Source organism: Nitrospirillum amazonense, from assembly GCF_029594735.1.
Lineage (GTDB): Bacteria > Pseudomonadota > Alphaproteobacteria > Azospirillales > Azospirillaceae > Nitrospirillum > Nitrospirillum amazonense.
In genome coordinates, this window is the sequence record NZ_JARPAF010000001.1 from 1,193,319 (window position 1) to 1,250,108 (window position 56,790).

At 66.4% G+C, this 56,790-nt stretch carries 51 protein-coding genes (2 of these 51 running past the window's edge); 25 read left to right on the top strand and 26 right to left on the bottom strand.

Annotated features, from left to right (window positions below):
• From P5F91_RS04785 to P5F91_RS04815, 7 genes are all read right to left on the bottom strand, one after another.
• Positions 1 to 1,558 carry the 5' portion of a P-loop ATPase, Sll1717 family gene (locus tag P5F91_RS04785; RefSeq protein ID WP_277906676.1) on the bottom strand. 50 nt of this gene lie to the left of the window's left edge, so 1,558 of the gene's 1,608 nt are visible here — the first part of the coding sequence; its start codon is at positions 1,556 to 1,558; its stop codon lies off the left edge, out of view.
• A gap of 301 nt (positions 1,559 to 1,859) precedes the next feature.
• Positions 1,860 to 2,027 (bottom strand): DNA-3-methyladenine glycosylase I, encoded by a 168-nt coding sequence (locus P5F91_RS04790; protein ID WP_277906677.1) that lies wholly within the window; start codon positions 2,025 to 2,027, stop codon positions 1,860 to 1,862.
• Between the two features lie 41 nt (positions 2,028 to 2,068).
• Positions 2,069 to 3,004 carry a hypothetical protein gene (locus P5F91_RS04795; RefSeq protein WP_277906678.1) on the bottom strand — a complete coding sequence of 312 codons (936 nt, stop codon included), beginning with the start codon at positions 3,002 to 3,004 and terminating at the stop codon, positions 2,069 to 2,071.
• Between the two features lie 72 nt (positions 3,005 to 3,076).
• On the bottom strand, positions 3,077 to 4,459 hold the full coding sequence (locus P5F91_RS04800) for a carbohydrate porin (protein WP_277906679.1): 1,383 nt from the start codon (positions 4,457 to 4,459) through the stop codon (positions 3,077 to 3,079).
• A 10-nt stretch (positions 4,460 to 4,469) separates the two neighbouring features.
• Positions 4,470 to 5,003, bottom strand: coding sequence for a hypothetical protein (locus P5F91_RS04805; RefSeq protein ID WP_145612363.1), 534 nt, complete (start codon positions 5,001 to 5,003; stop codon positions 4,470 to 4,472).
• 201 nt (positions 5,004 to 5,204) lie between these two features.
• Positions 5,205 to 5,681, bottom strand: coding sequence for a bacterioferritin (gene bfr / locus P5F91_RS04810; RefSeq protein ID WP_004271553.1), 477 nt, complete (start codon positions 5,679 to 5,681; stop codon positions 5,205 to 5,207).
• A 114-nt stretch (positions 5,682 to 5,795) separates the two neighbouring features.
• Positions 5,796 to 7,691: a potassium transporter Kup gene (locus P5F91_RS04815; RefSeq protein ID WP_277906680.1), complete on the bottom strand. Its 1,896-nt coding sequence runs from the start codon at positions 7,689 to 7,691 to the stop codon at positions 5,796 to 5,798.
• Between the two features lie 300 nt (positions 7,692 to 7,991).
• Between P5F91_RS04815 and P5F91_RS04820 the strand changes: the two genes are divergently transcribed.
• Together P5F91_RS04820 and P5F91_RS04825 are read left to right on the top strand one after the other, a co-directional pair.
• Positions 7,992 to 8,933, top strand: a complete 942-nt coding sequence (locus P5F91_RS04820) for an ion channel (protein WP_277906681.1) — start codon at positions 7,992 to 7,994, stop codon at positions 8,931 to 8,933.
• Between the two features lie 106 nt (positions 8,934 to 9,039).
• Positions 9,040 to 10,233 (top strand): GGDEF domain-containing protein, encoded by a 1,194-nt coding sequence (locus P5F91_RS04825; protein ID WP_277906682.1) that lies wholly within the window; start codon positions 9,040 to 9,042, stop codon positions 10,231 to 10,233.
• 50 nt (positions 10,234 to 10,283) lie between these two features.
• Here the strand turns inward: P5F91_RS04825 and P5F91_RS04830 are convergent, their stop codons facing one another.
• Entirely contained in the window at positions 10,284 to 11,960 is a 1,677-nt protein-coding gene (locus P5F91_RS04830) for an alkaline phosphatase family protein (protein ID WP_211107021.1), read from the bottom strand.
• Positions 11,961 to 12,173: 213 nt separating this feature from the next.
• On the opposite strand from P5F91_RS04830, the gene P5F91_RS04835 reads away from it, so the two are divergent.
• Together P5F91_RS04835 and P5F91_RS04840 are read left to right on the top strand one after the other, a co-directional pair.
• Positions 12,174 to 12,926, top strand: coding sequence for an ABC transporter ATP-binding protein (locus tag P5F91_RS04835; protein ID WP_145612367.1), 753 nt, complete (start codon positions 12,174 to 12,176; stop codon positions 12,924 to 12,926).
• Positions 12,923 to 14,410, top strand: coding sequence for a hypothetical protein (locus P5F91_RS04840; RefSeq protein WP_145612368.1), 1,488 nt, complete (start codon positions 12,923 to 12,925; stop codon positions 14,408 to 14,410). Before P5F91_RS04835 ends, P5F91_RS04840 begins: the two co-directional genes overlap by 4 nt.
• Positions 14,411 to 14,535: 125 nt before the next feature.
• Here P5F91_RS04840 and P5F91_RS04845 read toward each other — a convergent pair whose 3' ends face one another.
• On the bottom strand, positions 14,536 to 15,864 hold the full coding sequence (locus P5F91_RS04845; RefSeq protein WP_145612369.1) for an MFS transporter: 1,329 nt from the start codon (positions 15,862 to 15,864) through the stop codon (positions 14,536 to 14,538).
• A 410-nt stretch (positions 15,865 to 16,274) separates the two neighbouring features.
• Between P5F91_RS04845 and P5F91_RS04850 the strand changes: the two genes are divergently transcribed.
• A complete protein-coding gene (locus P5F91_RS04850) occupies positions 16,275 to 16,442 on the top strand; it encodes a YdcH family protein (RefSeq protein WP_081486311.1) in 168 nt (55 codons plus the stop codon).
• A 133-nt stretch (positions 16,443 to 16,575) separates the two neighbouring features.
• Here P5F91_RS04850 and P5F91_RS04855 read toward each other — a convergent pair whose 3' ends face one another.
• The 3 genes from P5F91_RS04855 to P5F91_RS04865 all read right to left on the bottom strand — a co-directional run bounded on the left by P5F91_RS04855 (position 16,576) and on the right by P5F91_RS04865 (position 20,457).
• Complete coding sequence (locus tag P5F91_RS04855) at positions 16,576 to 18,117, bottom strand: malonate--CoA ligase (RefSeq protein WP_145612370.1); 1,542 nt, start codon at positions 18,115 to 18,117, stop codon at positions 16,576 to 16,578.
• Between the two features lie 47 nt (positions 18,118 to 18,164).
• A complete protein-coding gene (locus P5F91_RS04860) occupies positions 18,165 to 19,658 on the bottom strand; it encodes a malonyl-CoA decarboxylase (protein WP_145612371.1) in 1,494 nt (497 codons plus the stop codon).
• 79 nt (positions 19,659 to 19,737) lie between these two features.
• Positions 19,738 to 20,457, bottom strand: a complete 720-nt coding sequence (locus tag P5F91_RS04865; RefSeq protein WP_277906683.1) for a GntR family transcriptional regulator — start codon at positions 20,455 to 20,457, stop codon at positions 19,738 to 19,740.
• A 389-nt stretch (positions 20,458 to 20,846) separates the two neighbouring features.
• On the opposite strand from P5F91_RS04865, the gene dctP reads away from it, so the two are divergent.
• The 3 genes from dctP to P5F91_RS04880 are packed head-to-tail and all read left to right on the top strand — an operon-like array spanning position 20,847 to position 23,834.
• On the top strand, positions 20,847 to 21,923 hold the full coding sequence (gene dctP, locus P5F91_RS04870; protein WP_145612373.1) for a TRAP transporter substrate-binding protein DctP: 1,077 nt from the start codon (positions 20,847 to 20,849) through the stop codon (positions 21,921 to 21,923).
• Positions 21,920 to 22,501 carry a TRAP transporter small permease gene (locus P5F91_RS04875; protein ID WP_145612374.1) on the top strand — a complete coding sequence of 194 codons (582 nt, stop codon included), beginning with the start codon at positions 21,920 to 21,922 and terminating at the stop codon, positions 22,499 to 22,501. Before dctP ends, P5F91_RS04875 begins: the two co-directional genes overlap by 4 nt.
• A complete protein-coding gene (locus P5F91_RS04880; RefSeq protein ID WP_145612375.1) occupies positions 22,488 to 23,834 on the top strand; it encodes a TRAP transporter large permease in 1,347 nt (448 codons plus the stop codon). The genes P5F91_RS04875 and P5F91_RS04880 overlap by 14 nt, the downstream gene beginning before the upstream one ends.
• Positions 23,835 to 23,909: 75 nt before the next feature.
• Here the strand turns inward: P5F91_RS04880 and P5F91_RS04885 are convergent, their stop codons facing one another.
• Both P5F91_RS04885 and P5F91_RS04890 read right to left on the bottom strand, forming a co-directional pair.
• Positions 23,910 to 25,364: a methyl-accepting chemotaxis protein gene (locus P5F91_RS04885; RefSeq protein ID WP_277906684.1), complete on the bottom strand. Its 1,455-nt coding sequence runs from the start codon at positions 25,362 to 25,364 to the stop codon at positions 23,910 to 23,912.
• A gap of 186 nt (positions 25,365 to 25,550) precedes the next feature.
• Positions 25,551 to 25,898 carry a ribbon-helix-helix domain-containing protein gene (locus P5F91_RS04890; RefSeq protein ID WP_186454861.1) on the bottom strand — a complete coding sequence of 116 codons (348 nt, stop codon included), beginning with the start codon at positions 25,896 to 25,898 and terminating at the stop codon, positions 25,551 to 25,553.
• 196 nt (positions 25,899 to 26,094) lie between these two features.
• Here P5F91_RS04890 and P5F91_RS04895 point away from each other — a divergent pair, with 196 nt between their 5' ends.
• On the top strand, positions 26,095 to 26,883 hold the full coding sequence (locus tag P5F91_RS04895; RefSeq protein WP_145612377.1) for a helix-turn-helix transcriptional regulator: 789 nt from the start codon (positions 26,095 to 26,097) through the stop codon (positions 26,881 to 26,883).
• Positions 26,884 to 27,037: 154 nt separating this feature from the next.
• Here the strand turns inward: P5F91_RS04895 and rfbA are convergent, their stop codons facing one another.
• The 3 genes from rfbA to rfbB are packed head-to-tail and all read right to left on the bottom strand — an operon-like array spanning position 27,038 to position 29,955.
• Positions 27,038 to 27,922 carry a glucose-1-phosphate thymidylyltransferase RfbA gene (rfbA, locus tag P5F91_RS04900; protein WP_145612378.1) on the bottom strand — a complete coding sequence of 295 codons (885 nt, stop codon included), beginning with the start codon at positions 27,920 to 27,922 and terminating at the stop codon, positions 27,038 to 27,040.
• A 57-nt stretch (positions 27,923 to 27,979) separates the two neighbouring features.
• Positions 27,980 to 28,873 carry a dTDP-4-dehydrorhamnose reductase gene (rfbD, locus tag P5F91_RS04905; RefSeq protein WP_145612379.1) on the bottom strand — a complete coding sequence of 298 codons (894 nt, stop codon included), beginning with the start codon at positions 28,871 to 28,873 and terminating at the stop codon, positions 27,980 to 27,982.
• A gap of 11 nt (positions 28,874 to 28,884) precedes the next feature.
• A complete protein-coding gene (rfbB, locus tag P5F91_RS04910) occupies positions 28,885 to 29,955 on the bottom strand; it encodes a dTDP-glucose 4,6-dehydratase (RefSeq protein ID WP_145612380.1) in 1,071 nt (356 codons plus the stop codon).
• A gap of 414 nt (positions 29,956 to 30,369) precedes the next feature.
• Here rfbB and P5F91_RS04915 point away from each other — a divergent pair, with 414 nt between their 5' ends.
• A complete protein-coding gene (locus tag P5F91_RS04915; protein WP_145612381.1) occupies positions 30,370 to 30,600 on the top strand; it encodes a hypothetical protein in 231 nt (76 codons plus the stop codon).
• Positions 30,601 to 30,612: 12 nt separating this feature from the next.
• On the opposite strand, the gene P5F91_RS04920 is transcribed toward P5F91_RS04915, so the two are convergent.
• Complete coding sequence (locus P5F91_RS04920) at positions 30,613 to 32,205, bottom strand: methyl-accepting chemotaxis protein (protein WP_422394454.1); 1,593 nt, start codon at positions 32,203 to 32,205, stop codon at positions 30,613 to 30,615.
• A gap of 202 nt (positions 32,206 to 32,407) precedes the next feature.
• Entirely contained in the window at positions 32,408 to 33,502 is a 1,095-nt protein-coding gene (locus P5F91_RS04925) for a YyaL domain-containing protein (protein WP_277906686.1), read from the bottom strand.
• Between the two features lie 428 nt (positions 33,503 to 33,930).
• On the opposite strand from P5F91_RS04925, the gene P5F91_RS04930 reads away from it, so the two are divergent.
• Positions 33,931 to 34,236 (top strand): hypothetical protein, encoded by a 306-nt coding sequence (locus P5F91_RS04930; RefSeq protein ID WP_145612383.1) that lies wholly within the window; start codon positions 33,931 to 33,933, stop codon positions 34,234 to 34,236.
• Positions 34,237 to 34,329: 93 nt separating this feature from the next.
• On the opposite strand, the gene P5F91_RS04935 is transcribed toward P5F91_RS04930, so the two are convergent.
• Together P5F91_RS04935 and P5F91_RS04940 are read right to left on the bottom strand one after the other, a co-directional pair.
• A complete protein-coding gene (locus P5F91_RS04935; RefSeq protein ID WP_277906687.1) occupies positions 34,330 to 35,637 on the bottom strand; it encodes an MFS transporter in 1,308 nt (435 codons plus the stop codon).
• Positions 35,638 to 35,651: 14 nt separating this feature from the next.
• The gene (locus P5F91_RS04940) at positions 35,652 to 37,088 is read right to left on the bottom strand and encodes a M20/M25/M40 family metallo-hydrolase (RefSeq protein WP_277906688.1); all 1,437 of its coding nucleotides are present in this window, start codon (positions 37,086 to 37,088) and stop codon (positions 35,652 to 35,654) included.
• Between the two features lie 181 nt (positions 37,089 to 37,269).
• Here P5F91_RS04940 and P5F91_RS04945 point away from each other — a divergent pair, with 181 nt between their 5' ends.
• Complete coding sequence (locus tag P5F91_RS04945) at positions 37,270 to 37,482, top strand: hypothetical protein (RefSeq protein ID WP_145612385.1); 213 nt, start codon at positions 37,270 to 37,272, stop codon at positions 37,480 to 37,482.
• Here the strand turns inward: P5F91_RS04945 and P5F91_RS04950 are convergent.
• Complete coding sequence (locus P5F91_RS04950; RefSeq protein WP_186454863.1) at positions 37,479 to 38,825, bottom strand: amidase; 1,347 nt, start codon at positions 38,823 to 38,825, stop codon at positions 37,479 to 37,481. The two genes, P5F91_RS04945 and P5F91_RS04950, sit on opposite strands and share 4 nt — an antisense overlap.
• 210 nt (positions 38,826 to 39,035) lie before the next feature.
• Between P5F91_RS04950 and P5F91_RS04955 the strand changes: the two genes are divergently transcribed.
• From P5F91_RS04955 to P5F91_RS04995, 9 genes are all read left to right on the top strand, one after another.
• Positions 39,036 to 39,305, top strand: coding sequence for a BufA1 family periplasmic bufferin-type metallophore (locus P5F91_RS04955; protein WP_145612387.1), 270 nt, complete (start codon positions 39,036 to 39,038; stop codon positions 39,303 to 39,305).
• Positions 39,306 to 39,470: 165 nt separating this feature from the next.
• A complete protein-coding gene (bufB, locus tag P5F91_RS04960) occupies positions 39,471 to 40,319 on the top strand; it encodes an MNIO family bufferin maturase (protein ID WP_277906689.1) in 849 nt (282 codons plus the stop codon).
• On the top strand, positions 40,303 to 41,040 hold the full coding sequence (locus P5F91_RS04965; RefSeq protein ID WP_277906690.1) for an HvfC/BufC N-terminal domain-containing protein: 738 nt from the start codon (positions 40,303 to 40,305) through the stop codon (positions 41,038 to 41,040). Before bufB ends, P5F91_RS04965 begins: the two co-directional genes overlap by 17 nt.
• The gene (locus tag P5F91_RS04970; protein ID WP_145612390.1) at positions 41,037 to 41,531 is read left to right on the top strand and encodes a DoxX family protein; all 495 of its coding nucleotides are present in this window, start codon (positions 41,037 to 41,039) and stop codon (positions 41,529 to 41,531) included. The genes P5F91_RS04965 and P5F91_RS04970 overlap by 4 nt, the downstream gene beginning before the upstream one ends.
• Before the next feature lie 74 nt (positions 41,532 to 41,605).
• Positions 41,606 to 42,640: a hypothetical protein gene (locus tag P5F91_RS04975; protein ID WP_145612391.1), complete on the top strand. Its 1,035-nt coding sequence runs from the start codon at positions 41,606 to 41,608 to the stop codon at positions 42,638 to 42,640.
• Positions 42,641 to 42,746: 106 nt separating this feature from the next.
• A complete protein-coding gene (locus tag P5F91_RS04980) occupies positions 42,747 to 43,643 on the top strand; it encodes a LysR family transcriptional regulator (RefSeq protein WP_145612392.1) in 897 nt (298 codons plus the stop codon).
• A gap of 95 nt (positions 43,644 to 43,738) precedes the next feature.
• Positions 43,739 to 46,528 carry a DUF5695 domain-containing protein gene (locus P5F91_RS04985; RefSeq protein WP_277906691.1) on the top strand — a complete coding sequence of 930 codons (2,790 nt, stop codon included), beginning with the start codon at positions 43,739 to 43,741 and terminating at the stop codon, positions 46,526 to 46,528.
• Positions 46,529 to 46,613: 85 nt separating this feature from the next.
• Positions 46,614 to 46,919, top strand: coding sequence for a hypothetical protein (locus tag P5F91_RS04990; RefSeq protein ID WP_145612393.1), 306 nt, complete (start codon positions 46,614 to 46,616; stop codon positions 46,917 to 46,919).
• A gap of 135 nt (positions 46,920 to 47,054) precedes the next feature.
• A complete protein-coding gene (locus tag P5F91_RS04995; protein WP_145612394.1) occupies positions 47,055 to 47,363 on the top strand; it encodes a hypothetical protein in 309 nt (102 codons plus the stop codon).
• A gap of 16 nt (positions 47,364 to 47,379) precedes the next feature.
• Here the strand turns inward: P5F91_RS04995 and P5F91_RS05000 are convergent, their stop codons facing one another.
• On the bottom strand, positions 47,380 to 47,724 hold the full coding sequence (locus tag P5F91_RS05000) for an ArsR/SmtB family transcription factor (protein ID WP_277906692.1): 345 nt from the start codon (positions 47,722 to 47,724) through the stop codon (positions 47,380 to 47,382).
• Between the two features lie 60 nt (positions 47,725 to 47,784).
• Positions 47,785 to 48,984 (bottom strand): NADH:flavin oxidoreductase, encoded by a 1,200-nt coding sequence (locus tag P5F91_RS05005; RefSeq protein ID WP_277906693.1) that lies wholly within the window; start codon positions 48,982 to 48,984, stop codon positions 47,785 to 47,787.
• A 277-nt stretch (positions 48,985 to 49,261) separates the two neighbouring features.
• Here P5F91_RS05005 and P5F91_RS05010 point away from each other — a divergent pair, with 277 nt between their 5' ends.
• Positions 49,262 to 49,936: a class I SAM-dependent methyltransferase gene (locus P5F91_RS05010; protein ID WP_211107023.1), complete on the top strand. Its 675-nt coding sequence runs from the start codon at positions 49,262 to 49,264 to the stop codon at positions 49,934 to 49,936.
• Between the two features lie 114 nt (positions 49,937 to 50,050).
• On the top strand, positions 50,051 to 51,232 hold the full coding sequence (nhaA, locus tag P5F91_RS05015) for a Na+/H+ antiporter NhaA (protein ID WP_145612398.1): 1,182 nt from the start codon (positions 50,051 to 50,053) through the stop codon (positions 51,230 to 51,232).
• A 145-nt stretch (positions 51,233 to 51,377) separates the two neighbouring features.
• Here nhaA and P5F91_RS05020 read toward each other — a convergent pair whose 3' ends face one another.
• Positions 51,378 to 52,106: a sulfotransferase domain-containing protein gene (locus tag P5F91_RS05020; protein WP_186454865.1), complete on the bottom strand. Its 729-nt coding sequence runs from the start codon at positions 52,104 to 52,106 to the stop codon at positions 51,378 to 51,380.
• Between the two features lie 524 nt (positions 52,107 to 52,630).
• On the opposite strand from P5F91_RS05020, the gene P5F91_RS05025 reads away from it, so the two are divergent.
• Together P5F91_RS05025 and P5F91_RS05030 are read left to right on the top strand one after the other, a co-directional pair.
• The gene (locus P5F91_RS05025; RefSeq protein ID WP_186454866.1) at positions 52,631 to 54,502 is read left to right on the top strand and encodes a glycosyltransferase family protein; all 1,872 of its coding nucleotides are present in this window, start codon (positions 52,631 to 52,633) and stop codon (positions 54,500 to 54,502) included.
• A 3-nt stretch (positions 54,503 to 54,505) separates the two neighbouring features.
• Positions 54,506 to 56,563, top strand: coding sequence for a hypothetical protein (locus tag P5F91_RS05030; RefSeq protein ID WP_186454867.1), 2,058 nt, complete (start codon positions 54,506 to 54,508; stop codon positions 56,561 to 56,563).
• 37 nt (positions 56,564 to 56,600) lie between these two features.
• Here the strand turns inward: P5F91_RS05030 and P5F91_RS05035 are convergent, their stop codons facing one another.
• Positions 56,601 to 56,790, bottom strand: the final stretch of a protein-coding gene (locus P5F91_RS05035; RefSeq protein WP_145612400.1) for an HvfC/BufC N-terminal domain-containing protein. The gene runs 560 nt beyond the window's last position; the window shows 190 of its 750 coding nt (coding positions 561-750); the start codon falls outside the window, past its right edge; the stop codon is at positions 56,601 to 56,603.

A 56,790-nucleotide genomic window follows, 5' to 3' on the forward strand; every position in this document is an offset into this window, starting at 1 on the left:
TAGACACCGCCGAGAGGCGCTTAAGAAGCGCTGGATGAATAACCATTCTTTTATCAACAAGAAGAGTGGGATCTCCGCGAAATGACCACCTATTGCGCATATCGGTTCCCGTCGAGCCAGCTCGAAAAGAATTCCCGATCGCACCTATACGATAAAAATCAGATAAAATTTCTCTTACTGACCTTTTTCCGATTAGGGCCGCAAGCGCACTGGACAAACGTGCTTTTTCAAAAAATCTATTTTCAATTTGAGAAAATTCGAAAGATGCGGAGCCGCCAGAAAAAACGTCTTCCAGTAAATCGACCTCAACATCCGAATATATTGCGCTCAATTCATATCTAACCTCATCCCATAATTTGCTTGAGTACTCAATCTCGGTATCTCTGAGTACCTTATCTGAGAAAAGTATCTCATTTGGAAATAGTCTCTGAGCTATGGTTAGCCTCCATACTATATCTCTTGGCTTATAAAATGATCTGTCCAACAAGAACGCGTCAATTGATTCTCCGTTTACCTGTGGCACGAAATAGGACTGTAAAGCATCCGCACTCACCTCTACACCCGCCGCCTTTTCAGAAGCAGTAATCTTCTTAGCGATCATCTGCATCAAAGGGTGATATAATGACCTATTAGAATGATGCCAAGAAATCAAAAAGCCACGATCGTGAACAAGCCTATCGACCTCTTGACCGAGGGAACCCATCGTATCTATAACTTCTGATCGAACTGCCGCCAATATATGAAGAGGCAATTTCGATGATCGAAAAACATTATTCAAATTAGATATAGAAAATATAAGATCCCTGACCATGCGCTGATCACGCTTATGCTGCTCTTTCGTATGGTAAAAGGCCTCGAGTTCATCAAAATATATGTATATAGGTTTAACAAAATTAATCTTTGAAAGATTTTTTTCTATTTTCTTATTAAGAGAATCAAGCGAAACTTCCCCGCCGTCTCCGCTCCTCTTGAAATCAGCCCCTAATTCTGCTTCAAAAAAACCAGCATTGCCGCGCACCTTGACATGAGCGCCGTCCAATTTTGGCATAAAGCCAATTGCCTTCTTTAATATGGAATCATCATCCAAACCCAAGAGCTGAACCACTTTTGATATTGAGCCGGCGCTACCATATTCATAAATATCCGGGAAATTCTTTATGTTTTCACCTATTTTATGCAAGACGAACCAGGTCCAAGACGCCTTAAAGTCTTGAGATATTTCCATACTCTTTGCATCAATATCTGACCAAGATACGCCGACCTCTTTGGATATGTGCATTCGTTGGGATTCGGTCAGGTCTGTTTTAAACAGAACAAAATCTGTTACACACCCCTTTCTTCTCACACTTTCGGCGTGCCACCGTAGCAGTGATGTTTTTCCAGTTCCTCTAAATCCCTCAACAAAAAACACATCCCCATTATGCATACGATCTGGTTCGACGATTTCTGGAATAAGGAATGCATCAAATATTGTGCTATCCCTTTCGTTTATAGGCGTGAGGTATTCATGCTTCCCGTCCACCTTGCCGACTTGCAACTTGCGCAGAGCTAAAACCATTGCATTACCTCCTGGAATCGAAATAGCAGCGACAGGCCAACCGAGGATAACGATTCATAGTGCCACAATTTATGGAGCACATCAACATAGATTCAACCTTGGCGAGATCTTGCGATAGTGTTTTGTGCATTCTTTGATTTAAACCAAACAGAAAGAACTAGATTCTTTAAATTCGCCTGTCGGCAACTTCTTGATTATATATTTTTGAGAATTAGCCGATAAAAGCTTGTGCTAGCCCCCTTTGAACTCGAAGCCATGGAAGGTGGTCCGGAAGTCCTTAGCACTTTTTCTGAAAGGTGCATTAGGCCAAGCACGACTGGAAGCCTTCCAGGCACAGCTTCTCAAACAGCCGGCGGTCATCCCCCACGGGGAAGCCCCATTCGTGGTCGTGGTAGTGCAGGAACTCCGGCGCCGCCGCGCACCAGCCACAGCGCGGGCGGCCGTCAGGCGCGGATGTCGTGAGGCTCATCGACGTGGGGCTCCTTTCGGCAAAGACAGGGTCGGGCCGCCTCACGGCGCGGCGCAGAGGGGGATGGGCCGGGGCGGCGGCGGGGGGTGGTCGCGCCGATACTGGGCGATCAGCGGCGCCAGCGCCCCTTGGGGCCAATAGGCGGGGGAACCGATGGCGCGCAGGCAAGCGGCGTTCCAGTAGGCGCCCGCCTCGCCATGGGCGACGGCGGCGATATCGGCGGCCTCGGGATAGAGATACAGCGTGGTGGGTGCGTCCTTCACCGAAGCCACGAGGGCGGCGGCGTCGGTGGGCGACCAGCTGGTGCAGCCGTTGCTGCGGCCGCCGGTATAGTCCACCAGCGTGCCCTGGAGGACATAGCCGTCAGCGTCGGCATGGGGGCTGCGCGGGTCGCGGCGGCGGCAAAGGCCCTTCAGGGTCAGGGCGGCATGGCCGCCGATGGCGCGCAGGCGGGCGTTGGCGGCGTCGCCCTCCCCCTCGAACTGCACGAAGGACCGCACCAGAGGCAGGTCGCCACCGCCGGCCGCACGGTAATAGCCCTTGAAGCTGTCCTTGATCTCGGCCGTGACATAGGCGCCGCCGGCCGTCAGTTCCGAATCCTGAGCGTTGCCGAAGTTCCGGGCGCAGTCCCGGCCATTGGCGAAATCGGCCAAACCTTCCAGGCGCCGGCCGGCGCCGTGGCCGGCGGGGATGGCCCGGAAGGTCCGCGCGGCCTCGCAGATCACATAGAAGCGGCGGCCGGGTCCGCCATCCTCGGCGGTGTTGGGCCGCGTCGCGTCCATGGCGAAGTAGCAGGGGTTGCGCACCGCGCCCTCCGCCACCTTGCGCCGATAGAGCGCCTGCGCCCGGGCCAGGACCAGGGGCGCGATCTGGCCCTCCCCCTCCCCGACATGGGCGGCCAGCCAGGCCGGAACCTCCGGCGCCTGCTCGGCACGCGCCGGCGCCGCCAGGGCCAGGACGCCGATCAAAAGCGTCAATCCCATCCGCATCAGGCCCACCACGCCATGCCTCCACCCATCGTCCGGGTGGTGAGTATAGCGGCATCGCCCCTATAGTCGCACGCTGGTGCGCAGGCCCAGCACCAGGCCGTCGCCCACCGGGGTGGTGCGGCCGGGCACCAGGACGTTGCCGCCGGGGTGCGCGACATACTGCACATTGGGCTGCAGCGTGGCCCAGCCGGCCACCACGGCCTGGTAGCTGAGCTCCACCAGCAGCTCATGGTCCCGCACCGGATAATAGGGCCGGCCGTAGTGGCGGTAGTCCTGGTCCAGGCCGGCGGCGGCGGAGCCGATCTGGGCATAGGCCACGGCCAGGCCGGCGGTGTCGTCGGCCCGGGCGGGCAGCAGGCCTTTCCAGGTCAGCCCGCCATCGGCGTAGTAGGCGATGAGGTTGCGGTCGGCGGGCGCGCCCGCCAGCCGCAGGAAGGCAGCCAGGCCCCCGTCCGGCTTGTCGCCCGTGTGCCACAGCGGCACGTCGGCCACGCCATAGACGCCCCAGTCGTTCCGGCGGGTCGCCGGCACACCGCCGGAGCTTGGGTCGGCCAGGGTCTGGCCGCTGGCGGCGTGGTGCTCATCGCTGAAGGGACCGCCGTGGAACCAGGCGCCCAGCTTCAGGGCCGGCGCCTGGCCGCCTTCCCCCCACACGGCGCCCAGATCCGCCGGCTGGTATTGCGCCTCCACAATGGTGAAGACATCGCCGGAGAAGCTGAAGGTGGTGCCGCTGGGGTCCTGGGCCTGGGCCTCGCCGATCGCACTGCCGGCCGGGTTGCCGGAAAAGACGGCGCCCAGGACCGTCAGCTCCGGCGTGGCGGAGACCTGGACGCGGGCGCCCGGCGTCGCCAGGGGATAGGCCGGGCCGCCGCCCGGTAGGTCGGCGCCGGTGATGGCCTGCCAGCCGAAGGTGCCGTTCACGAACAGGGCGGCCCCCCGGCTGGTGACGAATTCATCATCCGCCGCCAGCTGGCCCACGCGCAGGGAGACCTGGCCGTCCCACAGGGCCTGCTGCGCCCACAGGGTGAACAGGCGGGCGCCGGGCAGCGCCTCGATATTGCTGACGGTGGCGATGTTCTGCAGGCAGCAGCGGCTGAGCCCGTGGCCGTGGATGCCGTAGGCGGTGGCGTGGAACAGCAGGCCGTGCCAGTCGAAGGCCGTCTGGGCGTCCAGCTCCACCGTCGCCTCGAACCTGCCATCACCCACCGTGTCGCGCTTCACCCCACCCTGGGTCAGGCCGAACACCTCACCCACATAGACCAGGTTCAGGGCCAGGCCGTTGTCCGCCAGCCGGCCGCGCAGGCCGCCCCAGTTACCCGTCAGGCCATCACGGTCCCAGAAGCCGGGCTGGTCCGCCGCCTGCTGCGCCCGGGCGGGCACAGAGGCCAGCGCCGTGGCCAGCGCCAGCGTGGTTCGGAAAAGGGCGTGGCCGACCATCCGCATCCCCGTCCCCCTACTGCGCTGCGGCATCGAGGATGCGCCGCGTCATGTCGCTGACGAAGGTCTGCAGATCGGCGTCCCGCCGCCCGCCCTGCACCTCCACCTGGCCGAAGACCTGGGCCTGGTAGCGGCCGCCGCGGTAAAGCCGCAGTTCCACCGAGATCAGGCGGTGGGTGCCGAACAGCCGGCCGGCGGCGGAGCGGGGCGGCCCCACGCTGCGCGAGGCGCCGGCCGCATAGGGGTTGGCGCGGAAGGTCCATTCCACCCGGTCGGACGCCGCGCCGTCCGGCGTGGCGGCACCGGCGGCGACGAACGATTGCCCGCCGCCGGGGGTGTTCTTGCCGGCGGTGTTCATCACGATGGCCAGGAAGGGCGCCACCTCCCGCGGCAGGAAGCCCGGCAGGTCGCCGACGGCCGTCACCACCAGCACACCGCCCTCGGCCAGGGCGGGGAACGCCCTGCCGGACAGTGCCACGACCGCCATGCCCAGCACCACGCCCCGGCGGGACGGCAGCGGCAGGGGAGTGAACGGCGGGCGGCGCGACATCACGGCATCTCGGCAAACATCCAGGATGGCGATTGAGATAGCAGAGGCCAGCACCCGGCGCCGCCGCAACCCATCGTTGTCACAAAACAACAACGAAGCCGGCGATTTTAGCCGATGGCTTTATTGGAACGCGCCCATAAGAAAGGCCGGCCGCATGACGCGTCCGGCCCCCCCAAGTTCCGTGCGCGACGGAGCGGCGTCTTACGACTCCGACCCCATCTGCTCCTGCTGGTAGTTCTGCAGGCCCACGCGCTGGATCAGATCCTGCTGGGTTTCCAGCCAGTCGATATGCTCTTCGGTGTCTTCCAGGATTTCCCGCAGGATCTCCTTGCTCTGGAAGTCGCGCACCGACTCGGCATAGGTCATGGCGTCCTGCAGGCAGGTGCGGTTGTGCCGCTCGATGGACAGATCGCCCTCGAACATCTCCGGCACGTCCTCGCCGATCTTCAGCTTCAGCAGGTCCTGCAGGTTGGGCAGGCCCTCCAGGAACAGGATGCGCTCGATCAGCTTGTCGGCGTGCTTCATCTCGCCGATGGATTCCTCATAGACCTTCTTGGCCAGGCGCATCAGGCCCCAGTTCTTCAGCATGCGGGCATGCAGGAAGTACTGGTTGATGGCGGTCAACTCGTTGGTGAGGATCTTGTTCAGGTGAACGATGACCTGCGGATCGCCCTTCATCACTTATTCTCCTTATAGGCGGGGCCCATCCCGAAACCGGACCACGACACCGTCTGCCGCGCGGCGCTTGCAAAAGCGTTCCAGCGGCGCGCGGCAGACGGTACCAGGGACGGATTAAACTTCGACTTGGGTCCCCAATTCCACCACGCGATTGGGCGGAATGTCGAAAAATGTCGTTGCGGACAAGGCCGTGGCCGACAGGGCGATGAAGACCTGCTCCTGCCAGCGGGTGAGGTCGGAGCGGGAGGACGGCACCAGGGTTTCGCGCCCCAGGAAGAACGAGGTCTCCGCCAAATCGATGGCCAGGCCCAGCGGTCGGCACTCGGCTAGGGCGCGCGGCACGTTGGGCTGCTCCATGAAGCCGAAATGGGCGGTGACGGAGAAGAAGCCCTTGCCCAGCTTTTCCATCGACACGCGGCGTTCCCGCGTCACCCACGGCACCTCTTCCGTCAGCACCCGCATCAGCACCACGCGCTCATGCAGCACCTTGTTGTGCTTCAGGTTGTGCAGCAGGGCGTGGGGCACCTTGTCGACGCTGCCGGTCATGAACACGGCGGTCCCGGCCACGCGCACCGGCGTGCGGTCCGCCCGTTCCAGGAACAGCGACATGGGCAGGGCGTCGCGATAGATGCGGTCGTACAGCACCTTGCGCCCCAGCCGCCAGGTGGAGACCAGCATGAACACCGCCAGTCCCACCGTCAGGGGTAGCCAGCCGCCCTGGGGGATCTTCAGGCAGTTGGCGGTCAGGAAGCTGAAGTCGATGAACAGGAAGAAGCCGAAGACCACAGCGGCGCGCGGCCGACTCCACCCCCACACGTCGCGGGCGGTGAACAGGGCCATGATGGTGGTGATGGCCATGCTGCCGGTCACCGCCAGGCCATAGGCGTCGGTCAGCTTGGCGGAGCTGCCGAAGGCAATGACCAGCGCCACCACGGCGACCATCAGGGCCCAGTTGATGCGGGGCACATAGACCTGGCCGATCTCGCTTTCCGAGGTGTGGCGGATTTCCATGCGGGGCATGTAGCCCAGCTGCACCGCCTGGCGGGTCAGCGAGAACACGCCGGAGATGACGGCCTGGCTGGCGATGACCGAGGCCGCCGTGGACAGCACCACCAGGGGCAGCAGCAGGAATTCCGGCACCAGCAGGAAGAAGGGGTTGTCGATGGCCTCGGGCTTGCTGAGCAGCAGGGCGCCCTGGCCGAAATAGTTCAGCACCAGCGAGGGGAAAACCAGGCCCACCCAGGCGTGCCGGATGGGCCGGCGGCCGAAGTGGCCCATGTCGGCGTAGAGCGCCTCACCACCGGTGAAGGACAGGACGGCGGCACCCAGGATGTAGAACACCGACCAGCCGTGGTTGAAGGCCAGGTCCAGGGCGTAGCGCGGATCCAACGCCTTCAGCACGTGGGGCACGTGGACGATGTGCACCAGGCCCATGACACCCAGGCAGAAGAACCAGAAGGTCATTACCGGGCCGAACAGTCGGCCCACGGTGTTGGTGCCACCGCTCTGGATCAGGAACAGGCCCACGACGATGATGCCGGTGATGGGCACCACCCAGTGCTGTACGTCGGGGGCGGATATCTCCAGCCCTTCCACGGCCGACAGCACGGTCACGGCGGGGGTGATCATGCCGTCGCCGTAGAACAGCGCCAGGCCCAGCATGGCCAGCACGGTCATGAGCCGGCGTTGCGAGCGCGACCGGTCCTTGCCGCTGAGCGCCAGGGTGGAGAGGGAAAGGATGCCGCCCTCGCCCTTGTTGTCGGCGCGCAGGATCAGCACGACGTACTTCAGCGTCACCACGAGGACCAGCGACCACACCACCATCGACAGGAAGCCGAAGATGTTGGCCTCGTTCAGCGGCATGCCCGTGATGGCCGGGTCGAACGCCGTGTGCATGGTGTAGAGGGGGCTGGTGCCGATGTCGCCGTAGACGACACCCAAAGCCCCGAGGGTCAGGGCCCAGTGGCGGCGACCGGCGTCGTGCTGGTCGCTAGAGTGGCTGGATTGCATCGGTGGGGATCGGCGTGGACTGCGTTAGGATGGCGTGTTCTGGGACCGGTCGGGGCACATGGCTAAAAGAGGTAGGTATCCGATAGCAACGAAACGACAGTTGAAACACGACATCGGTGGCAAAGCGGCCGGATCGACCACGCCACCACCCTGGGACGGATTAAGACCGCAGTCAACCATGACATCGCAGGTGCAGCATCGGGCGGGTCCGTCCGGCGCTTGAAAAAACGACATTTCGCGCCGCTTGGGCTATGGTGGCGCAAGCCCTGCAACCCCCGCTGAACAAACGGTTTTTCGCCCGTGCCGCCCCATCGCCGACTGGCCCGCCTACACCAACGCCGCATCACCGTCGACGGCCGCCCCTTCGCCACCCTGAAGGGGGTGCCAGCCTTGCGCTGGCAGGACCCCTACCACTTCCTGCTCAGCATCTCCTGGGGCGGATTCTTCGGCCTGGCGCTGGCCATCTACCTGATCGCCAACCTGATTTTCGCCGGCCTTTACCTGATGGAGCCGGGCGGCGTCACCAACGCCCGCATCGGGTCCTTCACCGACGCCTTCTTCTTCAGCGTGCAGACGCTGGGCACCATGGGCTATGGCGTCATGGCGCCCAACACCGTCTACGCCAACAGCGTGGCGGCGGCCGAGTCCTTCACCGGCATGCTGGGCGTGGCCCAGATCACCGGCCTGATCTTCGCCCGCTTCTCCCGTCCCAAGGCGCTGATCCTGTTCAGCCGCAACATCCTGTTCACCCAGCATGACGGGCACCCGGTGCTGATGCTGCGGGCGGGCAACACGCGCGGCAATCAGATCCTGGAGGCCGAGGCCAGCGTGTCGTTCAGCACCATGCGCATCACGGAAGAAGGCACCATGATGCGCGGGTTCGAGGAGTTGAAGCTGGTGCGGGCCAGGTCGCCCCTGTTCGCCCTGTCCTGGACCATCGTCCACCGCATCGATGAGAGCAGCCCGCTGTACGGCCAGACGGAATGGACCCTGCGGCAAAGCCACGCGACCTTCATCGTCCTGCTAAGCGGCACGGACGAAAACTATTCGCAGAAGGTCTACAGCCGCAAAACCTACGAGGCCGGCGACGTCCTGTGGGGCCAGCGCTTCGTCGACATCATCAAGGTGCACGATGATGGCCACCGCCTGCTGGATTTCGGCCGCTTCCATGATACCGAGCCGCAGCGGTTGCCCAAGCCGCGGCCGGACGCCGGGGCCGATGAACCCGGCGGGAACGCGTAAACCGGCCATTAACAACTGGCCGATATACATAGACCGGAAGGCGTAAAGGCCGGGGCGGAATCCCTTCGCCCCGGACCGCCGCAACCCTCCCCCGCTGGAGTATCCGGTGCCCCGGCAACCGATCGTGACCCTGGCCCATTTCCTCACCAGCGGCGACGACATGCGCCCGCTGCTGACGCCGGCCGGACACAGCCATGCCGTCGCCCGGGAACGCCATGGCCTGATCATCGGCCGGGTGCGCATGCTGGCGCTGCTGCTGGCGGCCCTGACCGTGGCCTGGGTGGGGGTGGATGCCATGAGTTTCCGCTGGCCCGCCTGGGGCGCCCTGGCCGCCGACCGGCTGGTCAGCGCCGGCTGCTTCCTGACCTTGGCCTGCCACCCCCGCTGGCGCCGGGGCCGCCTGGGCATCGCCCCAGCGCTGGGCCTGCTGGTGGGCGTCAGCCTGGCCTTCTACCTGACCGCGCAGCTCATGCTGGGTGTGTTGGGTGCCAGTGCCCTGGGCTTTTTAGGCGAAGGCGCCGCCAACACCGCCTACAACGACCTGCCCTACATCACGGCCGCCGGCCTGGCCCTGTTTCCCCTGACAGCGCTGGAAACCGGCCTGGCTGGCCTGGCCATCCTGGGCGCCACCGCCCTGTCCATGACGGTCTGGCCCGAGATCCTGCAGGGCGAGCCCTTGGCAAGCGCCCTGTGGCACGTGCTGGTCACCACCGGCATCGCCGGGATCGCCGGCATTTGCCAGCTGCGCCTGCTGATCACCCTGACGGACCAAGCCAGCCGCGATGGCCTGACCCAGGCACTGACCCGGCAGGCGGGGGCCGAGCTGCTGGCCGTGCGCTTCGCCAACGCCGAACGCCTGACCCAGCCGCTGACGCTGGCCTTCTTCGACCTGGACCAGTTCAAGGACGTCAACGACCGCTACGGCCACGAGGCCGGTGACACCGTCCTGCGCGAGGCGGCCCGCCGCATCCGCGCCAGTGTGCGTGACAGCGACACACTGGTGCGCTGGGGCGGGGAAGAGTTCCTGCTGATCCTGCCGGCGACCACCCTTGCCGACGCCCTGCCCATCATCGACCGCCTGGCGGACGGCGGCCTGGGCCTACGCCCCAACGGCACCCCACAGACGGCCAGCATCGGACTGGCGGAGCGGATGTCCGATGGCAGCCGCGACTGGAATGACCTGGTGGCCATGTCGGACGTGCGCATGTACGCCGCCAAGCGCGCCGGCCGCAATCGTTACACCGCCGTCGCCGGCTGCCTCATCCCCTTCATCCGTCCCGGCCTGGCCGGCGCGGCTTAGTTCGGGTTCCGTCACGCGCCGGGTGCCGCCGCTTTTACTGGGCTGCCCTCTTACTGGGCAGCAACCGGGCACGTGTCGCCGGGCCCCCCATCCAGATCGAGGCAGCGGCCATCGACATCACCGGCCGCCAGCTTGAAGCCCACCAGAGCCGCCAGGGTCGGCATGATGTCGACCGTCTCGACGGACAGCGGCTGCTCGAAGCCGGTGATGCCCTTGCGCCAGAACAGGATGGGCACGCGCCGGTCATAGTCCCAGGGGCTGCCGTGGGTGGCGATGTAGCTGGCCGGCTTGGACGGGATGGCGGTGATGCGCGGCTTCAGGAAGACGACCAGATCGCCGGACCGGCTGGGGTCGAACGAGGCCCGCGCGCGGTCCAGCAGGCTCCACGTGTCGGGCGCACCGGTGGGCGCCGGCGCGCCCGCCACCTCCGCCGCGGTATAGACGGCGGCCACCTGCGGGTCGGCCCGGTACAGGGCCAGCGTTTCGTTCAGCACCTTGGTCCGCCAGGCGCCGGCGACCGTCGGGCCCACCCAGACGTCGCCGTTGCCGCCGCCGAACAGCAGTTCCGCACCGTCCACGCCCAGGGGCGCCACCTTCTTGCCCAGGTTCTCGGACACCAGGCCGTCGTCCACGCGCGCCGCCATCGGCATGCCGCGCAGGCGCTCACGCTCGGGGATATCATTGCCGCCGTGGTCGGCCGACAGGGCCAGGACATAGTCCACCCCGGTGGCGTCCAGGGCGGCGACCAGCTTGCCCAGCGTGCGGTCCAGGTTGGCCACCTGGATGCACATCTCGGATCCTTCGGTGCCGTAGCTGTGGCCGATATAGTCGGTCGCCGAGGCGCCCACGGTCAGCACGTCCACGGACTTGCCGTGGCCCAGCTTCATGTCCTTGATCAGGCGGACGGCGAGGTCGATGATGGCGGCGTCGAACGCGGGGGATGCCCGCCACTGCGCCTCCGCCTTGGGGCCAGGCTGCCTGGCGAAGCGACCGTTGCCGACCGTCAGGACGTCATCCTTCCTCTCCACCGCCACCGGCATGTCGATGGCCTTGCACCATTCCGGCTCGGCATATTCCTTGGCGGGCTTGGCGATCTCGGCCATGGCGGCCTCGTTCACGGCGGTCACGGCCGCCGGCGCGGTGCGGCCTTCGTAGGAAATGAAGCCCTGCCCATCCTTCCAGAACCACAGCTCGTCCACGGCGTGGCCGCCCATCATGATGGCGGCGCGGTCCTTGCCGGCGACGGAAACGGTACGCACCTCCGGGTCGGCCGCCTTCATCCGCTCGCCCAGCGTCGGCACCTTCAGGTGCACGTCGGAGGGAACATAGGCCTTGTAGCTGCCCTTGCTCTCATCCTCGGCACAATAGATCTTGCCCGGCCGGGGGCCTTTGAAGCTGTACCAGTCGTTGGCGATGATACCGGTGCGGGCCGGGTGGTCGCCGGTCATCAGCGTGGAATGGCCGGGGCAGGTTTCCGTCGCCGCATGGCTTTGATAGCCGTTGGGGAACACCGCCCCCTCCGTCAGCCGGCGCAGGCCGCCGGTGAAATGGCTGCGGTATTGCTGAAACAGGTCGGTGGAGAACTGGTCGACCGAGACCAGCACGATCAGCTTGGGGGCCGGCGCCTCGGCATCCGCCGCCACGGCGGGCGTGGCCATCAGGGATGCCACGGCGCACAGCTGCGCCATCAGGGGCGCCACCATCCTGGAATACCAACGCGTCATCATACCCCCCTTCACCCCTTGCGATCGGCGGGCACCGGCGCCCGGCCCCCATGCGACCGGGCGCCGCAGGGCCCGCACCCTTGTTTTCCATCGGCCGCCGGATCGCAACAGATGTCTGGCGTTGTCGTTGAAATGTCATGTGTTTCGGCCGGCTTGCCGCCACGGGGCGCGTGACTTAAGGTGGAAATGCTGGGATGGCGTCATCTTGGGGGATGCATGACGGCGTTGGAAGTGCGGGGGCTGGCCAAGGCGTTCAGCCGGCCGGCGGTGCGGGGCCTGGATCTGACCATCGCGCCCGGCGAGTTCTACGGCCTGCTGGGCCCCAACGGCGCGGGCAAGACCACAACGCTGCGCATGATCGTGGGCCTGCTGCGGCCGGACGCCGGCAGCGTCCGCGTTTTCGGCGTCGATGCCCTGGCCGATCCCATCGCGGCGAAGCGCCAGGTGGCCTGGCTGCCGGATGAGCCGCTGATCTACGACAAGCTGACACCGCTGGAGTTCCTGGAGTTCGTGGCCGGCCTGTGGGGTGTCCCCGCGGCCGATGCCAGCGCGCGGGCGGAGGAACTGCTGCACCGCCTGGACCTGTGGGATCATAGGGCGGAGCGGTGCGAAGGTTTCTCGCGGGGCATGAAGCAAAAGGCGGCCCTGGCCGGTGCCCTGATCCACGACCCGCGCCTGCTGATCCTGGATGAGCCGCTGACCGGCTTGGACGCGGCCATCGCCCGCGAGGTGAAGGACATCCTGGTGGAACGGGTGCGGGCGGGTGCGACGATCATCCTGACCACCCACATCCTGGACGTGGCCGAGCGGCTGGTAAGCCGCATCGGCATCATCCAGGACGGCCGGCTGCTGGCCGAGGGCACGCTGGCGGAATTGCGCGGCCGGGTGGGCCGTGACGACAGCACCCTGGAGGATGTGTTCCTGGACCTGGTGGCAGCCCCGGCCAACACCGAGCGGGAACCGGCATGACCGCCGCTACACTGCGCCCGGGGACCTTGGCGTGGCTGCTGCGGCATGAGCTGCGCCTGGCCGCGCGGGCCATCAAACTGTCATCCCCCGGCGTCTGGATCACCCTGCTGGCCATGGTGATCCTGTTCCACGTCCTGGGCGCCTTCATGGCCATAGGCGCCGCACAAGGGGGAGGCGCCGACATGCAGCCGGCGATCAGCGCCATGGTGGCGGCGCTGGCCTGCTGCTTCATGATGGGCACGGCCATCTACCGCGCCATGGACACGATCTATGCCCGGGGGGACTACGACCTGCTGCTGTCATCCCCCTTGTCGCCCGCCGTCATCCTGCCGGCCCGTGCCTTGGCGGTGATGGCCGGGACCCTGCTGTTTCCCGCTGCCCTGATCCTGCCCATCGCCAACATGGGCGCCATCTTCGGCCATCCCAACTGGTTGGCCGCCTACGTGGCCCTGCCCGCCCTGGCCCTGGCCGTGACGGGCGTCGCCCTGTTGGTGGCACTGCTGCTGGTGCGCTGGGTGGGGGTGCGGCGCGCCCGCGTCGTGGGCCAGGGCATCGCCGCCTTCACCGGCATGCTCATGGGCCTGGCGGGGCAGATCCCCCGGCTGCTGGGCCCGCATATCGACTGGATGGCGCGCACCGACGGGCTGAGGCACGGGCCGCTGGCGGCCTTCGTTCTGCTGCCGGGCCACGCGCTGCTGGGCGACCCGCTATCCCTGGCCGTCCTGGTCATCGCTTGCGTCAGCATCTTCGCCGGCGTCACCGCGCGCTGGGGTGCCACCTTCATCGCCACCGCCTCCGCCGCGGCCGGCGCCACGACGGCCGCAACCAAGGCACCGACCAAGGCCCACCAGTTCCAGGACCGTCTGGGCCCCCTGCTGCGCCGCAAGGAATGGCGGCTGATGCGCCGCCACCCTCAGCTGCCCCTGCTGCTGTTCCAGCAGATGAGCGGCGCCATCATCCTAGTCATTTCCATGCAGGACCAGTGGCGGACCGACCCGTTGACCCTGGCCGCCCTGGTGGTGCCCTTGGCCGCCCTGACGGCCGGCACCCTGGCCAAGCTGGCCCTGGCCGACGGGGCCGCCGACCTGATCAACGCCGCTCCGGTTCCGGCCAAGCGCCTGCGCCAGGCCAAGGTGGAAGCCGCCGGCCTGCCGCCCCTCGCGGTGGTGGCCCTGGTAGCCGCCCTGGCCGGCGGCATCAGCCTGTGGGGCACGCTGACCATCCTCAGCTGCGGCATCGCCGCCACCTTCTGCGCCGTGGTGGCCAGCCTGTGGGTGCAACCGGTCAGCGGAAGCGCGGTGGACCAGGTGCTGAAGCCGCGCAAGGGCGCCACCGGCAAGCTGGTGGGCCGCACCCTGCTGGAAATGATGATGAGCTACGGCTGGATGGGCGCCACCGTCCTGATGCTGCACCACAACCCCTTCGCCCTGCTGGTGGCGGGCGGGCTGCTGGGCCTGGTCGCCATCCTGCGGGCGCCTTTATAAGTTGCTTCAGGCGCTGGCGGGGCATCCGCCCCTTAGCTATCCTCAGTTTCCAGTCCGCTGCGCTCCCCGGAAACTTCCGGCGGACGCGGTCGCGCCCTAAGGTCACTTTCCGCCGCAGAGCGCATTCACTCGGCCGCGGCCAGCGTCGCGGTGTTGCGGCGGCGGTTGATGAACAGCACCATGATCGCGGTCAGCACGCAGGCCAGGCCCGCGACCTGGAAGGCCGGGAAGTAGCTGCCCCATTCGGTGCGGATGATACCGGTGCCATAGGCCGCCAGGGCAGCACCCATCTGATGGCCCGCCCCCACCCAGCCGAAGATCACGGGCGCGTCGCGACGGCCGAAGCGGTCGGTGACCAGGCGTACGGTGGGTGGCACCGTGGCGATCCAGTCCAGGCCATAGAACGCGGCGAAGATAGAAAGGCCATAGAGGCTGAAGCCCGACAGGGGCAGGTAAAACAAGGAAAGGCCGCGCAGACCGTAATACCAGAACAGCAGCTTGCGGCTATCCACCCGGTCAGACAGCCAGCCGGACCCGGTGGTGCCCACCAGGTCGAACAGGCCCATGAGCGCCAGCAGGCTGGCGGCCGCCACCTCGGGGATGCCCTGGTCGAAACAGGCGGAGATGAGGTGGGTGCCGATCAGGCCGTTGGTCGAAAGGCCGCAAACGAAGAAGCTGCCGAACAACAGCCAGAAATCCACCGATTTCGACGCCCGGCCCAGCGTGGTGAAGGCGATGACGATAGGGTTGCCGCTACCTTGCGGCAATTCATCCTCCAGCGTCCCCCCCAGGGGCGCCAGGCCCACCGCGCGCGGGCTGTCGGGCAGCAGCAGGCCCACCAGGGGCGCCAGCACAAGGGCGGCGGCGCCCACCGTCAGACCCACCGCCTGCCAGCCGAAATGGGTGGCCAGGGCGGCCATGCCCGGCAGGAACACCAGTTGGCCGGTGGCCGAGCTGGCCGTCAGCAGGCCCATGACCAAGCCGCGCTGCTTGATGAACCAGCGGTTCACCACCGTGGCCGCCAGGGTCATGGAGGTGAGGCCCGTGCCCAGGCCCACCAGCAGACCCCAGGACAGCATCATCTGCCAGGGCTGGGTCATCAGGGTACTGGTGATGGTCGTCACCGCCAGCAGGCCCAGGCCTGTCAGGATCGTGCGCCGGACGCCGACAGCCTGCATCAGGGCGGCCGCGAATGGGCCCATGAAGCCATAGAGGAAGATGTTCAGCGATACCGCCGCCGCGATGGTGGCGCGGTCCCAGCCCAGCGCCTGTTCCAAGGGCACGAACAGCACGCCCGGGGCCGCCCGCACCCCCGCGCCCACCAATAGCGTGGTGAAAGCCAGGGCGGCCGCCACCCACCCGTAATGCATGCGCCCCTCCACCTGCCGGGCCAAGTGCCGGGCCAATGGGGGCGCGGAGCCAAAGGAATTTTTGGGGGCGGTCACATCGGTCATGGCGGCGCTTATCCGATCGGGGTACAGGGCGGCCTCTATAATACGGGCAATTACCCGTATTTCAAGAAGCCTTGAAACCCAGAGCCTTCCGGGTGTCATATGGCTGTCATGGCGCTGTCATAGGCGGCTGGACGAAGGCTTAACACGCCACTGCCCTTCGTCTAGCACTATCCTATTTTGTTGAAGACTTCGGCCTATGAGGGGCGTAAGCTTTTGAAACGCGGCATGACCGCATCAAGGCGCCGATTGTCGCCCGATGATGGATGCGTCAATAAAAGAAAATATACGCTGGCGCCCATCTTGTTGCGCTGGCGGTCAACGGGATGGAACTACTGCCAGAACCGGACCATCGTCTAAGACACTCAAGGCGATCTCGCCTTTATCCCTTGAACAGATAGCTGGAGGGAACTATGGCCACTGACAATTTCGTCGAAAGCCTGCGCCAGAAGCATGCCAGTCTGGAAGACCGTATCCACAGCGAGCTGGCACGCCCCTATCATGACAGCGCCCTCGTGCAGCGCATGAAATTCGAAAAGCTCAGGCTGAAAGAGAAGATCGACGAACACACGCGGCACTGATCCGCCGCGGGCCACTGGCCATGTAGGGCCGCCGTCCACCTGAACCGGGTGCCGGGGTCCTGAAAAAATCAAAGACCGGGTGGGGCGTCCCGTCCGGTCTTTTTTTATGCCGATTTCAACGCGCGACAGGGGGCTATTTCCTGTAAAGCCCCTGGTATTCCTGGCGCAGCAGGTTTTTCTGCACCTTGCCCATGGTGTTGCGCGGCAGGTCGTCCACGAACAGCACGCGCTTGGGCTGCTTGAACTTGGCCAGGCGGCCGTCCAGGGCGGCCAGCACGGCGGCCTCATCCACGGTCGCGCCCTTCTGGCGCACCACCACAGCGGTCACGCCCTCGCCGAAATCCGGATGCGGCACGCCGATGACGGCGCTTTCCACTACGCCGGGCAGGCCGTCGATCTCCGTCTCGATCTCCTTGGGGTAGACGTTGTAGCCGCCGGAGATGACCAGGTCCTTGCCCCGACCGACGATGTGGACATAGCCCCGGACGTCGATCGTGCCGAGGTCGCCGGTGATGAAGAAGCCGTCGGGGCGGAATTCGGCCGCCGTCTTCTCCGGCATCTGCCAATAGCCTTTGAAGACGTTGGGGCCGCGCACCTCGATCATGCCGATCTCCCCCTGCGGAACGGCGGCGCCCGTCTCCGGATCCACCACGCGCAGCGCCACGCCCGGCAGGGGGAAGCCCACGGTACCGGCCACCCGGTCGCCGTCATAGGGGTTGGAGGTGTTCATGTTGGTCTCGGTCATGCCGTACCGTTCCAGGATCGCCAGGCCGGTGCGGGCCCGCCAGCTGTCATGGGTTTCGGCCAGCAGCGGGGCAGAGCCGGAGATGAACAGCCGCATGTGGGCCGTCGCCTCCTTGGTCAGGCCCGGATGCTGCAGCAGGCGGACGTAGAAAGTGGGCACACCCATCATGGTGGTGGCGCGCGGCAACTGGCGCATGACCTCGTCGGCATCGAACTTGGCGAGGAAGATCATGGTGCCGCCGGCCAGCAGCAGGGTGTTGGTGGCCACGAACAGGCCATGGGTGTGGAAGATGGGCAGGGCATGCAGCAGCACATCGCGGCCCGTGAATTGCCAATAGTCCACCAGGGTCAGGGCGTTGGAGGCCAGGTTGTCATGGCTGAGCATGGCGCCCTTGGACCGGCCGGTGGTGCCTGAAGTGTAGAGGATGGCGGCCAGGTCATCGGCGCCACGGTCGATGTCCGCGAAGGTGCTGGACTGCTCCAGCGCCGCCGCCAGCAGGGTGCCGGCATCGGCCGCCCCCTGGCCCCCCAGCGTTTCCACGGCGGCCACGCCCTTGGCGTGGGCCAGTTCCGTCATAGGGCCCGCCTTGGCGGGATCGCATACCACCAGATGGGGCGTGGCGTCGCCGATGAAATAGTCCAGTTCCGCCAGGGTGTAACCGGTGTTCAGCGGCAGGTAGATGGCGCCCGCCCGCACGCAGGCGAGATAGAGCATGATGGCTTCAGCGCTTTTCTCCACCTGCACCGCCACACGGTCACCCGGCTTCACCCCCCGCGCCACCAGAAGGTTGGCCATACGGGCCGAGAGCGCCGTCATTTCGCCGTAGGTCAGTATCCGCTCAGGCTGGCCCCTGGTTTCCGGAATGATGATGAACGGGGTCTCCCGTGCCGGCATGCGGCTCAGGATCAGGGAAAAGAGATGGTTGGCCATGGCGGTCACACTCCGGCGTCTTCTTGGGGCGTTGTTATTATTGGGGCTTAAACAACAGGCGGCTGGGCGGTATCGGTGGCGGGGCGGGCGCGCTTGGATACCCCGGCCCTGTCAGACTTGGGCGGCTTGGGTTCGTCCGTGCCGCTTTCGGCCTTCAGGAGACGGCGGACGGCCGCCGCGGCCACCACCTCGCCCTTGTCGGCGTAGCGCTCGTGATTGGTTTCGATGTCGTCCAGCTTATAGAGGTAATTGACCATCAGGCCATGCGATTGGCTCAGGCCCTTGGGCGACAAATCGCCCAGGAAGTTCAGACGTTCCAACCGGGCGCCATTGCCCAGGTGGAAGCGGGCGACCGGGTCCACCGGCTTGTTGCCACGGGACTTGGCCTTCAGGAAATAATGCGCCGCCGCCTGCAGCAGCACGGGCGACACCGTGGCGGCGGTGCCCGGATCGCGCTGCCAATCCGGCTGGTCCAGCGCCGCCAGGATGGCCTTGTCCGCCGGCGCCAGCACGGCGGATGCCTCGTCTCCACGCTCCCGCGCCAGCCATTTGGCGAAGGCCGGCACGGGCGACAGCGTGACGAAGGTACGCAGGTTGGGCAGTTCTGCCCGCAAATCCTCCACCACCTGCTTGATCAGGAAGTTGCCGAAGGAAACGCCGCGCAGCCCCTCCTGGCAGTTGGAGATGGAATAGAACACGGCGGTGGTCGCGTCTTCCTCCGCCATGGGCGCGCGGCCCTCCGCCAGCAGGACGTCGATGCTGGCCGGGATGTCCGGCGCCAATGCGACCTCCACGAAGATCAGCGGGTCGTCGGGCAATTGGGGATGAAAGAAGGCGAAGCAGCGCCGGTCGGCCGGCGCCAGGCGGCGGCGCAGATCGTCCCAGTCGCGAATGGTGTGCACCGCCTCATACCGGATGATCTTTTCCAGGATATTGGCCGGCGTGGTCCAGTCGATGTGGCGCAGCACCAGGAAACCGCGGTTGAACCAGCTGGCCAGCAGATGGCTGAAGTCGGCGTCCACCGCCTCCAGCGCCTGCTTTTCCACCCCCTGCGCGTCGGCCATGACCCGGAACAGGGCCTCGCGCATGCGCACCACCGCCTCGGTTCCGCCGGGGGCCAGGTTCAGGCGGCGGAACAGCTCCTGCCGCCGCGCCTCGGCCGCGTTGTGCAGGGTCAGCGCCGTCCCGGCGCCCGGCACCGCGCGATAGGCATCAATGGCTTTGTCCAGCTTGATCGGGTCGGGACCGAAACGATAGGCCAAATCCAGCAGGAAGGCCCGCTGGCCTGCGGTGTCGAGCCGCGCCCACTGGTCCAGGATCTGGCCCGCCAGCGCCACGCCCGAGGCCTCACCCCGGCCGGACAGCAGGGTGTCGCACAGGGTGGGCAGGTCGCGCTTGGGCTGCCCCTTGGCGGACAGCGGCATCAGCTTGGCCGCGTCCTCCAGCAAATCCTCCACCATGGGGCCGTGACGGCGCACCAGGGCGCGGCCGCGATCGGCGATGGTCGTCAACATGGACCGGAAGAAGGTGCTGCTGCTCATGGGCTGGACCTCATGGCCTTGCAAACTGGAATGGACGAACCGGAGCGGGCGGAGCGCATATTGAGATGGCGGCGAACGGTCACCGCACAATGGTAGGCCGGCCAAGCGTGCCCGCCAAGGCCGGCGGGGGGCTGGACACAGCCTGCGGTGTCGACATATTGGACACGAAGTCGGACAGGCCGTCGCCCTGGATGCCGATGTGGCGGCGCATCAGGCTTTCCGCCCGATCGGGGTCGCCCTCCAGCAAGGCGCGCACCACGTCGTCATGCTCCTGCACCGACTTCGCAACACGCCCCAGTTGGTGCAACTGGTTGCGGCGGTAGGGGGACAGGCGGTTGCGCACCCGCCGCGTCTCCTCCTCCAGCTGACGGTTGTGGCTGCCGGCGTAGATCACCTCATGAAAGCGGGTGTTCATGGCGTAGTAGACGTCGGGGTCGCCGGCCGCCGCCAGGCGCTGGCATTCGCCATGGACGGCCATGAGATCCGCCCGTTCCGCCGGCGTCATGCGGCGGGCCGCCAGGCGGGCGCACAGGCCTTCCAGCACCACCATGATCTCGAACAGCTCCAGCACCTGGCGCACGTCCAGACCGACCACCACGGCGCCCTGCCGCGGGCGTATTTCCACGAAACCCTGGGCCGCCAGCATTTTCAACGCCTCCCGCACCGGGGTGCGCGAGGTGCCGAAACGCTGGGCCAGAACCTGTTCGTCCAGCCGCATCCCCGGCAGGGCGCGGCCGGCGCAGATGTCGTCTTCCAGCGCGCGGGCCAATTGCTCGGAACGGGTTTCGGGAAGGGCCATGGGTCACCTCATCCGGGGCGGGGCAGGCGTTATCGGCGGCCGGCGGGCACCCGTCCCCTTGCCTGATTTTACGCATACACCAGTCATCTTCATGCATGCAAGACGGACAATCTTGCGTTTCAGAGATTGACGCCCCCGAGCCGCTCTGACATGCTTCCACCACCCAAGCATCTGCAAATAAAGACATATTTCGCCATTGCAGCATTTACTGAGCAATTGCGGAAGCCGGGAGAATCAGCGCGTCGAAGTTGGCGCCCAAGTGCTTGAGCGGGCCGTCGCACATGGCCCCGCCTTTACCCGTTCCCTTGTCAGAACCGACGCTTCAGGCCCAACCCCAACGCCGGACCAGAAGAAGACCGGCGCCTGCCCACGGTGAGGAACACGCCCCCATGTCGACCGATCAGACGCCCAACACCGCCTTGTCGCGCCGTGCCCTGCTGGGGGCCATGGCGGCCAGCCCCGTTGCCCTGACCCTGGGGGGCACGGTGCTGAGCGCCGGCGGCTTGCTTCCCACCCGTGCCCAGGCCCAGACCACCCTGAAAATCTCCCACCAGTTCCCCGGCGGCACGCTGACGGAGGGCGACTTCCGCGACCGGCTGTGCCGCAAGTTCGCGGCGCAGGTGGAGGCGGAGACCAAGGGCGCGTTGAAGTTCGAGGTTTACCCCGCCTCCTCCCTCATGAAGACGGTGGCGCAGTTGCAGGCCCTGCGGAAGGGGGCCTTGGACTTCACCCTCTATCCCATGCCCTACGGCGGTGGTGAGATACCGGAGATGAACCTGGGCCTGATGCCCTGCCTGGTGACAAGCTATGAGCAGGGCCTGGCCTGGAAGAAGAAGCCCATTGGTGAGGCGCTGACCAAGGCGCTGGAGGCCAAGGGCGTGAAGATCCTGACCTGGGTGTGGCAAGCGGGCGGCGTCGCCGCGCGCGGCACCCCGGTGCTGCATCCTGCCGACGTGAAGGGCATCAAGATCCGGGGCGGGTCGCGCGAGATGGACATGATGTTCAAGGCGGCCGGCGCCGCCGTCTCCTCCATTCCGTCCAACGAGATTTATGCCGGCATGCAGACCGGCAACCTGGACGCCGCCGTGACCAGTTCCACCAGCCTGATCTCCTTCAAGCTGGAAGAGCAGAGCAAAAGCCTGACCGCCGCCCGGCAGAAAAGCTTCTGGTACATGCTCGAACCCTTGATGATGTCCAAGACCGTGTTCGACGGCCTGCCCGCCGCCCAGCAGAAGGCCTTGCTGACGGTGGGTGAGTCGCTGGAGCCCTTCGGCATGGAAGAGGCCAGGAAGGACGACCAGCGCGTGGCCGAAATCTATGCCAAGGCGGGCGTGAAGGTCGTCGACATGGACGACAAGGTCATGGACGAATGGCGCGCCATCGCCCGCGACACCGCCTGGAAGGATTTCGCCGACCGTTCCGCCGAGGCCGCGGCCCTGCTGAAGCTGGCCGAGGATGTGGCATGAGGGCTGCCGAGCTCGATAAGGGGCCAGGGGCTGCGCGCCTGCCCCGGGGAGCGTCGGCCCCCGTCCGCTGGGCGGGCATGGCCTTGGCCTGGACCAACCGCGTCATCGCCACCGTCGCGGCGGTGGCGGTGGTGGCCGCCGGCATCGTCATGACCGAAGAGGCCTTGGCCCGGTACTTCCTGCACCACTCGTCCGACTGGCAGGATGAGACCGCCATTTTCCTGCTGGTCGGCGCCACCTTCCTGTCCGCAGCCTACGTCCAGTCCCGCCGGGGTCATGTCGCCATCGAGGCGGTGGGCGGGCTGCTGCCCGCGGGCGTGGAGCGTGTGCGCCGCTGGGTGGCGGACCTCATCTCCTTTCTGTTCTGCGGCTTTTTCTCCTGGAAGTCCTGGGTGCTGTGCCATGAGGCCTGGGTGGAGGGCTACGCCACCTTCTCCTCCTGGGCGCCGCCCTTGTGGATCCCCTACCTCGCCATGTCGGCGGGCATGACCCTGCTGACCCTGCAGATCGCCCTGCAACTGCTGGCGCCCCAGGCGGGGGATGCCCCTATGGAAGGACGCGCCCATGGGCACGGTTGAGATCGGCCTGCTCTACGGCGGCGCCACCCTGGTGGCCCTGTTCGCCGGCCTGCCCATCGCCTTCGCGCTGGGCAGCGTCGCCGTGGTCTTCATGTACTTCTTCATGCCGGCGGCCTCACTGGATACCGTCACCCAGAATGTGTACGAGGAGATGGCCAGCATCACCATGCTGACCATCCCCCTGTTCATCCTGAAGGGTGCTGCCATCGGCCGGTCACGCGCCGGTTCCGACCTTTATTCAGCCCTGCATGTATGGATGGGCCGGGTGCCGGGTGGCTTGGGCGTGGCCAACGTCTTCGCCTGCGCCCTGTTCGCCGCCATGGCCGGCAGCAGCCCCGCCACCTGTTCAGCCATCGGCAGCGCCGGCATTCCCGAGATGCGCCGCCGCGGCTATTCCCCCGGCTTCGCCGCCGGCATCATCGCCGCCGGCGGCACCCTGGGTATCCTGCTGCCGCCCTCCATCACCCTGATCCTCTACGCCGTCGCGGCGGAACAGTCGCTGGGCCGCCTGTTCCTGGCCGGGATCGGGCCGGGCGTGCTGATGGTGGTGCTGTTCGCGATCTACGCCGTGGCGCGCTATCGCCGGGAAAAGGCGGTGGCCACGGCGGCCTACGCCCAGGGCGGGACGTGGTCGGAGCTTCTGCGCACCGACACCTTCACGGCGCGCGAACGCTTCGCCGCCATTCCCCGCGTGCTGCCCTTTGTCATCCTGCTGATCGGCGTCATGTTCGCCCTTTATGGCGGCATCGCCACCCCGTCGGAAACGGCGGGTTTGGGGGCTGTCCTGGCGCTGGTGATGGTGGCCGGCATCTACCGTATCTGGCGACCCGGACAGATGGGTCCCATCCTGATGTCCACCCTGCGGGAGTCCACCATGCTGATGATGATCATCGGCATGTCGCTGCTGTATTCCTACGTGATGAGCTACCTGCACATCAGCCAGGGCGCGGCGGAGTGGATCGTGGGCATGCACCTGTCGAAGTGGGTGCTGCTGGCCGCCATCCTGGCGCTGGTGGTGGTGCTGGGCTTTTTCCTGCCGCCGGTCAGCATCATCCTGATGACCGCACCCGTCATCCTGCCACCGCTGAAGGCCGCCGGGTTCGACCTGATCTGGTTCGGCATCATCATGTCCATCGTCATGGAGATGGGCCTGATCCACCCGCCGGTGGGCCTGAACATCTTCGTCATCAAGAACATCGCGCCGGACATTCCCCTGCGCGACGTGGTGATGGGGGTGCTGCCCTTCGTGGGCCTGATGCTGGTGTCCATCCTGGCGCTGTGCCTGGTGCCAGGCCTCGCCACCTGGCTGCCCGGCGCCGTTTACGCCGGGTGAACCAACCGCCAAGAGGAAGGGGGCGGTCCCATCGGGGGCCGCCCCCCTTCCTCTTTTTCGGATTTGGCCGCCTGGTCAGGCCGCGTCGGTACGGATCTCGGCGACCACGCCATCCACGACCGTCTGCAGCTTTTCCACCCGGCCCGACAGCAGCTTGGACAGGTCGGCGATGCCGTCGGCGGAGCCGTTGGTGTCGGTCCAGGCCGACAGCGTCTCCTCACACCCCCGGGCGGCGGCACCGGCGCTCTGCACCGCCTCCGCGGCGCTGCGGGCGATCTCCTTCGTGGCGGCGTCCTGTTCCTCAACCGCCGCCGCGATGGCGGAGGTGGCCGCGTCCACGTCGAAGATGACGGTGGCAATGGATTCGATGGCCTCCGCCGCCTCATGCGTGCTGTCGCGGATGGCAGCCACCTTCTGCGCCACTTCAGACGTCGCCAGGCCCGTCTGGCCGGCCAGGTTCTTCACCTCCGACGCCACGACGGCGAAGCCCTTGCCCGCCACGCCGGCGCGCGCCGCCTCGATAGTGGCGTTCAGTGCCAGCAGGTTGGTGCGTTCCGCGATCTCGCTGATGGTGGCCAGCACGCTGCCGATGCTGGAGGCCGCTTCCGACAAGCCGTTGATGATGGCCTGGGCGGAGCGCGCCCGCTCCGCCGCCTCGCGCGTCACGCCGGAGGAGCGGGCCACCTGGCTGCTGATCTCGGCGATGGCCTCGGACAGCTGCGAGGCCGCATCCGCCACCTGCGAGGCGCTGTCCAGCGCATCCCCGCCCGAGGCGGCGATGGCGCCGGCGTTGTCCGACCCGCGCCGCACCAGGGCGCGCAGATCATCGGCACAGCCGCGGGCGTCGGTGGCCGCCCCGGCGACCTCACCCGCCAGGCCGCCGACGTCGCTTTCCAGGCGCCGCGCCAGGGCCAGCATCAGGCGGTTGCGTTCGTCCCGCGCCTGGGCGGCCATGGCCTCGCGCGCGGATGTCGCCTGGGCCAGTTCCTCATGCGCCTGGCGGGCATCGGCCAGGGCCTCATCCGACCGCTGGAAGGACCGGGCCATGGTCTGGGCCAGCCAGGCCAGCAGGGCGCCTTCGAACACCACCAGCCAGACGTACATCAGGATGCGCAGGTATTCCCCGCCGCGGACGCCGGCCGACTCCGGAACCGCCAGCCCGCCGACGATGAAGAACATCGCCACGGCTGCCGCGGACGCCGCCAGAGTACGCCCGTCGCAAAAGCCGGCGGACACGGCAACCAGGATGTAGACATAGACCTGCATGCCCGTCTGCCACGGATTGCCGGCGAAGGCCCAAATGGACAGGGCGCCGGCCAGGGGCAGGCAAGCGGCCAGCACCAGACGGCTGGCCGGGGGCGGCAGGGTCGCCCAGGCACCCGCCGCCACCAGCACGACCAGCAGCGTCGCCGCCGGTTGACGCCAGTCGAACCCACCCAGGACCACCAGTTGGGCAGCCAGAAGAACGAAGATCTGCGCCACCAGCAGCGTCAGCACCAACAGCGTGGTGGTGCGACGAACACGGTCCAAGGGCGACAGATTTGCAGCAGAGGCAAGCGATGCGGCAGGCATGGGGCCAATCTCCCGGAAAAGGTTTTCCCAGATAACCGTTCCCGGTACGCCTCGCCTTGACTTGGATCACTAATGTGCAATGAAGCGGGGCCCCATTGGGGGCCCCGATGACCTGGCATCAACGAATGGCGCGGGAAGCGGCGATCAGAAGAACGCCTGGCTCAGGTTCTGCTGCGGCGCCTGCACGGGGGTCGCCAAGGTCTCCACCGACGCCAGCCACTGGAAATAGCTGACCACGACCACGCGCACGGCGCTGGACAGGCTGGTTTCGTCATCACGCGAGCGGTCGATCACGTCCAGCAGCTCGGCGATCTGGCAGCCTTCCTGGCGGGCCAAAAGGTCCAGGCCGGTCCAGAACTGTGGCTCCAGCCGCATGGAGGTGCGGCGGGTGCCCACGCGGACGCTGCGCGGCACCAGGGACCGCGGCGCCGTGGCCTGATGCACGGCGGCCAGAACCGGAAACGGAAGGCGATGGCTGGTCAGTACGGTCATATCCATGCTCCGAGACAAGGATCCGGACGCGCTACCGGAGCGCATTATCCGGGGGTGTGATGGCGGTCCTTATCAAAGCGGGGGAAATGTAGTTACATAACTGTAGACTCATACAGGGTTAGGCGCTTTTGACGCGAAAGAGGTGCCCCAACCCGTCAATCGCGCGCCCCTCCCCGGGCCTCTCGGACGCTTTCCCATGATCCTGGACGAAGCCCTAAACCGGTTGGGCCAGCCTGACAATCCTGAAGATTTATTCAATACATTCAGCCAGTTGGCCCGGGACCTCGGCTACGCCGCCGTCAGTTACATCGACAGCCGCCCAGGCCCGGCGCCGGGCGAACCGGACCTTTTCGTGCGCACGACGGTGCGGGAGGATTTTCTCCACACCTACCTGTCCGAAGGGTATATGAGCCATGACCCGCTGATGGTGATGGCGAAACGGCAGGCCGCCCCCCTGACGTGGGCCGACGTGCCGGAGTTCCATGCCAGCCTGCAGGCGCCCTCCAAGCTGGATCTGCCGGCGCGCGGCCGGGCCAAGCAGGATGCCCAGCGCGCCATCGCCGTCATGACCTCGGCCGCCGATCACGGCTACACCCAGGGGTACGTCATTCCCACCCACACGGTGGACCCGCAGGGCCGCCTGGCCTCGGCGGTGGTCAGCCTGTTCTGGACGCAAAAGCCGGAGGGGCTGATCAGCCCGGATTCGGCGCCAGCGTGGCTGCGCCTCAGTGCCCTTTATTTCCATGAACGGGTGGTCAGCATGCGCCTGACACCCGTTACCCCGCCGCCGACGCTGACCCAGCGTGAACAGGAGGCCCTGGTATGGGCCAGCCGGGGCAAGACGGTGGAGGAAACGGGCGAGATCATCGGCGTGTCCGGCCGCACCGTGACCTTTCACCTGCAGAATGCGCTGGAAAAGCTGGGCTGCTACTCCAAGATCCACGCCGTGGCCAAGGCCATCCAGATGGGCCTGATTTATCCTTGATTTGGCTTCAGGCGCCAGCGGCCGCATCCGCGGCCTCGGCTATCCTCGCTCCGCCCTACGGTGCTCGCTGCGGGGCTCGCGGTCGCGAGCCTGGAAGAGGGACGCAGAAAAGGGGCGCCGGGAGTCAGCCGGCCCCCTGCTCATCGAGGGAGCCTTAATACTGCGACGCGCGGCGGCGGCTGACCAGGCGCTGCAGGTACTGGCCGTAGGGGCTGTTCTTGTAGGCCCGGGCCTGGGACAGCACCGCCTCTTCATCCACGAAGCCCAGTTCGAGGGCGATTTCCTCGGGGCAGCCGATCTTCAGTCCCTGGCGATGCTCGATGGTGCGCACGAATTCCGCCGCCTCCAGCAATGAATCGTGGGTGCCGGTGTCCAGCCAGGCGGTGCCGCGGCCCAGGCGCTCCACCAGCAGGTTGCCTTGCTGCAGATAGACGTTGTTGACGTCGGTGATCTCCAGCTCGCCACGGGGCGAGGGCTTGATCTCCCGGGCGACGTCCACCACCCGGTTATCGTAGAAGTACAGGCCGGTCACCGCCCAGTTGGACCTGGGCTCCTTGGGCTTTTCCACGATGCTGATGGCGCGGCCCTGCTCGTCGAATTCCACCACGCCATAGCGGTGCGGATCCTCAACCCAATAGGCGAAGACGGTGGCGCCATCCTTCACCGAGGCGGCCTTCTGGGCCTGGGCACTCAAGCCCTGCCCGTAGAAGATGTTGTCGCCCAGCACCAGGGCGCAGGGGTCGTTGCCAATGAAGTCGCGGCCAATGATGAAGGCCTCCGCCAGGCCGTTGGGCGCCGCCTGCTCGGCGTAGGACAGGTTGATGCCCCAGGGCGCGCCGTCGCCCAGCAAATCCTGGAACAGGGGCAAGTGGTGCGGCGTGCTGATCAGCAGGATGTCGCGGATGCCGGCCAGCATCAGGACCGACAGCGGGTAATAGACCATCGGCTTGTCATAGATGGGCAGCAGCTGCTTGCTGACACTCTTGGTCAGGGGGTGCAACCGCGTGCCGGAACCGCCCGCGAGGATGATGCCCTTCATTTGAATAAGCCTTGTATTTTATAAGGTTAAAGGAAAATCCGAAGTTGCGCGTCAGGATCAGGCCGGCAGCAGGACATCCAGGCTGCGGGCTAGGCTGTCGGGCCAGGCCGGCGCCCGCCAGCCGAAAACCCGCTCCAGCAGCGCGCAGTCCAACACCGAATTGGCCGGCCGCTTGGCCGGGGTGGGATAGTCCGCTGTGCCGATCGCCACCAGACGCGGGACCTTGGCGCCCCGCGCCTGGGCTTGGGCGAAAATCTCCGCCGCGAAGCCGTGCCACGTTGTGGCGCCGGTACCGCACAGGTGATAGGTGCCGAAACCGTCGCGCTGCCCATCCAGGATGCGGTTCCCCACCGCCACCAGGGCGTCGGCGATGTCCGCCGCCGCGGTGGGACAGCCGTGCTGATCCGCCACAACGCGCAGCTCTTCCCGCTCCGCGCCCAGGCGCAACATGGTCCTGAGGAAATTGGCGCGGTCGGGGCCATAAACCCAGGCCGTACGCAGGATGACGTGGGCCGGCAAAGCCGCCCGCACCGCCTGCTCGCCCGCCTCTTTCGAGGCGCCGTAGACGCTGACAGGGCCGACGGGGTCGGTTTCCACGTACGGGCCCACCTTGGTGCCGTCGAAGACGTAATCCGTCGACAGGTGCAGCAAGGGGGTGTCCCGCACGGCACAGGCGCGGGCCAGCGCCGCCGGGCCATCACGGTTGGCGGCATAGGCCGCATCGACTTCGCTCTCGGCCTTGTCCACGGCCGTATAAGCGGCGCAGTTCACCACCAGATCGGCGGCCGACACCGCCGCCAGGACGGCATCGGCGTCGGCGATGTCCAATGCCTCGCGGCCCGGGGCCGTGACTTGCCAGTTGGCCGGCACCACGCGCCGGAAAGCCAAGCCCACCTGACCCGCCCCGCCGAGCAGCAGTACCCGAACGGTCCCCACGCTCTCCCCCGTCATGAGACGCCCCCTTAGCCGACGACGGCTGCGGCGGGGGCGGTCACACCCAGGCGCTGGCCAGAGTACTTAGCCTCGCGGATGGGTTCCCACCACCAGCGATTCGCCAGGTACCAATCGACGGTGCGGCGGATGCCTTCCTCGAAGGTCACCGACGGCTCCCACCCCAGCTCGCGCCTGATCTTGGAGGCGTCGATGGCATAGCGCTGGTCGTGCCCCGGACGATCGGTCACGAAGGTGATCAGATCGCGGCGCTTGGTGCTGCTGGGGAGGCGCTCGTCCAGCAGGTCGCAGATGGTTTCCACCACGTACAGGTTGCGCTGTTCAGCGTTGCCGCCGACGTTGTAGCGCTCCCCCGGCACGCCTTTGCGCACGATCAGCACCAGGGCGCGCGCATGGTCTTCCACGAACAGCCAGTCACGGACGTTGTCGCCCTTGCCATAGACCGGCAGCTTCTTGCCCTCCATCCCGTTCAGGATCATGAGGGGGATGAGCTTTTCCGGAAAGTGGAACGGGCCGTAGTTGTTGGAGCAATTGCTGAGCAGCGTCGGCAGACCATAGGTGTGGTACCAGGCGTTGACCAGATGGTCCGACGCCGCCTTGCTGGCGGAATAGGGCGAGTTGGGCGAATAGGCGGTGTCCTCACGGAACAGCCCCTCCTCACCCAGCGAGCCATAGACCTCGTCCGTGGAGATGTGGTGGAAGCGGAAGGCGGCCTTGCGCTCCTCCGGCAGGGCCTGCCAGTACTCCCGCGCCGTTTCCAGCATCACGTGGGTGCCGTTGATGTTGGTGCGGATGAAGATGCCCGACCCCTCGATCGAGCGGTCGACATGGCTTTCCGCCGCCAGGTGCATCACGGCGTCCGGCTGGTGGCGCTTGAAGATGTCGCGCATGGCCTCGACATCGGCGACATCGGCCTTTTCCAGGACGGCACGGCCGCCGGCCAGAACCTCACCGATGGCTTCCAGGCTGGCCGCGTAGGTCAGCTTGTCCACGCACACCAGGTCATCCTGCCCTTCGGACGCCAACAGGCGGCACACCGCGGACCCAATAAAACCGGCCGCACCCGTCACCATTATCTTCACGCGCCAAACTCCTTTACGACCCTCATCCTGCCATTCGCGGGCGGCAGGTCTGAACAACGCGCCCGAAAATACAACTCCGTCCCGGCCAAAAGCAAACTCCGCGATGTACGTCCTTTTCCTTCCGGCGCGGGCGGGGCCGGCGGGGGCACCTGCGATAACCTGCCAAAAGTAGGGCCGCCCGGCCGCAGGTCGTACCCCCTTTCGCCGTTAATCTAGGGCAACGCGAATAAACAGCCATTCGCAAGCCTACACTATAGGTCTGCGTCATAAATCATGGACGGCAGGGACCAGGATATTGATGTACGACCAAAGCAGCCGTGACGAATGCGCCAGATACGATACTGTTGAAGATGAAAAAGCGCCCATCAATACGGGGCACCACATGATCAAGCGGACCTGAGAACGGAGAGAGAAATGGCTGGCAAGAGTGGATTATTGATCACCGGCGCCGTTATCGTGGTTCTGGGCGTGCTGGCCCTGGCCGTGCCGATGTTCACCACCAAGGACACCAAGGAACTGGCCAAGATCGGCGACCTGAAGGTCACCGCGAAGGAAGAGAACACCCATGTCGTCCCCCCCTTCGTCGGCCCCGCCGCCCTGATCCTGGGCGTGGTGCTGATGGGTGCCGCCCTGGTGCGCCGTTGAGCCAATGCGCTGTCAGGCGGACTGGCGCAACGCGTCGGCGAACTGACCCACGTGGCTTTTCAGATCGCTGGAGCGGACGGCGATTCCGCCGGCCACATCGCGCACGGTATCCGCTGCCCGCCCAGTATCGCGGGCGGTGCGCGCAAGGCCGATAACGTCGGCGGTGATGGCATCGGTGCCGTTGGCCGCCTCCTGAACGTTGCGGGTGATTTCCGCCGTGGCGGAGGCTTGCTCCTCCACCGCGGACGCGATGGATCCAACCATGGCGCTGATGGCGGTGATCATCTCCACGATGTGCCCGATGGAGGTCACCGCAGCCCCGGTCGCCCCCTGAACGGCAGCCACCTGGGTGCGGATCTCGTCCGTGGCCTTGGCCGTCTGCATCGCCAGCGCCTTGACCTCGTGCGCCACGACGGCGAAGCCTTTGCCGGCCTCTCCCGCCCGCGCCGCCTCAATGGTGGCATTTAGGGCCAGCAGGTTGGTTTGCCCGGCGATGCCGTTGATCAAGTCCACGACATGGCCGATCTGGCCCGTCGCCTCCTGCAGGGTGGCCACTTGGCTGGCGGCGCGGCGCGCCTCGTCGGCACCGGTGCTGGAGGTGCCGGCCGTCTCCGCCGCGCGAGCGCTGATTTCCCGGATGGAGGCGGACAATTCCTCGGTCGCGGCCGCCACCGTCTGCACGTTGGCCGCCGTCCGGTTGGTGGCCGTGGAGGCCTGGTCGGTGCGTACGCTGGTCTCCTGCGCCGCCTGTGACAGGTGCTGGGAACTGGTGCGGAGGTGGCCGGCTTCTTCGTTCAAATCCCCCGACATGCCATTCATCCGCGCGACGAAGGACTCCACCAGGGCCAGGCGTTGGGCCTGCTTGGCCTCCCGCTCCGCGCGGTCGCGCGCCTGCTGCACTTCCAATTCGTCGGCCCGCCGCATCTCATCCCGGCAGACGGTGATGGCCCGCACCATGTCCCCAACCTCATCCGCGCGGTTGGCCCCGGCGAGGTCGAAAGCGTAGTCCTTGCTGGCCAGACGAGCCATGGCCTGCGTGACCCGGATGATGGGCTCGGTCACGGCGCGCCGGGCGATCAACAGTGACAGCGCGACACCCGCCACGATGCCCAGCAACGCCGTGGCGATCATGATTCCAAGGGTCATCGACTGCGTGGCCGATAGGTCGGTTGCCTCCTCGGCGATGCGGGCGATGCCGCGCTCGATCAAGGGGTCGGTCAGCGCGGATGCCGCTCTCTCCGCCGTTCGCACCTGGGTCCGGAATGTGGCCTGCGCCTCCTCCGCTCTGCCCGCCGCAGCCTGGGTGCGTACCAGTTCCAGCGCCGTCATAACATCGCGTTCCAGGGGCCCCAGGCGGCCTGCCTCCGGCGCCTTGGCCGCCACCAACAGGGGCTCCAGCCTATCGTTCAGGTCCGCCATTTCTTTCAAGCGGTTGCTGAAGCGCTGCAGGATTTCGCCGCGGCCGGCCGCTTCCTCGGCGATGAGGTTCAAGGCGTCGCGTTGCAGGGCCCGACTGGTGGCCCGAAGTTCTGCGGCGGTCAGGATCCGGGTGTTGGATTGGACCACGGCGTTGGCGCCCTGATTGACTCTGGACAATCCTACCACACCCGACAAGAAGACCAGGAAAGCAACCATGGCAAGAATGATGACCGGCGACAGAATCTTCGTGCCCAGCTTCATCGTCTACTCCCATGAAACACGGCAATGATGACTTGTGACCTGCTTTCCCCCGGTTCCACCGGCACGACAGGGCCTTCAATCCTCCCGTCAACGCCCTTAACAAACGATGAATAGGTTGGTCATGGACTTACGGCCGCGTGGCTCTTTCCTTCACCTCCACACGTTGGCCGGTGAAGGGGTTCCAGTCCGTCTCCGCCAGGGCGGCCCAGGCCGTGGCGCCCAGATGGGGCTGGTGGTAATAGCGGAAGTCGTCCGTGGTTGAGCTTGGGCCCACCGCCAGGCCGGTGCTGACCGTGCCGGCGGCGGTGGCGTAGAGCAGCCCGCCCGGCTCCCTGGCTGCCTGGACGGTGGCCAGGGCCGCCGCCGCCTTGTCCGGCTGCCCCAGCATCTTGTAGGTGAGGGCCGCCTGCGCCGTGCCTTCGATCCAGACGCCGTCGCGGTCGTCATTGAAGTCGAAGCCGCCGGCGTTGGCATGGTGCTTCTCCACCCAGGCCAGCGACCGGCGCCAATCGGCCGGCGCATCCCCGATGGCCAGATGCGCCCACAACTGGATGTCCAGCGCCGCCCCGGGCGCCCAGCTGCGGCCGTCCGGCTTGGTGCCGATGCGGAAACGCCCCTCCGTCCCGTCCCAGGCCGCCGCGACGAAACCCCGCGCCAGAGCGGCGTGGCGGGTCCAGGCGGTGTCGCCTGTCGAGCGCGCCAGCCAGGTGAAGGCCGCCACGGCATCGATGTTGTGTTCCGTCGCCTTGTAATTCAGGCGCTGTTGGGCGGGATCGAAACCGTCCAGCCCGCCGATGAACCCACCCGGCTGGGCGGGGTCCGCCATCAAATCCGCCACCCAGCGCATCAGGCCGGCGGCGCGGTCACGATAGGCCACCTCGCCCGTAGCCTCGTGCAGCGTCAGCAGGGCCAGCGCCGCCCAAATCACGTTTCCCGTGGCACTGCCGTCCTGATAGCCGTCCTCCGCCCACTGGCCGGCCTTGTCATCCCACCAGCCCGGCGGCAGGGGCGGGCTGGCGGCGGCACCGGCGCGGTAGGCGTTACGCACCCGCCCGTCCTTGAAGGTCCGGTCCGTCGTGGCCGCCCGCACCAGGGCGTCGCCAACAAGGCGGGCATCCTCGACATGGCCGCATGCCACCAAGGCAATGGTGGTCAGGGCGTTGTCATAGGTGAACGCGCTGTGCGCCAGGGCCGGATGGGTGTCGCCCGGGTAGCTGATCACGAAACGGGGGCCCGATCCAGGTGCAGCACTCCTGACGGCATGCTGCAATGCGACACAGGTCTGCGCGGCCGCTGGCTCCAAGGGGCTTGCCAGGCAAAAATAGATCACCGCCAGGGCAACTTTCCTAAAATGCATGGTAATTTCCCAAAAACAAACGACAGATGTATTCTCATAATTTGTCGGAATGATGGTGGTGGGGCAGTAGGCGGCCCAAATATACACCTCACCGGTTCCACCACCCCGCGTGCAACGCAGCCCAACGATGCATGCGGGACTTGTTTTCATCTTGGTAAGGTTTTGCTAATAAACCGCCCGTAAACAATTGGCCGCCGTCGCAGGTGCAGCATAAGGCTTTGGGTCCAACACCCCCTTGTGCTGCGCGGCAAAGAATGGCGGACCACCGGGGCAGCAGAGAAGAGAGATCAGCGATGAACACGAAGTTCCTGGGCATTTTGGCCACCGTTTCCCTTTTTGTCGCCGGCCCCGCGCTGGCCGAGTGCAGCACGCACGCCAACCCGCCGTCCATCCCCGATGGCGCCGGCGCCACCACCGAGCAGATGACCAGCGCCAGCGCCTCGGTGAAGGGCTACATGGCGGACATGCAGGACTTCCTGAAGTGCCTGGAGAACGACAAGGCCGCCGGCTCCGCCAAGTACAACGCCGCCGTCGACCAGATGCAGAGCATCGCCAACGAGTTCAACAAGCAGCTGCGCGCTTTCAAGGCCAAGGGCTGATTGTACGCGCACTCAGCGCTCGATTTTAAAAAAGGAAGGATGGGCCCGCTGCCCACCCTTCCTTTTTTATTGGCTTTTTTGATAAGCCCTCCGTCAGGTGGCGGCGGACCAGTCCAGCTTGTCCGCCCGCCGCAGGGCCGGGAACAGCAGGCACCACAGCGCCACCACGGCCACCGTGCCGATGCCGCCCACCACCACCGCCAATTCCGTTCCCAGCCAGGACGCCGTCAGGCCGGACTCGAATTCGCCCAGTTGGTTGGACGCGCCGATGAACAGGCCACTGACGGCACTGACCCGGCCGCGCATCTCATCGGGCGTTCCCAGCTGCACCAGGGTCTGGCGCACGAAGACGCTGACCATGTCGACCGCCCCCATGACCAGCAGGCTGAGCAAGGCGATGGCGGGGGAATGGGTCAGGCCGAAGACGATGGTGGCCAGGCCGAAAACGCCCACGCAGGCCAGCATGATGGGCCCCACCCGGCGCTTCAGCGGCCAGGCGGCCAAGGTCAGGCCCACCAGGATGGCACCCGCCCCCGGCGCGCCGCGCATGACGCCCAGCAGCATGGGCCCGGTCAGGCCCAACAGACCGGCATCGGCGGAGAACTGGTCACGCGCCAGGGCCGGCAGCAGGGCGGTGGCGCCGCCCAGCAGCACGGCGAACAGATCCAGCGAGATGGCGCCCAGCACGATGGGCTGCTGGCGGATGTAGCGGATGCCACCCAGGATGCCGTCCCAGCTGACCGGGGCGCGGGTCACAGCGCGCGAGGGCGCGGATATACCGACCACGATTACCCCGGCCAGCAGCAGGAAGCCGGCGCCCACACCGAAAACCCAGTCATGCAGGCCGGCGTAGAGCACGCCGCCCAGCGCCGGCCCCAGCACGCCCGCCACCTGCATGGCGGATGAGCTGATGGCCACCGCGTTGGGAAAGTCGGCCTTGGGCACCAGGTTGGGCAGCAGGGCGGAGGACGCCGGCGCCTCGAACGCGCGGGCGGCGCCGAACAGCATGACGGCGGCATAGACCAGCCACACCGGCAGGTCGGGTGATGCCAGCACCACGCCGGTCAGGGCCATGGCCGCAGCCTCCACGCCCACGCAGATGGTGATGATCAGACGGCGATCCAGCCGGTCGGCGGCGTGGCCGGTAACCAGCACCAGGCCGACGGAGGGCAGGAACTGCGCCAGGCCAATCAGGCCCAGGTTCATGGTGCTGCCGGTGCGGTCGTAGATGGCCCAGCCGGCGGCCACCGCCTGCACCTGCAGGGCCCCCATGGACAGGATGCGCGCCAGCCAATAGCGCAGGAAAGCCGGGTGGCGCAACGCCCCGCCCCAGCCCTTGCGGGCCGGCCCGTCATTGGGCGCAGGGTCGGGGGCGGCGGCGTTGGAAGGGGTGCTGCTCATCACGTCTCTGCTGCTCACGGGCCGGCGGGGTCGGGCATGGCGACAAAGGATCCGGCGGGGCCCGGGTAGACCACCGGGCTGGCATAGCCGTCCTTGGAAACGGCCGCGATGCCAAAGAACCAGTCGTCGATGACGACATTGGGCAGGGTCACGGTGGTGGCGTCGCCGGCCCAGCGGTCGTGCTGCCAACTGGGCGCCAGGGTGTCGCGCCACCAGGCGCGATAGCCCACGGCGCCCGGGACCTTGGTCCAGCTCAGCGTGGTGTCATGCCTAAGCGCGCCCTCCACCTTCACGTCGCTGGGCGGGGCGGGAGCCCAGGCCAGACTGGCCATGGTCAAGGCGTTCAGGCGGGTCACCTGGGCCAGGTAGGGGAAATCGACACCGTCGATGGTATCGCCATAACGCACCCCGCCCTCGGTGCGCAAGTCCTGGTGCTGGCGGGTGTAGTTCTCATGCGCCTCGGTCACGCGGACGGCGGGGAAGCCCGCCTCGAGGAACGGCACCTGGTCGCCGCCGCGACCGAAGCGGTCGGTGCGGTAGACCATGCGCACGCTGAAATTATCCAGGTAGCGGGTGGCGATGCTGTCCATGTAGCGCGCCAGGTTGCGCGAGGGGCTGTCCACCTCGCCCCCGGAATAGCGGCGCTGGTTGGCCTGCTTCACCGTCTCCACCGCCTTGGTGCCTTCGGAGAAGACGCGGACATGAGTGTTATCCACCACGCCGTCCTCGCCTTGAGTGTTGCCGACGATGTCGTTGTTGAGGTCGGCCTCCACCTGCCAGCCCTGCTCCTTGGCGTAATCGGCCAGCACCTTGCCGCCCAGCAGGCCCTGTTCCTCCCCCGACAGCGCCGCGAACACCAGGGTGGCGCGGAATTTGTGGTGGGACAGCACCCGCGCCGCCTCGATGGCCGCCGCCACGCCGGAAGCGTCGTCATTGGCACCGGGCGCGTCGGCCGTGGCGTTCATCACGTCCGTCACGCGACTGTCCAGGTGGCCGGCGATGAGGATGACCCGCTGCGGTTCCTCCGTGCCTTTCAGCACGGCCACCACGTCCATGACCTCCGTCGGGGTGGGCACGCGCTTGCCCGACACCGTCTGCGCCGGGGTCACCACCGTCAGGCAGCCGCCACAGTCCTTCGAGATGGCCTCGAACCGGCTTTTGACCCAGGCGCGGGCGGCGCCGATGCCCCGGTCGGGGGAGGTGGTGTCGGACAGGGTGTGGCGGGTGCCGAAGGATACCAGCTTTTCGATCGTGGCATGCAGCTGCGCCGGGTCCACCTGGGCGGCGATTTCCCGCAGCACCGGATGGTCGTCAACGGGCCCCACGGCGGACGCCTCGGCCACGGGAGCCTCGGGTTTGGCGGGCTTGGCCCAAGCGTTCACGCCATGGAGCATGGCCCCGCTCAGCAGGAGGACGGACAGCGTACGCACAGACCGATGGCGCTGGGGCATGGGGTTCCCTGTGGTTTGGTGACTGAACTGCCGGATTATTATGGCGCCACGATGCGTTAGCGCTGACATGCAGGCAAGTGCCACCGCGCGGGGCGCATGGTCGCAATCCACAGCCCTGCCATGCCCCGCGCGACACAATTGTGTTAGGATCACGAAGGGCAATTCTCGCACGAGGGGGTCCGTGGGAGCGAAAATACGCAAGACCGTCCTGTTCGTCGTCATGGCGTTGATGATCGGCGGCGGCGGTTACATCATTGAGCGGCAACTTCTGTCCCACCATGCCATTTTCTGGCGCGGCCTGTTCATGGGTGGCTTCCTGCTGGCCTTCGGCATCTATTTGCTGGTCGACGACTTCATCAATCCGGCGCTACGTCGCCTGCGAACCAACCCTTAATAGTCCCCAGCCAAATGGGCCGCCGCCGCCCGCGCGATAGCCAGCAGGCGGGCGTCGGCACCGCGCGGGGCCAGCAACTGCAGGCCCACCGGACACCCGGCAGCGTCCGTGCCCACCGGCAGGGTGACCGCCGCCATGTCCCCCAGATTGGCGACGCAGCAGTTGCGCAGCGCCATCAGGTTGGCGCGGCCATAGGCCGACGGCTCCGCCAGATCAGCCAGCAGCGGCGGGGTGATGGCCACCGTGGGCAGCGCCAAAATGTCCACGTCGTGGAATAGGGCCTGCACGCCGTTGGCGAAGCGGTCGAGGAAAGCGACGCGCGCGTCATAGTCCAGCACATCGGCCGAAGCGCGGATACGGGGGCCGACATAGGCGTCCAAACTGGGCAGCCAGGCCGGCAGTTCCTGCCCGAGGAAGCCATAAATCTCCGCCCCCGCCAGGCCGCCCCGGCGGAACAGGGCCAAGGCCTCGTCTAATTCCGGAATGGTCACGCTGTCCACCGGGTGGAACAGACCGGTCAGGCGGTCCAGCGCGGTGTCCACTGCCGCGACCACGCCGGGGCTGCAGTCCTGCCACAACGCTACCGGCGCGCGACCGATACGGATGACGCTGGGGTCCGTCAGCGGATCGATGACGGTGCCGGTCAACAGGCGATAGCCTTGGGCCAGGTCATCCGCCGTCAGCGCCAGGATACCCACGGTGTCCAGGCGCGGCGACAGCGGCACGATGCCGTCGGTCGCCAGGTGTCCCCGCGCGCTTTTGTAGCCATAAAGACCATTCCAGGCCGCCGGAATGCGCACCGACCCCGCCGTGTCGGTGCCCAGCGCCAGCAGGGCGGACCCCTCATGCAGGCTGAGCGGCGCGCCGGTGCTGGACCCGCCGGGCACGCGGTGGTGAACACGGTCCCAGGGGTTGCGCGGCGTGCCCCAATGGCCGTTGGCCCCCAGGCCGCCGAAGGCGAATTCCACCATGCGGGTCTTGCCGGTCACGACCGCGCCCTGGGCCAGCAGGCGGCTGACCACGCCGCCCGGCTGGTTCCACATGGGCGGCAGGCGACGGGGGGACCCGGCGAATACCGGCCACGTGCCGCCACAAACTGTTCCGGTACCGTAATTATCCTTAAGCGACAGGGGTATCCCGTCGAACTCGCTGAGCGGCCGGCCTGCTGCACGCCGGATATCGGCGGCGTCCGCCTGGGCGCGCAGCAGGCCGGCGCTGAACGCGACATAGGGATTGTCGCGGGCGTCGGGCCGCGCCGCCCGGGCGGCGATGCAGGCCTCGGCCAGGTCACGGGCGGTCAGGGTGCCGTCCTTCAGGGCGGCGAGGGCGGTGCTGAGATCCATGGGATGGCGCCTTGGGATGGGGCGTTTTTCTGGGCCGGCGGAACCCTGGCACGGGCGGCACCCCGCCCGCAACCCGGCAAGAGGTGCGACAACCGGACGCCATATCCGGCCGCTATCGAATTCATATCCCCCCTGCATTTCACAGGGTGGGGGGTACGGGGTTAGCGTCAGCCCATCGCAACCACCCACCAAACCTGAGGGGATTTCAAAATGCAGACCACCACCACTCGCCGCCTGGGCCTGGGCCTGATCGTCGCCACCGCCGTCGCCGGCGCCACCCTGGCCGCCGCCCCGGCCAAGGCCGCGGATATGGAGAAGTGCTACGGCGTCGTGAAGGCCGGCCACAACGACTGCAAGACCGACAGCAACTCCTGCGCCGGCCATGCCACGAAGGACCGCGACCCCGGCGCCTTCATCGCCGTGCCGGCCGGCACCTGCGCCAAGATCTCGGGCGGCAGCACCGAACCCGCCAAGAAGTAAGCCGTCATCTCAGCGGCGTGGGCCAGAGGCCCACGCCGCTGTAGGCCGCAAGCACGGCCGCCGGGCCTTTTCGGGAAGCGTCAGCGGACTGAAAAGGGAGGAAGCCAAGCCAGCGTATGCTGGCGCCCGGCACTTGAGTGCACACGTGAAACAAGGGACGCCGTCATGGGCATCACCGGTATCGGCCTGAAGGCCCGCCATACGGCCGAGCTGTTGGCCCACCGCCCCTCCCTGCGCTTTCTGGAAGTGCACGCCGAGAACTACATGGGGGCTGGCGGCCCGGCGCACCGCTGGCTGACCGTGCTGCGTGAGGCGTATCCCCTGTCCATCCACGGCGTCGGCCTGTCCCTAGGCGGAGCAGAGCCGCTGGATGCCGACCACCTGGCCGATTTGGCGGCCCTGGTGAATCGCTACCAGCCGGAACTGGTGTCGGAACATCTCGCCTGGTGCCGCATCGACGGCACCTACCTCAACGACCTGCTGCCCATTCCCTATACCGATGCCAGCCTGTCCCTGGTGGCCGATCACATCGATCAGACGCAAACGGCCCTGCGCCGCCACATCCTGGTCGAGAACCCGTCCAGCTACATGGCCTTCCCGGAAAGCGATTGGGACGAGGCCGCCTTCCTGGCGGAACTGGCCCGCCGTACCGGCTGCGGCATCCTGCTGGATGTGAACAACATCCACGTCAGCGCCCACAATATCGGGCTGGACGCCAGGGCCTACCTGGCCGCCCTGCCAATCGGCACCGTGGGCGAAATCCACGTGGCGGGGCATGAACCCGTCACCCACGACGGCCGCGCCGTGCTGCTTGACACCCACGGCGCGCCCGTGACGGCCGCCGTGTGGGACCTGTACCGCCAGGCGCTGACTCGCTTCGGCCCCGTCCCCACCCTGGTGGAGCGCGACGCCAACATCCCGCCCCTGGCCGAATTGCTGGCCGAGGCCGCCACCGCGGACGGCATCGCCGAGGTCCTGCCCGGAAAGGACGCGGCCCATGCCCACGCTGCTTGAGCGCCAGCGCGACATGCGCGACTGGGTGCTGGCCACCGCCGGCACCCCGCCCCTGCCCAATGCCGGCCTGCACCGTGACAACACCCTGGGCGGCCTGGCAGCGGTCCTTGCCGCCGGCTTCCCCGTCACCCAACGCCTGGTGGGCGAGGCCTGCTTCACTGGCCTGGCCCAGGCCTACGTCCGCCACGAACCGCCGCGCGAGGCGCCGTTGCTGCGGTACGGCACCGGCTTCCCCGCGTGGCTGACCGGGCAGGAGGTGGCGCGGCAGCTGCCCTACCTGGCCGATGTCGCCCGGCTGGAGGCGGCATGGACCCATGCCTACCACGCGACGGAGGCGGCCCCCCTGGACGCGAGCGTCCTGGCCGCCCTGGGCGACGCGGTGGAGGATGCCGTCTGGCGCCTGCACCCCAGCCATCGCTTCGTCACCAGCCCCTGGCCGGTGGACCGCGTCTGGCGGGCCAACCAGCCGGACGCCGGCGACGCGGCGGTGGACCTGGACGCCGACGGCGACACCCACCTGCTGGTGGTGCGACCGGCGGCCGAAGTGCTGCTGATCCGCCTGGGGTCTGGCGCCTTTGCCCTGCTGATGGCCCTGGGCGCCGGTTTGCCCCTGGGCAGCGCCTGGGACAACGCGCTGGCCCTGGACGCGGGCTTCAATCTGGAACACGAATTAACCGGCCTGCTGGCGGCGCAGGTCTTCACCGGAGTGGAATTGCCATGACCTTGCCCGTGACCACCCCCTCAAGCGACAAGCCCGCGCCCATCGCCCTGGCGCTGGCCCTTATCCACCGGCTGGAGCGGTTCCCCCGGGGGCTGGACGGCCTGCTGTGGCGCCTGGCGGCGGCCACTGTCTTCTGGCGGTCCGGCCAGACCAAGGTGACGGGCTTCCACATCAACGACACCACGTTCGACCTGTTCCGGGACGAGTACAAAGTGCCCCTGGTTCCGCCGGAGGTGGCGGCCGTGCTGGCCAGCATCACGGAAAACCTGTGCGCCGTGCTGCTGGTCGTCGGCCTGGCGTCCCGCCTGTCGGCCGGCGCCCTGTTCGGCATGACCCTGGTGATCGAGATCTTCGTCTATCCCGAAAGCTGGCCCGACCATCTGCTGTGGTCGGCGGTGCTGGTCCCCATCATCCTGCGCGGCCCCGGCGTCCTGTCGCTGGACCATCTGGTCCGCCGGCGGCTGGACCCGGTGGCGGGTCACAACTTGTAAGATCATAACGGTTGGAACAAACCCGCCGCACGGACATTCTCAGGCCGGTCCCATCCTGCCTGAGGAGCGACACCATGAGCATCCAGTACGGCACCAACATCATCACCTTCCAGCCCACCATCAACATGGCGGGCGACCTGCCCGGCCTGTTTTCCACCACGCTTTTCTTCCCCAATCAGGCCAGCCACGGCGTGAATATCGACACCGGCTCGGTCGGCATCGTCGTGCCCATCGCCACGCTGCAGGACGGCGCGGGCAACTTCCAACCCTGGGCCCAGCCCACGGGGGAGACGCTGACCTTCACCTACGAGCCCAGCGGCAACACCCGCACGGGTCCCGTCGTGGTCGTCACCGGCCTGCAGGTGGGCGACGGCACACCCCAGGGCACCGCCGTCTTGGGCCCAGTGCGCGTCATGGCCTGCACCAATGACGACACGGTCTATATGCTGGGCGTGGGCATCGGGCTGGAGGCCAAGGCCACGCTGACCCCATCCGGTAATGCCGCCACGGCGTTGGACAACCCCTTCCTGAACCTGCGCGACATGCTGGAGCCCGACCCCGCCGTGCTGCCGGCCTATGCCCTGACGGCGGCCTTGCAGGCGGACGGCCGGCACGGCCTGGTGACCCTGGGACAGACCATCGACAGCCTGCAGGGCTACCGCTTCCTGCCCCTGGTGGCCGATTCCAGCAGCCCCAGCGGCCTGCAACTGCCCTGGGTGCAACTGACGGTGACGCCGCAGGGCGGAACGCCCATCCAAACCCAGGCGCAGATGCTGATGGATGCGGGCATCACCAACATGTTCATCGGGGTCATACCCGAGCCCCAGCCCCCCATCCCTTGGCTGAACACCGCCGTCACCATTCAGGCGGAGGATGAGGCCGGCGCCACCGCGCTGAACTACAGCTTCGTCAATACCCAGCCGGCCGATGGCCCGGGCCCCAACGTCAACTGCGACCCCAGCCAGACGGCGTCGCCCAGCCGCATCCTGAACGGTGGCCCCAGCCCCCAAGGCGGCAGCTTCCTCAACACCGGCGTCCACCTGCTGGCCGCCTATGATTATGTGGTCGACGCCGTCAACACCCGGCTGGGCCTGCGCCCGCGTTCGTGAGCCCCGTGCGGCGACGTTTCCCCGCGACAGGCGGCGTCCGACATGGTTCAACAAGGCCGGACGCCGCCGTTTCTAAGGAAACGCCCCTCATGGAAATGAACCCGCCATGGAAATGAACCAGGTGCGCTATTTCGTGGCGCTGTGCGAAACCCTGAACTTCACCAAGGCGGCGGAGGCCTGCGGCGTGGCCCAGCCCTCGCTGACCAAGGCCATCCAGAAGCTGGAGGAGGAACTGGGCGGGCCGCTGTTCGTGCGCGAACGCACCCTGACCCATCTGTCCGACCTGGGCCGCCTGATGCGCCCGCACCTGGAGGCGGTGTTCCATGCCAGCGAGTCCGCCAAGCTGGAGGCGCGCAGCTTCAACACGCTGGAAAAGGGCCGGGTGCGCCTGGGCGTCATGTGCACCATCGGCCCCACCCGCCTGGTGGGCTTCCTGAAGCGGTTCCGCGCCGCCCTGCCCTCGGTGGAGGTCGCCTTGCGCGACGCGCCGGGACGCGAGGTGCTGGCCCTGCTGATGGAGGGGGAACTGGACTGCGCCCTGCTGGGCCTGCCCGACCTGCCGGAACGGGTGGAGGCGCGGCCCCTGTATCAGGAGCGTTACACCGTCGCCTTCGCCCCCGGCCACCGCTTCGAAGCCATGGACGTGGTGCCCCTGGCCGAACTGGACCAGGAAGACTACCTGAACCGGGTGAACTGCGAATATCCGCAGCATTTCGACAGCCTGGGCATCCCCGACCCCGCCGACGTCCGCGTCTGTTATGAAAGCGAGCGGGAGGACTGGATTCAGGCCATGATCCTGGCCGGCCTGGGCTGCGCCGTGATGCCGGAATTCCTGCCCATGCTGCCCGGCATCGCCACTCGCCCCCTGATCGAGCCGGAACTGTCGCGCACCGTCAGCCTGGCCAGCGTCGCCGGCCGCCGCCACTCCCCCGCCCTGCGCGAGTTCATGGCCCTGGCCCGCCGTTACGACTGGGGAGGAACGGCACAGACAGCCGCCGCCTAAACCCCTTCCCGGCTTCAGCCAATCTGTATATTGTATCCAAAATCGGCCCCGCCAAAGAGGGCTGAAGGAACGGATTGGCAAGGGGCCCTGCGATCATGAAGCGTGAGAACAAGCCGGCCGAGGGGCCGCGCCGCCGTGACGTCATGCTGGCCGCCGGTGGCGTGGCGGCCGGGGCGATGCTGGCGAGCCGCGCCCCGGCGATGGCCGGTGCGGCCAAGCCGGCCACGCATACCTTCGCCCTCACCTTCGACGGTCCCGGCCTGACCAGCCTGCGGGCATCCGGCGACGCCTTCGACACCGATTACCTGGAGCCTGGGCAGACGCTGGGCCACGTGGCCCTGGCCTATCGCCGCGATGGCGGCGCCCCCTGGCGCGCGATCGACACGGCCAGCCTGACACCCAGTCGCCTGGATCAGCCAAACACCCAAAGCCGCATGGCCGAGTACGAGATCATTGATGAGTCCGGGCCGGCCCTGGGCCTGACTCTGCGGCTGGGCGTGGCCGACGGCGATCTCGCCTGGCAGGTGGCGCTGACCAACCGCACCAGTGCCCCGCTGGAGATCGGCGACCTGGCCCTGCCCCTGCCCTTCCATACCGAGTTCAAGGCCAAGCAGCCGGCGACATCCGCGGTGCTGAAGCACAGCTTCGTCTCCGGCCATGGCTCCTTCCTGTTCTGGATGCGGTCCAACAGCGTCGGCCCCTATCTGGTCATGACGCCGGAGCGGGAAACGCATTTCGAATATTGGCAGCCGCGCCAAGGCGCCCGGCAGGACAGCGACAGCCCCGTCCGGCCCTACCGCGCCTATCAGGTCTTCATCCACGCCGCCGCCACGGGCGAGGCCATGCGGGCGGAAGGCGGCCGCTGGCGCCAGCCGCTGACCAGCCTGACCCTCGGGGCCGACGAAACCCGCCGCTTCGGCGCCCGCTTCACCTGGGCGCAAGACTATGCCGGCGTGCGCGACACCCTGGTGGCCCACGGCGGCATCGATGTGGAGGTGGCGCAGGGCATGACCCTGCCCACCGACCTGCCGGGCCGCATCGCGCTGCGCACCCTGGACACCATCGGGGCCATCGAGGCGGAATATCCCGACCAGACCACCATCCTGGACCTGGGCATCCGCAACGGCCGCCATATCTATGAGCTGCGCTTCCGCCGCCTGGGCGAGAATTTGGTCACCATCCGCCACGGAAACGGGCGCGCCACGCATCTGGAGTTCTTCGCCACCGAGCCGGTGGAAACCCTGATTGCCAAGCGCGCCGCCTTCATCGCCGCCCACCAGCACCGCGACCCGGCCAAGTGGTACAACGGCCTGCTGGCGGAATGGAACCAGGAGACCCAGACCCTGCTGGGCCCCGACAATTACGACCGCATCAAAGGCTGGCGCATCTATGAGGTGAGCTGCGACGATCCAGGCCTGAGCAAACCCGCCTACCTCGCCAGCAAGAACGCCGAGCACCCGGTGCAGGCGGAGGTGGCGGCGCTTGATGACTATGTGGAGCACTTCGTCTGGGGCGGGCTGCAGCGCACGACGGAGGAGGAGGACAGCTACGCCCTCTACGGCATTCCCGACTGGAAGAAGAACCGGGACAGCGCCGACCCCGGCCCCAAGGGGCGCCAGCATTACTGGCGGCCCTACGACTACCCGCACATCATCGCGATGTACCTGGGCCTCTACCGCGTCGCCACCCGCTATCCCGGCATCACCACCCGGCTGGACGCCGCGACCTACCTGGAGCGGGCCTACGGCACCACCCGCGCCCTGTTCACCATCCCGATGAAGATCGAGGAGTGGAGCGCCTATGAGACCGGCTTTTATAACGAGGTGGTGATCCCCGAGCTGATCGACGCCCTGGACGCGGCGGGAAAGACGGCCCAGGCGGCGGAGCTGCGCGGCCATTGGGTGCGCAAGGTCGACTTCTTCGTCAACGGCAAGCCCGATCTCTTCGGCTCGGAATATCCCTTCGATTCCACTGGCTTCGAATCCACCCAGGCCCTGGCCCGCTACGCCCTGGACCATGCCGGCCAGCCGGGCTTCCCCGTCACCCGGACCGCCGCCCGGCGCTTCGCCGACGCCCAGATCGCCGCCAACCTGTTCTGCCGCGGCACCATCGAACCCGCCTATTATTATCTGGGCAGCGACTATCGCGCCGCCGGCGGCGATGCCTTCACCCTGACCTACATGGCGCAGATGGGCGGCTGGGCCTTAGCGGACCATGCGCTGAACGATGCCGAAGACGGGCGGGCCCATCTGCGCCTGGCGTGGACCTCGTTCATGAGCGCCTGGGCCTTGGTGAACAGCGGCACGGCGGAAAGCGGCTATGGCTATTGGTATCCGGGCCAGGCCAACGACGGCGCCTCCGGCGGCGGGTTCGAGCCCGCATCCCACGGCACCACCTGGCTGGGCCAGCCCCACCACCGGGGCAGCTGGTACTATTCCAGCGAAAGCGACCTGGGCTTCTGCGGCGCCCTGCGCATGGCCGCCACCCTGGTCAGCGACGACCCCGTATTCGGCCGCTTCTGCTTCGGCGGCACGCTGGCCGAGGACGACGGCTGGCTGAAGATCACCCCGCGCGACGGCGTCCGCCGCCGCCTGCACGCCCGGCTGCAACACGCCCGCCTGGCCCGCCAGCGCCTGGACCTGGAGGTGCAGGGCGCCCGCTTCGCCCCCGGCGAGAGCATCGCCTGGCACCCGGCGGATGCCCGCCTGCGCCTGACCCTGGACGGCGAGCCCCAGCGCCAACCGCCCAGCCTGCGCCTGCGAGGCCTGCCCAAGGGGCGCTATCAGGTGACGGGAGGCGGCGTGCTGACGGTGGCGGGTGAGGCACCGTGGGTGACGGTGGCGCTGCCGGCGGGGGTGCGGGAAGTGGCGGTGGAGCGGATGTGACCCGCTCACCAAGCCAACCGCTTCTTGCTTTACATGCCCACAACGCCGAGGCTGTCCCATAAGATTATTGAGGATGTTGGCGTCTGTGAGCTTCAAACTTGATGGCTATGACCTGGGTGTCTTGATCGGTGCGGCTCTGCTGATCGTCTTCGGGATATTGGTGGCCGGAATTGCGTATCTGCTCAACGCAATCGGTTTCGATGTCAGGGCGAATATCATCATTGGCTCGATGTCAGTGATGGCTATCGGCAGTGGGATCGCCCTGGTCTATGGCCTTCATGGATATCCCGACAAACGGGGGAGGATACTGGGGGCGACGGTCATCGCTTGGATCGCCGTCTTCACCGTGCCCTTGGCCATATACCTGATATGGGGTGCCTTATTCTGGTGACTTGGCTTTCCAAAGCCGGTCCCCATGGAGACGATCAGTGTCATGGGGAGCGAGCTAATCCACCCCTTTCACCCACACCCTGTCCGGTGCGATAGAAAGCGGGTGCGACGCTCCACAACCATGCCGGCCTCCAAAATGACCCGTCTCGACCGAATCTGCAAAGTCGCCCTGTGGGCGCTGGGCTTCCTGCTGATCGTTGGCGGGTGCATGGCCATCTTTCCCGCCCTGTTCCTGACGGTGGTGGCGGCCAATGATGGCGCCCAGGGCGGTGCGGCGCCCGGCATGGTGTGGCTGCTGATGCCGCTGGTGGTGGCGGGCGTGCCGGTGCTGATCCTGCTGTCGGCGCGCAAGTTCCCGGCCTACGTCAAACACCACGCCCTGGCCATGGTGCTGGCCTGGGTGGGGGCGCTGTACCTGCTCGACAGGTTCTGGCTGCACCGTTGAGGCAGTGCCGGCGGCCTCAGTCGCCGCCGCCCTGGTAATCGCCCCGCTTCAGCATCTGGCACAGCTGCTTGCCAAACGTGCTCATGAACTCGTTGATCAGCGCCTCGTCGCGTCGATAGAAGGTCCATTGCCCCACGCGGTGGGAGGTCAGCAGGCCGGCGCGTTGCAGCATGGCCAGGTAGGTGGAGACGGTGGACTGCGACAGGTCCGTCTTTTCCAGGATGCGGGTGACGCACACGCCCTTTTCGACGGGGTAGCCGTCGGGCTGGGGGCCGAAGTGGGTGGCGGGGTCCTTCAGCCACAGCAGGATGTCGCGCCGGACCGGGTTGGCCAGGGCCTTCAGGATCGCTTCCACATCCATCGCGTCGACATCCACACCCGTGAAACCGGGGAGGGCTCACCACCCTCCCCGGCCATTTCATCAAACCACCAGCCGGTCCAGCGCGGCGCGGTCAAAGGGGATCACCTCGCCCACGCGGCCATCGCGGACCTTGATGGCCCAATCGGGATCGCTGAGCAAGACCCGGCCCACGCCCAGCAGGTCGAAATCGCCCCGCGCCAGGGCCTGCGCCGCCTGGTCCACGTCGGTGGGCTTCACCTCGAAGGCGTCGCGGTTGGCGAACATGCCGACCTTGAAGGCGCCGTCCAGCCCCACGCTGCCCACGGCGATGACGGGCTTGCCCGTCAGGCGCTTGGTCCAGGCGGCCAGCGTGTCGGGGGAGCCGTCAAAGGCGGGTTCCCAATAGCGCCGGGTGCTAACGTGGAAGATGTCCACGCCGGCCTCGGCCAGGGGCTTCAAAATGCGGCCCAGCTCTTCCGGCGTCTGGGCGATCCGGGCGTTGTAATCGACGCCCTTCCATTGCGAGAAGCGGAAGACGATGGGGAAGTCCGGGCTGACGGCGGCGCGCACGGCCCGCACGATCTCCAATGCGAAGCGCGTGCGATTCTCCAGGCTGCCGCCATAGGCGTCGGTGCGCTGGTTGGTCTGTTCCCAGAAGAAGTCGTCGATGATGTAGCCGTGGGCGCCGTGCAGCTCCGCCCCGTCAAAGCCCAGGCGTTCCGCATCGGCGGCGGCCTGGGCGAAGGCGGCGACCACGGCGTCGATGTCGGCCTGGGTCATGGCCCGCACCACCTCGACCCCATGGGTGACGATGGCGGAGGGGCCGTAGCCCGGGACGCTGGGGTCCGGCTCCACCCCCGGGCGGCGGGCGATGCCCACGTGCCACAGCTGCGGAATGATGCGCCCGCCCTCGGCATGCACGGCATCGACCACCCGCTTCCAGCCGGCCAGGGCCGCCTCGCCATGGAAGGCCGGGACCTGGGGATAGCCGTTGGCGGCCGGGTGGTTGATGGTCGTGCCCTCGGTGATCAGCAGGCCCACGCCGCCCTGCACACGGCGGCGGTAATAGGCCACCACATCATCGGTGGGCACCCCGCCCGGCGACTTGCTCCGGGTCATGGGCGCCATCACCAGACGGTTGGCCAGGGTATGCCGGCCAAAGGCGAAGGGCTGGAACAAGGGCGCCACCGCCGCGTTGACGGAATGGGTGCCGATGCCGGCATCAGAAGCGGCCGGAGTCGCGCCGGGATTGGCGGTCGGGGCGGGGGTCGCGGTGTCCATGGAGGGCCTTTGGCTGGTTGGCGGAGAAGAGATGTTTCGGTATATCGCGTTTTCTCGATATATCAAGTGCCTGGTTTGGCGACATTTTCGCGCGGATGAAATGTTGCGCCGCAAACCAACCAATCCTTAAGATTTGATCGGCTATGGTAAGCGCTGAGAAATGCGCTACGCTTTGATGACAGGCTTTGAAGAGGCCAGCAAAACAGCAGACGCAGATTGGGTTTATGCGCGCCAGCCGGCGCCGTGACAGCAGGAGGACAGCAGGATGGCGGCACCCGTGTCAGCCCGTGCGAGCCTATTGGAAACCGGGCGTAATGATGCGCTGCAGCGGAGCCTGATCCCCTGTTTCGATGCCTTCTACGGCGCGGCGCTGACCCTGATCGACGACTGGGGCGCCCCCACCCGGCCCCGGGTGCTGGACCTGGGCGCCAACGGCGGCCTGTTCGCCTCGCTGGTGCGCGCCCGCCTGCCCCACGCCCACCTGCACCTGGTGGAAGAGACGCCCCAGGCCATGGAGCAGAGCCGCCGCCGCTTCGCCGGCGACGCCCGCGTCAGTTTCGCCCTGGCGGAGCTGGAGGAGGCCGATCTGACCGGTCCGTGGGATCTCGTCATCTCCTCCCTCGCCATCCACCACCTGGACCACAACGCCAAGCGTGACCTGTACGGCCGCATCAACCAGGCGCTGGCCCCCGGCGGCCTGTTCATCAGCGCCGAGCAGGTGCTGGGCCCCACCGCCGAGGTGGAAAGCCAGTACGACCGGCTGTGGCAATCGGAAGCCAGCGACCTGGGCGTGCCGACGGTGGAGCTGTCCCGCGCCCGCGACCGCCTGCGCCAAGATCATTGCGCCACCCTGGGCGAACAGCTGATGTGGATGGCGGAGGCGGGGCTGCGCGATGTGGATTGCGCCTTCAAGTCCTGGCGCTTCGCCGTCATGAGCGCGCGGCATCACTGAGCTTTATCGCCCGGCCAGTCTTTCTGGCCGGCCAGCGCGGCTTTGGGTGGCAATTGGCGGCCCCGTCCGTAAAGTGGGACGGGTACCCGCCCTTGAGCCGCAGGCCTGCCCCCCATGATCCAGTCCCTGGTCCGCCACATCCATTACCGTGTGGAGCGCTTCCTGGCGCTGGATAACTGGGGCGAGATCCTGCTGCTGGCCCTATCGCTGGCGGGATTGGCCGTGGCCAACTCCAGCCTGGCGCCAAGCTATTTCCACGCGCTGCACGCGCCGCTGGGCGTCGGCCCCGCCACCCTGTCGGTGGAGCAATGGGTCAATGATCTGCTGATGGCGCTGTTCTTCCTGCTGGTGGGGCTGGAGATCAAGCGGGAGATGGTGGGCGGCGACCTGTCCAGCCCGTCGCAGATCGCCCTGCCCGGCATCGCGGCGTTGGGCGGCGTGCTGTTCCCGGTGCTGATCTACATCGCCCTGAACTGGGGTCACACCGATGCGCTGGCCGGATGGGCCACGCCGGCCGCCACCGACATCGCCTTCGCCCTGGCGGCATTGTCGGCCTTCGGGCGCGGCCTGCCTCGCTCCGCCTTCCTGTTCCTGTCGTCGCTGGCCATCTTCGACGACCTGGCGGCCATCCTGATCATCGCCCTGTTCTACAGCGGCGGCCTGTCCTGGCCGGACCTGGGCCTGGCCGCCCTGGCCCTGGCGGTGCTGATTGGCATGAACCGCTTGGGCGTGCGCCGGCTGGCGCCCTACCTGGTGGTGGGCCTGGCGCTGTGGGTGGCGGTGCTGCGCTCCGGCGTCCACGCCACCATGGCCGGCGTGCTGCTGGCCCTGACCATCCCCCTAGGCAGCGAGGAGGACGAGGCCGCCGGCCGGTCCCCGCTGCACCGGCTGGAGTCGGCCCTGCACCCTCTCGTCTATTTCGGCGTGCTGCCCCTGTTCGGTTTCGCCAACGCCGGCGTCAGCTTCCAGGGCCTGGACTGGTCCAGCCTGCTGGACCCCGTGCCATTGGGCATCGCGCTGGGCCTGTTCCTGGGCAAGCAGCTGGGCGTCTTCGCCTTCACGCTGGGCGCCGTGCGCCTGGGCTTGGCCCAGTTGCCGGCGCAGGTCGGTTGGGGCACCCTCTACGGCATCGCCATGCTGTGCGGCATCGGCTTCACCATGAGCCTGTTCATCGCCGGCCTGGCCTTCCCCGATGCGGGCCTGGCGGGTGAGGCCAAGCTGGGCGTGTTCAGCGGGTCGCTGATCTCGGCCCTGGGCGGCGGGCTGTGGCTGGCCGTGACGCGAGGTCGGAAGTGAGCCCTATTTCGCAGGGGCTTCGAACTAGGCACCGGATGGACGTTCGGCGGGCTTCGGCTGATCCTCGGCAATTCAGCTGCAGATCATGGACGGCGGAACCCGGTGGTCCAGGCTAAACCACAGCATCAGTCCTCGGGACGAACACCTAGGTCACCGGCTCCGCCAACCAGTGAGAGAGGTCAACGCCCAGCACATGCCCCAGCTCCTCCACCGGCGCGCGGTATAAGTTGATAAGGTCGCGCCGGAGCCGGGGCGGTAGCGGTGCCTCCGGCCCCCGAAACACAGCCCGCTGCAAGGCCTCGTCCGACGTGGCATCATAAGCGCGGCCATCAACACCAATGTGGTCACACAATCGGGACAGAAATTCTCGTGGCCGCTCCCGTAGATCGTCAAAGAACACGATCAACAACTGCTCCGCCGGGAAGGCGGAGCGCCAGCGGCCAATCGCTTCCGCGTAGGCGCCTCGGCGCCGAGAACCGGCGGAGCGAAAATGGTCAAGGAACCATTGCTCAGAGGCTTCCTCCAACGTCATTTCGGCACGCAACACGGCCATACGGGCCGCCGACCATGCGCGCTCCACGGGATTACGCAGGACGTAGAACAGGCGCAAATCCGGACATAGGCCGTGCAATTCACGGATGACGTCCGTCGCGATGAAGGAATAGGCAGGGGTGATTTCCCCCTTTCGGATGCCGGGCTGCCGTGGGCCAAATTGGTCCATCCACCAGTCCACTCCCCGGTCCCGCCCAGCGTCCCAGAAATGAACTTCTTTCCCGGCGGGAAAACTGACTTTGGGATGAAGCGACAGATTCTCATAAATCCAGGTTGTCCCCGACTTCTGCGCCCCGATCCCCAGGAAATCCGGCCCCTTCACTGCAACCCGCCCATTCTCCGGAATCCTATTAGAATGATCCTTGCGACCACCGCCCACCTCGCCGCCACAGATCTGACCCTCATGTTCATGTTAATGCCAGAAAACCACTCTGGACCAAAGACACGACGGCAAGGTCGCTTCGCGCCCGGCGCCCCCCCCCCGCACGTTGCGGACACTCGCCCAGCCTTGCCGTTCTAAACGCTTCATGGTATCGAATATTGTGTAATGATATCCCGCATCTGAATATCTTCTATAACTTCTGGCCTTCCCGAAAGACATAAAGAGGCTTTACAGTGAATGTAATATGTTTTTCCGATAAGTTCTGCAATGTTATGCTGATTTTAATACTTGACAGCACTGCTCTGCTTAAGCTTGATTCCGTGTCATTTAACACTCCTCACAGGCTGTTAGTCCCAGCTGAGACTCACTCCGTCCTGATTAATAATACTCCCTTTCATCCATATATCTGTTCCGTCCTGCCATTGACGCAGCAGGAAATCGATGCCGGCCGAGTGGAAATCCACATGACGCGCGATGATGGCCGGACGGAACAACGCGACGCCTGGATCGGCACCATGGCGAGGCCGCCCCAATCATACACGGCTTTCTCCGTGCAGGCGCTTCGCCTCACGGCCGACCATCTCCTCGCCAGGGGGTTACCGCTTTCCCTCGCGCTCTCCCATGTCCATGCCATGGCCGCGGCCGCGCCACTCGACGGTAAGGCGCTGAGCAATGGTGCCGGCATCGACGATCCGATCGCGGCGACAATCGCCCCCCACTTCGACACCATTCTCTATCGGACGGCCTATCCTGACCTTGGTGGGGCCGCCGGTGCGCTGTCTGACACCGCCTTGCTACTACACTATTGCAAAACCGGCTGGCGTGAAGGCCGCAACCCCAGCTCAACCTTCGACAGCCTCTTTTATTTGACATCCAACCCCGACGTGGCGGCCGCAGGCATCAATCCACTCTGGCATTACGTCGTGGCGGGCCGGGCCGAAGGCCGCCGTGCCCAGCCGGAGGATCGGCATGGACAGGCCATCCGGCGAATGCTTCCGGCGTTGCAACGGCGGGACGATGGCGAGCCCCCCCTGGCGATTACCAGGTTATCCCGCACACGCCTGGCGGAGGCCGTGGCCGTTGATATCAGGGCCAGCACCGGCGGGTCGGAGCTTCATGCCTCCATACGCAGCGTTCGGGGCGTGGTCCTCGCCATTAGCCACAGCCTAGACGCCCGCGCCATAGGTGGAAGGGTCATCCTCATCCCTTATGAGCGAAAGCGGTTCAACGCCCTTGGCTACACCTACATCCACATCCAGCCGGGCGTTCCATCCCTGTCGATCGACCGGGAAGGGGTGGCCGGTAGGTTGATTGAGGTAAGCGTGAACGGCATCCAGGCTGGGCTAACGGACTATGACGAGCTTGCCCAGGTCCTCTCGGAAACCTTCAGTGACCGCGCTATAGACCGCGTGTTCACCATCCATGGCTTTCTGGGACATCGGATCGACGGGCTGATCGCCCTACAGCAGGCGGTGCGAGCTGGCCGTAACTGGTTGTGGGTGCACGACTTCTCGTCCATCTGCGCCAACCACCTGCTGTTGCGCAACGACGTCTCGTTTTGCGGAGCGCCACCGCCAGACAGCCCGGCATGCCGCATTTGTCTCCACGGTGAAACGAGGAGTGCCCATTCCCGCCGCCTGGGAAGGCTGTTCGCCGCCATCGATTTGCAAGTGGTCGCGCCATCGCAGTCAGCACTCGACCTGTGGCGGAAGAGCACGCCGCTGCCGACGCTCCCGACAAGAGTCGTCCCGCTGAGCCGCTGGGTCGAGCAGGGTGCGCGCCATCTCCTTGATGACGAAGCCACCCTTGGCCTGCCCGGCGTTCCCGTCCGCGTTGCCTTCGTCGGCACGCCGACCTTCCACGAGGGCTGGGAAATTTTCGAGGAACTGGTCCAGGCGCTTCGTGTCTGCCCCAGCTATCGTCTACACCACATCGCCACGCCGGCCTGCTTCCGGCGCCTTTCCGGCGTAACTGAGGTGCCCGTCGTCGAAATGCAGGATGGCCTTCCCAACATTTCCGACGCCTTGAAGACCCACGGCATAGACTTGGTGCTGGTGCTGACTGTTTCGCCGGAAACCTTTTCCTTCAGCACCCGTGAAGCGCTGGCGGCAGGGGCGGACGTGGTGGCGCTTGATGATAGCGGCGATGCCGCCGCCACGGTCTCGCAGCTGGGCCGTGGGCGGACGTTTGCCACCGACCGAGCGCTTCTAGAATTCTTCACCAGTTTCGACGCTGTCCATTATGTCCGTAGCCGTTTGCGGGAGGGGATCATGACGGGCCGGTTCGTTTATGACGCGGCGATGGCGATCCCCATTCCCGACGAGATGGGGGGCTAAAGCATGTCCAGAGTCCATTGCTTCACCAGCTTTACCTATACCTACCTGTCGAGGGCGCGAGTGCTGGTCCAAACCTTGCGCCAAGTCCATCCCGACTGGACCGTCTGGGCGCTGATCGTCGATGAACTGCCCGACTCCGTATCGGCAGCGGAGGCTCATGCCGGCTTTGACAAGGTGGTCTTCGCGCGCGACCTGGGCATTCCGTCCTTCGACAGCTGGATTTTCCGTCATGACCTGGTGGAGGCCTGCACCGCCGTAAAGGGCAGGATGCTGGCGGAGATGCTGCGCCAAGGGTGCGAAACAGTGGTTTATTGCGACCCCGATATCGCGGTGTTTTCGGCCCTCGATGGGACGCTGGCCCGGCTCGACGGCGGATCGATCCTGCTCACCCCCCACCAGACGGAACCTAATGACACCTTGGCTGTCATCGCCGATAACGAGTTGGGCTCCTTGAAGTTTGGAACCTATAATCTTGGCTTCATAGCGGTTCGCAACGTTGAAGAAGGGCGCCGCTTCGCCGGTTGGTGGGCGGATATGTTGCGACTCGCGTGTTACGACGACCCGGCGAGCGGGTTCTTCACGGACCAGAAATGGTGCGACCTGGTCCCGGCGCTTTTTGACGGCGTGCGCATCGAACGCGATCCGGGCTGCAACGTGGCCAGTTGGAACCTCAGCCGCCGACAACTGCGGATCACTGGCAACGGGGATATCCTGGTCAACGGCAGCCCGTTGAAATTCTATCACTTCACCAAGGTCAATGGCGCCGGCGACGCCATGATCGACCGCTATGCGGGTGCCAACACGCATGTCCACGAAATCTGGCATTGGTACAAGCGCGCCATCGCGGCGCAGGAAATGCCGAGCATTCCTTCCGACTGGTGGGCTTTCGGCCGCTTTGACAACGGCATGCCAGTCTCCAAGCCGATGCGCCTGCCATTTCGGGAGGATCTGGGCCTGATGACCGCTTTTCCCCAGCCGCTGAAAACGGCAGGGGCTTCCTACCTCGACTGGCTGCGCCGGGAAAAACCGGAAATAGTCAGGGAGCAGGCTACCGGCTTCGTCGTATTGGGCATGCATCGCAGTGGAACTTCGGCCCTGGCGGGTTGCCTTGGCGGTCGCGGCGTTTGCGCCGGCGACCGTTTCATCCAGGCCAATGAAGACAATGCCGATGGCTATTGGGAGCACGAGGAACTCGTTGCGATCAACGATTTCGTGCTCTCCGCCGCCGGCACCGATTGGCATACGGTCGACGCCGTGTCAGCCGACCGGATCCGCGAAGGCGGGACGCGCTGGATGGACCGAGCGTCGGCGTTTCTGTCAAATATCTCTGGCGGGAGGTCCCTCTGGTTTATGAAGGATCCCCGGCTGTGCCGAACCCTGCCGTTCTGGCAACCTCTTCTGGATGCGCTTCCGACGCGGGTCTGCTACCTGCACGTCTTGCGCCACCCCGGCCCGGTGGCGCATTCGCTGGCGCGACGGAATAGATTGCTGGCAAGCCACTGCTACCTGCTTTGGGCGCTTTACAATTTGGAGGCGGAGCTGGGAACGCGCGGCCAGCCGCGCGTTTGGCTGGACTTCGACGCCATGGTGGCGGGCGGCGACCAAGTAGTCTTCTCGGCTATCGGGAAGCACTTGCCGGAGAACCACGGCCTGGACCTGGGGCGCGGGTGCGAAAGGAACATCATCCGGCCCGAACTGGTTCACGGCGTTGGTTCGGACGATAGGGACGCCAACAGGCGGGATGCCAACGGGCTGTTCGACATCGCGCGACTGTACGATCTGATGGCCGCGTTGCGTGAAAACGACGGGCAGGCGGCCTTGTTGGCGGAAATCGACGCGTTGCGCGACCAAATCGTCGGACAGGTGCGGGCCTATCGTTCCCTTCTGATCGATCATGAACGTGACGACCTGCGAGCAAGGGCCGACGCGATGGCCATCCAGGCGCAGCAGCGGCTGGAACTTTGGCGGCGGACGGACGAACAGTTGAGGGTGATCACGGAACAGCGGGATCGCGTCCTGCGCCTACTGCGGGAACAAACCACCACGCCGGCGGAACCATGAGGCTCTCCGTCGGGACAGACTTTCCCGGGGAATAGGATCAGACGGACGCGCTGGCCAGCGCCCCCTGGGCCAGCAGCGTGTGCAGCATGGCCTGTAAGTCCAGCTTCGGTTCCACCAGCAGGCCGGCCTCGGCCGCTTGAGTTAGCATGTCGCCATTCAGCAGCGACTGGATGGCGGCGGCAGCCCCGGGCGGTAGCGAGACGCAGACGATGCCGTCGGCCGGGCGC

Excerpts from the sequence above, each read along its gene's own strand:
- P5F91_RS04790 (WP_277906677.1), bottom strand. The coding sequence starts at position 2,027 with ATGAGCCTCACGACATCCGCGCCTGACGGCCGCCCGCGCTGTGGCTGG.
- P5F91_RS04800 (WP_277906679.1), bottom strand. The coding sequence starts at position 4,459 with ATGCGGATGGTCGGCCACGCCCTTTTCCGAACCACGCTGGCGCTGGCC.
- P5F91_RS04805 (WP_145612363.1), bottom strand. The coding sequence starts at position 5,003 with ATGTCGCGCCGCCCGCCGTTCACTCCCCTGCCGCTGCCGTCCCGCCGG.
- bfr (WP_004271553.1), bottom strand. The coding sequence starts at position 5,681 with ATGAAGGGCGATCCGCAGGTCATCGTTCACCTGAACAAGATCCTCACC.
- P5F91_RS04815 (WP_277906680.1), bottom strand. The coding sequence starts at position 7,691 with ATGCAATCCAGCCACTCTAGCGACCAGCACGACGCCGGTCGCCGCCAC.
- P5F91_RS04830 (WP_211107021.1), bottom strand. The coding sequence starts at position 11,960 with ATGATGACGCGTTGGTATTCCAGGATGGTGGCGCCCCTGATGGCGCAG.
- P5F91_RS04835 (WP_145612367.1), top strand. The coding sequence starts at position 12,174 with ATGACGGCGTTGGAAGTGCGGGGGCTGGCCAAGGCGTTCAGCCGGCCG.
- P5F91_RS04840 (WP_145612368.1), top strand. The coding sequence starts at position 12,923 with ATGACCGCCGCTACACTGCGCCCGGGGACCTTGGCGTGGCTGCTGCGG.
- P5F91_RS04845 (WP_145612369.1), bottom strand. The coding sequence starts at position 15,864 with ATGACCGATGTGACCGCCCCCAAAAATTCCTTTGGCTCCGCGCCCCCA.
- P5F91_RS04850 (WP_081486311.1), top strand. The coding sequence starts at position 16,275 with ATGGCCACTGACAATTTCGTCGAAAGCCTGCGCCAGAAGCATGCCAGT.
- P5F91_RS04855 (WP_145612370.1), bottom strand. The coding sequence starts at position 18,117 with ATGGCCAACCATCTCTTTTCCCTGATCCTGAGCCGCATGCCGGCACGG.
- P5F91_RS04860 (WP_145612371.1), bottom strand. The coding sequence starts at position 19,658 with ATGAGCAGCAGCACCTTCTTCCGGTCCATGTTGACGACCATCGCCGAT.
- P5F91_RS04865 (WP_277906683.1), bottom strand. The coding sequence starts at position 20,457 with ATGGCCCTTCCCGAAACCCGTTCCGAGCAATTGGCCCGCGCGCTGGAA.
- dctP (WP_145612373.1), top strand. The coding sequence starts at position 20,847 with ATGTCGACCGATCAGACGCCCAACACCGCCTTGTCGCGCCGTGCCCTG.
- P5F91_RS04875 (WP_145612374.1), top strand. The coding sequence starts at position 21,920 with ATGAGGGCTGCCGAGCTCGATAAGGGGCCAGGGGCTGCGCGCCTGCCC.
- P5F91_RS04880 (WP_145612375.1), top strand. The coding sequence starts at position 22,488 with ATGGGCACGGTTGAGATCGGCCTGCTCTACGGCGGCGCCACCCTGGTG.
- P5F91_RS04890 (WP_186454861.1), bottom strand. The coding sequence starts at position 25,898 with ATGACCGTACTGACCAGCCATCGCCTTCCGTTTCCGGTTCTGGCCGCC.
- P5F91_RS04895 (WP_145612377.1), top strand. The coding sequence starts at position 26,095 with ATGATCCTGGACGAAGCCCTAAACCGGTTGGGCCAGCCTGACAATCCT.
- rfbA (WP_145612378.1), bottom strand. The coding sequence starts at position 27,922 with ATGAAGGGCATCATCCTCGCGGGCGGTTCCGGCACGCGGTTGCACCCC.
- rfbD (WP_145612379.1), bottom strand. The coding sequence starts at position 28,873 with ATGACGGGGGAGAGCGTGGGGACCGTTCGGGTACTGCTGCTCGGCGGG.
- P5F91_RS04915 (WP_145612381.1), top strand. The coding sequence starts at position 30,370 with ATGGCTGGCAAGAGTGGATTATTGATCACCGGCGCCGTTATCGTGGTT.
- P5F91_RS04930 (WP_145612383.1), top strand. The coding sequence starts at position 33,931 with ATGAACACGAAGTTCCTGGGCATTTTGGCCACCGTTTCCCTTTTTGTC.
- P5F91_RS04935 (WP_277906687.1), bottom strand. The coding sequence starts at position 35,637 with ATGAGCAGCACCCCTTCCAACGCCGCCGCCCCCGACCCTGCGCCCAAT.
- P5F91_RS04940 (WP_277906688.1), bottom strand. The coding sequence starts at position 37,088 with ATGCCCCAGCGCCATCGGTCTGTGCGTACGCTGTCCGTCCTCCTGCTG.
- P5F91_RS04950 (WP_186454863.1), bottom strand. The coding sequence starts at position 38,825 with ATGGATCTCAGCACCGCCCTCGCCGCCCTGAAGGACGGCACCCTGACC.
- P5F91_RS04955 (WP_145612387.1), top strand. The coding sequence starts at position 39,036 with ATGCAGACCACCACCACTCGCCGCCTGGGCCTGGGCCTGATCGTCGCC.
- bufB (WP_277906689.1), top strand. The coding sequence starts at position 39,471 with ATGGGCATCACCGGTATCGGCCTGAAGGCCCGCCATACGGCCGAGCTG.
- P5F91_RS04965 (WP_277906690.1), top strand. The coding sequence starts at position 40,303 with ATGCCCACGCTGCTTGAGCGCCAGCGCGACATGCGCGACTGGGTGCTG.
- P5F91_RS04970 (WP_145612390.1), top strand. The coding sequence starts at position 41,037 with ATGACCTTGCCCGTGACCACCCCCTCAAGCGACAAGCCCGCGCCCATC.
- P5F91_RS04975 (WP_145612391.1), top strand. The coding sequence starts at position 41,606 with ATGAGCATCCAGTACGGCACCAACATCATCACCTTCCAGCCCACCATC.
- P5F91_RS04980 (WP_145612392.1), top strand. The coding sequence starts at position 42,747 with ATGGAAATGAACCAGGTGCGCTATTTCGTGGCGCTGTGCGAAACCCTG.
- P5F91_RS04985 (WP_277906691.1), top strand. The coding sequence starts at position 43,739 with ATGAAGCGTGAGAACAAGCCGGCCGAGGGGCCGCGCCGCCGTGACGTC.
- P5F91_RS04995 (WP_145612394.1), top strand. The coding sequence starts at position 47,055 with ATGACCCGTCTCGACCGAATCTGCAAAGTCGCCCTGTGGGCGCTGGGC.
- P5F91_RS05000 (WP_277906692.1), bottom strand. The coding sequence starts at position 47,724 with ATGGATGTGGAAGCGATCCTGAAGGCCCTGGCCAACCCGGTCCGGCGC.
- P5F91_RS05005 (WP_277906693.1), bottom strand. The coding sequence starts at position 48,984 with ATGGACACCGCGACCCCCGCCCCGACCGCCAATCCCGGCGCGACTCCG.
- nhaA (WP_145612398.1), top strand. The coding sequence starts at position 50,051 with ATGATCCAGTCCCTGGTCCGCCACATCCATTACCGTGTGGAGCGCTTC.
- P5F91_RS05025 (WP_186454866.1), top strand. The coding sequence starts at position 52,631 with ATGACGCGCGATGATGGCCGGACGGAACAACGCGACGCCTGGATCGGC.
- P5F91_RS05030 (WP_186454867.1), top strand. The coding sequence starts at position 54,506 with ATGTCCAGAGTCCATTGCTTCACCAGCTTTACCTATACCTACCTGTCG.